The organism is Polaromonas sp. UC242_47 (genome assembly GCF_044452385.1).
In the GTDB taxonomy this organism is placed as follows: domain Bacteria; phylum Pseudomonadota; class Gammaproteobacteria; order Burkholderiales; family Burkholderiaceae_C; genus Polaromonas.
Genome location: NZ_JBIOAO010000001.1, coordinates 3,440,011 through 3,494,452, shown reverse-complemented (window position 1 = coordinate 3,494,452; position 54,442 = coordinate 3,440,011). Strand labels below are relative to the sequence as shown.

Here is a 54,442-nt window from a genome sequence, read left to right as displayed (position 1 = left end):
CGGGTTGGGCCGTTTGCCAGCAAGGCGGATGCGGACAAAGCCGCCGGCAAGATCAAGGGCCTTGATTTGCCGGCCGCCATCCTGACTTTGTAGGACTGGTCACGCGTGGAAGTTGCTGATGGGGCTTTTTTGGGGGTGTTGGCGGTTTCCCTGGTGATAGGCGCGTGGCGGGGCCTGGTGTTCGAGATCCTGTCCGTTGTCGGTTGGGCCTTGTCGTTTTACCTGGCGCAGTGGTTTGCGCCCGACCTGGCCACGGTGTTGCCGCTGCAAAGTGCGTCGGAGCCGGTGCGGTATGCGGCGGCCTTTGTGCTGATTTTTATCGTCGCTGTGTTTGTGGCGGGCCTGCTGGCCGTGTTGCTTAAAAAACTGGTCGAAGCCATCGGTTTGCGGCCGGCGGATCGCACCCTGGGCGCGGCGTTTGGCCTGCTGCGCGGAATGATCTTGTTGCTGGCGGTGACCGTGGTGATCAACATGACGGCTTTCAAAACCAGCGAGTGGTGGTTGGCGTCCCGGGGTGCCGAGCTGTTGACCTCGGCGCTCACAGGCTTGAAGCCGGTCCTGCCCGAGCAGTTTGCCAAGTATTTGAACTAAATTAATCCATGAACGGAAACATATGTGCGGAATAGTTGGTGTTGTCAGCAACGCCCCGGTGAACCAGCTGATTTATGACGGACTGCTCCTGCTGCAGCACCGCGGTCAGGATGCGGCCGGCATCGTCACCCAGCAGGGCCGCAAGTTCTTCATGCACAAGGCCAAAGGCATGGTGCGCGACGTGTTTCGCACCCGCAACATGCGCGCCTTGCCGGGTAACGTCGGGCTGGGTCAGGTGCGTTACCCGACGGCTGGCAACGCCTTCAGCGAAGACGAGGCCCAGCCTTTTTACGTCAACGCGCCGTTTGGCCTGGTGCTTTCGCACAATGGCAACCTGACCAATGCGGCCGAACTCAAGGCCGAGTTGTTCAACACCGACCACCGCCACATCAACACCGACAGTGACTCGGAAGTCTTGCTCAATGTGCTGGCGCATGAGCTGGAAAAAACCACACGCGGCCTGCCCCTCAATCCGGTGGACGTGTTTGCCGCCGTGCGCGGTGTGCACAAACGAGTCAAGGGTTCTTACGCCGTGGTGGCGCTGATTGCCGGTCACGGCCTGCTGGCGTTTCGCGATCCGTTTGGTATTCGTCCCTTGTGCCTGGGCCGCGGCCAGAACGACAGCGGCAGCACCGTGATGGTGGCCAGCGAATCGGTGGCGCTGGAAGGTACCTCGCACCAGTTCGAGCGTGACATCATGCCGGGCGAAGCCGTGTTTGTCGATTTGCAAGGCGTGGTCCATGCTGAGCAGTGCGCCGAAAATCCGCAGCTCAAGCCCTGTATTTTTGAATTTGTGTATCTGGCGCGCCCCGACTCCGTGCTGGACGGCATCTCGGTCTACCAGGCCCGTCTGAACCTCGGTGAAACCTTGGCCAAACGTGTGGTGTCCACCGTGCCGCCGAATGAAATCGACGTGATCATCCCGATTCCCGAGTCCAGCCGCCCCAGCGCCACGCAACTGGCCCATCTGCTGGGCATTCCCTACCGCGAAGGTTTTGTGAAAAACCGCTACGTCGGCCGCACTTTCATCATGCCGGGCCAGGGCGTGCGTAAAAAATCGGTACGTCAGAAACTCAATGTGATCGCCAGCGAGTTCAAGGGCCGCAACGTGATGTTGGTGGACGACTCCATCGTGCGCGGCACGACCTCGCGCGAAATTGTGCAGATGGCGCGTGACGCCGGCGCCAAGAAGGTGTACCTCGCCAGCGCCGCGCCGCCTGTGCGTTATCCCAATGTCTACGGCATCGACATGCCCACCGCAGCCGAGCTGGTGGCGCACGACCGCACGGTGGAAGAAATCCGTGTGGCGATTGGTTGCGACGCGCTGATTTACCAGGACGTCGAAGGCATGAAACGCGCGATTGGCTCGCTCAACACCAAACTCGACGGCTTCGATGCCTCGTGTTTTGACGGCGTTTATATCACCGGTGACATCACACCGGAAAGCATTGCCAAGATGAATGAACAACGGGTCGACAGCAGCGAAGAAGGCGGGGTGGATGTCTCGCGTCTGGCGTTGCCCAACCCGCAAGAGGTTTAACGTGAGCGTCCAAAAATTACCTGACAACCTGCACCGCGATACGCTGGCGGTGCGTGTGGGGCTGGAGCGCAGCCAATATGGCGAAAACTCCGAGGCGCTGTATCTGACCAGTGGTTTTGTACAGCCGGATGCCGAAACCTCGGCGCGCCGCTTTGCCGGGACCGAAGAAGGTTTTACCTACTCCCGTACCTCGAACCCAACCGTGAGCAGTTTCGAGCAGCGGCTGGCCGCGCTGGAAGGCACGGAAGCCGCCATTGCTGCGTCCAGCGGCATGGGCGCCATCCTGATGATGGGTATGGGCCTGCTCAAGGCGGGTGACCATGTGGTGTGTTCGCAGTCGGTGTTCGGCTCCACGCTGAACCTGTTCGGCAAGGAGTTCGCCAAGTTCGGCGTTGAAAGCAGTTTTGTGTCGCAGACTGATCTGGCGCAATGGCGTGCGGCCATGCGGCCCAACACCAAGCTCCTGTTTGCCGAAACCCCGACCAATCCCTTGACCGAGGTCTGCGACATACGCGCGCTGGCCGACATCGCCCATGCGGGTGGTGCTTTGCTGGCCGTGGACAATTGTTTCTGCTCGCCGGCCCTGCAGCGGCCGACCGAACTGGGTGCCGATCTGGTGATCCATTCGGGCACCAAATACCTGGACGGGCAGGGCCGCGTCATGGCCGGTGCGATTTGCGGGCCGTCCAAGCTGATCGTTGATGTATTCGGCCCCATCGTGCGTACCGCCGGCATGGTGCTGGCGCCGTTTAATGCCTGGGTTGTGCTCAAGGGCATGGAAACACTGCGTATCCGTATGCAGGCCCAAAGCGCCAGCGCGCTGGCCATTGCGCAATGGCTGGAAGCCCATCCCGCGGTGGCCCGTGTCTATTACCCGGGTCTGGCATCGCATCCCCAGCACGAACTGGCCATGCGCCAGCAGTCTGGCCTGGGCGGCGCCGTGGTGTCTTTTGATGTGCGCGGCAGCGACCCCGAAACCTTGCGCGCCAACGCCTTTCACGTGATCAACAGCACGCAGGTGGTGAGTATTGCCACCAACCTGGGCGACACCAAGTCCATCATCACCCACCCGGGCACCACCTCCCATGGCCGGCTCACCGAAGCGCAGCGCCAGGCGGCCGGCATCGGCCAGGGCCTGATCCGATTTGCGGTCGGGCTGGAACATATTGACGATTTGAAAGCCGACCTCGCACGGGGTCTTGAAACGCTGGCATGACACAAAAAACACGTACCCGGTTTGCCCCTTCCCCCACGGGCTTCATCCACCTCGGCAACATCCGCTCCGCACTCTATCCCTGGGCCTTTGCGCGGGCCACGGGTGGCGACTTCATCTTGCGCATCGAAGACACCGACGTGGAGCGCTCCAGCCAGGAAGCCGTCGATGTGATCATCGAAGGCATGCGCTGGCTGGGTCTGAACTACGACGAAGGCCCGATCTACCAGATGCAGCGCATGGAGCGCTACAAGGCCGTGCTGGCCGAGTTGCAGGCCGCTGGCCATGTCTACCCCTGCTACATGAGCATGGCGGAACTGGACGCGCTGCGTGAACAACAAATGGCCAACAAGGAAAAGCCGCGTTACGACGGCACCTGGCGGCCAGCGCCCGGCAAAACCTTGCCGCCGGTTCCCGCGGGTGTGTTGCCCGTGCTGCGTTTCATGAACCCGCAGGGTGGCAGCGTGGTCTGGGACGACAAGGTCAAGGGCCGCATTGAAATCAGCAACGACGAACTCGACGACCTCGTGATTGCGCGTCCTGATGGCACGCCGACCTACAACTTCTGCGTGGTGGTCGACGACATGGACATGGCCATCACGCATGTGATCCGTGGCGACGACCATGTGAACAACACGCCGCGCCAGATCAACATCTTCCGCGCTCTGGGCAAAGAGGTGCCTGTGTACGCCCACCTGCCCACGGTGCTGAATGAGTTGGGCGAGAAGATGAGCAAGCGCAATGGCGCCAAGGCGGTCACGCAGTACGCCGTGGAAGGTTATTTGCCCGATGCGATGGTGAACTACCTGGCGCGCCTCGGATGGAGCCATGGCGACGACGAAATCTTTAGCCGTGAGCAATTCCTGCAGTGGTTCAACCTCGATCACCTCGGTAAAAGCGCGGCGCAGTTCGACGAGGCCAAGCTGCGTTGGGTCAATGCCCAGCATCTCAAAGCCATGGCTGACGAGAAGCTGGCCGAAGCGGTGCAGCCTTTCCTCAATGCGCAAACCCTGGCCGGCCTGGATGCGGCGCGCCGCGTGTCGGCCTGTGCTTTGCTGAAAGACCGCTGCAGCACGCTGGTGGAACTGGCTGAATGGATGGCGGTCCTGGTCAGCGAAGAGCCGGTCAGCGCGGAAGACATCCAGGCGCATGTGCCGGCCGATGCCGCGCCCGCCGTGAGCAAGCTCGCCGAACTGCTGGCCGATTGTGAGTGGAGCAAGGCCGCGATTGCCGCTGTGATCAAACAGGTGCTGGCAGAGACCGGTTTGAAGATGCCGCAACTGGCCATGCCTGTACGTGTCCTGGTGGCCGGACGCCAGCAAACGCCGTCGCTGGATGCCTTCCTGGCTTTGATGGACAGGAAAAATGTGATCAAAAAATTAGGGCACTTGAAAAGCGTGTGATTTTCGCGCTATAATTTGAAGCTCGACAACTGCAAGACATCTTGTAGTTAATAAGGGGGTATAGCTCAGCTGGGAGAGCGCTTGCATGGCATGCAAGAGGTCATCGGTTCGATCCCGTTTACCTCCACCATTAAATGTCGAGAAGATTTTTTAGCAGGAATTAAAAAGCCTGCATCGGAAGTTCCAAGGTTTAGACCCCATCGTCTAGAGGCCTAGGACACTACCCTTTCACGGTAGGTACCGGGGTTCGAATCCCCGTGGGGTCGCCAGAATTCTTCACAGCAATGTGATGAGCAAGGCACAAGTCGGTAACAGCAGGCTCGCAAGAGCAGGCGACTTGGCTCGAAAGAGCGAAAGCGTTACCGCTACCAGGAGTGGTAGTTCAGTTGGTTAGAATACCGGCCTGTCACGCCGGGGGTCGCGGGTTCGAGTCCCGTCCACTCCGCCAGATAAAAGCCCTTGTAGCTCAATGAGTTACGAGGGCTTTCCTCTTTCTGGTATGCCTAAAAATTAAGCTACTTCATGCCCCATATTCCAAAGTTTGGAATACTGCTCATTTTGCAGGGGTCGCAGTCCGGGTCCTGCGGCGGTCGTAAACCTGCTCAATCATCCGTTTGTTTGTGTGCATCGTGGCATCCATCACGTCGGCGTGGCCTTGCTCCATCTTGTCCGTGACACCCTTGGGGCGGCAGTCTTGCAGGCTGAACGGTGTGAATTCGATCTTTCGCACTTCGGCACGCTTCACACATTCGGCCATGAGGTAGCTCAGCATCTTTTTCCAGCCGCCCTTTGTGTACCGCTGGCCGCTGAGATTGCCGAAAACATAGAACGTGCCTGCGAGCTGGTTGCGCTTAATTGCCAAGGCCTCGTTAATCGTGGCGAGCAATTCCGGGCTCCGCTCAATTAGGCCGGTGACCTTCACCTGGCCAGCCTGCCGCTTTGCCGCGTTCCAAACAATGCCCTCGTCAGTGATCTGTGGTCGCGTCAGCGCGCGGACCTCAACGGATCGTTTCAGGCAGAGCCAGGCAGTCCGCAGCGCGAGCGCGACAATTAGGCGTGTGCTGCCCAACTCGCGGCCGACTTCAACGGCCAGTGCCATCTCTGCATCGGTCACTAGCCGCGCGGTCACGCGTGTTTTCAGCTTGTCGAGGTCGGCGAACGGGTTGGTTTTGAGCATGTCGATGCGGATGCCGTACTCAAAAATGGTCCGCATGAGCGAGATTTCTTTGTTGCCTTTGGCGGCGCGCGGCCGGGGGTTGCCGTTTTTGTCCTTGGCGAGCAGGCAGGCATCGAGGTACGCATAAGCGCGTGAACTCGCGTGATGCCGGATGTACCTGTTGCAACGGAGGCTCACGTTGGAGAAATTTCGTTCTGCGCTGAGAATGAATTTAGGCGCACTTCCGCGCTGGAAAACACTTAACTTGGATTGCTTCAAATGAACAATAGATCTGAACAACTGCAGCCGGTCGTCCTTACGCGCAACAGGATGAGTACGGAGCTGACTGAGCTGCAATTGCAGGAAGCTAAAAAGCTGGCGGCAAGCCTAGGCTGTGTTGAGGCCGATCGGGAGTACCCGCAAGTTGTCGCATCGTTGATGCAAGCCCTGGCCATCAATTTCTCAGCGCTGCAAATTAGCAAGTAGTCGGGTGCTCAATTGGCGACCGAGCGAACCCGGGCCTCCCATCATCTGCAGTGGCAGAGACACCTGAGCGCGCTGATAAGCGAGCGGGAGAGCTGGCAGCAATCGCTGACCGCCGAGGCATTGCCGGGGCTGCCTGCGAAGCAGCCTATGACGCGCTGAGCGCTAGCGGGCACAGTTCAAAAATTGTCTTTCCTTGACGATCTAAATTGGCGCAGATCAATCAGGCGATGAAGAGATGAGGCCAGCACCTTCTGACCTTCAGGGCGAAGGTGGAGTACATCAATGAAATGCTGGATCGGCACGGCATCCGGCAGGTCTTCACATGTCACTCGTTTGATGGTGCGGCACTGTTCCAGCGCGCTTCGTATGAGCGAGGTTGTGTCCCAGTTCCATCGGTACTTTTCGCAGTCGTAAATGGTGTAGCTCGTCGGTGCCGCGTAGGCAATCACGCGGTCAGCGATAGCGAACGAATCGCACGCAGGCAACAGGCTGGCAGGGTTTCTGGCATTCCAACTGATGGAATCGTTGACGTGTTCACACAGCCCCTGCTGCGTCACGCTGGCGAGGTTTCTACTTGAACGGCACCCAGTACGGCTCCGTTAAGTAATTCAGCACTTCAACCGCTATTAGGATGACGAAAGCCGGGCCAAAGAAAATTATCAAAAATCTTGCGATTATCTGGCCGAAGCGGTCTTTCGACTTATTGTTCATTTTGTTACCTGCCCCCTATCCGATGGATGCTACGTGGGTATTCTTGCCTGTCAATGGGGATTGACCACCTCGGACCACCTCGGACCAACTGGGTAGGCTGGCGAAGTAACGCCGAGACCAAAAAAATGGATCCCCATGGTTGTGTGGGAAGCCTTAGAGTGTGGAAATGTGCGCAAACTACCGCCCGGTCACCCAATCGGATCGGATGATGACTTTCTTCGGCGTCGAGCGCGCCAAAGACGAGCTGCCAATCGACGTCTGGCCGACCGGCCTGGCGCCCTTCATCAGGCTGGCCGAGCACGGCTCTGGCAATGTGCTGGTGGCCGAAGAAGGCCTGTTCGGCCTGCTGCCGGGCTTTCAGGTCGAAGTGGCGGCCGGCCGGCACACCTACAACGCTCGGTCGGAGACTGTGACCATAAAGCCCAGCTTCCGCGAGTCCTGGAAGAAGGGCTGGCGCTGCATTGTCCCTACAGAATCAATTTATGAGCCGAACTACGAGACCGGCGAGCGCGTGCGGTGGCATATTCAGCAATTTGGCGCTGTGCCAATGGGTATTGCCGGCATATACCGGGAGTGGACCAGCCCGACCGGGCAAAAGGTCATGACCTTCACCATGCTGACCATCAACGCCGACACGCACGCCATTTTCAAGCACCTGCACAAACCGCAGCTGGACAAAAAGACGAAGGCGCCGTTGCCGCCGGAGCTGCAGGACAAGCGCATGGTGGTGGTCCTGAACGAAGATGCCTATACCGCCTGGCTGGACGCCCCGGCCGAGGCCTCCGATCAGTTCCTTGTGCAATACCCCGCCGCACGCCTGTTGGCGACGGCCGAACCGAAAGAACCCAGTATTGATTGAAACCGTCTTCGAAACCGTCGTCATCAAGACCTGGATGATCCCCGGGCCGGATGGTGACGTTGCCAAACCGCGTTGGTTATCCAGCTACGCCGTTCAGGGCGCCCCCGCCGTCGTGATGCGCGGGAAGGGCGTAGATAGTCAGGAGGAGGCCGCGCTGCAAGCCGTGACCGTGGTTCAGACCTATCTTCCTAGAGGGTCGGGTTGAGAGTCTGGATCGATTCCTTTCAATACCAACTCCTGTCGAATTAGCTCGTCGTTGTCGTTGACGAAATTCATGTACATCAGCATGGGCTTCTTTCCATTTGACGACTCTCGCCAATCAATAGCCATTGTGCCGGTGGTCAGGGAGATGTTCGTTGAAATTCAAAAGGGTTTATCCCGACGAGTGTCGAACGAAGGAACTGCAATGATGTTTGGCCTGGGCTGGAAATGGCTTCTTGGGTGTGAGCAAAGAAAATGAACATGGGGGAAATATGAGTACTTATCTACTTAACAGGTCTATCCACCTATCGGAACAAAAAATGGTACGGCCTTCAACTAATGAACGTTTGCAACTGGCGAAATGGCTCCTTATCGGTGCTTGTGTCCTTCTAGCCTCATGTGTTTCGACTCCGCCTTCCATAATGCGTTTAGGTGACCAAGTGTTCGTAACGACATTTCCCCAGACGTCGGAGATTGCAGGCACTCAAAACAGAATCACCGTCCCTAAGGGCTTCATCACCGATTTGGCAAGTATTCCTCCTCTTCTCGAATCAATCGAATCGAAGAGCGGTCCAACCATGCAAGCTGGAATCCTGCATGACTTTCTATATTGGGACCAGACCTGCCTGAGGGAAGAGGCCGATGCAGCTTTGCTTCTTGAACTGGAAGATAGCGGCGTCCCAGAATGGAAACGTCGCGACATATACCTCGTAGTTAGTGGCGTTGGAAAATTTGCCTTCAAGAAGAACTCCGATGCTAAGGCAGCCGGCGAAACTAGATTTCTATCGAGCGACTATGTGGATAAGCTTCAAAAGACGATGGCTAAAGGCAATCCAACCCTGAAAGACATACAAAGCAAAGCTAGAGAACAAGGTGCTCTCATAACGTATTCCTACCCGAATCCAGCCACTTTGAAAGCGGCTTGTGCTGCTGCCTTAAAAGCCGTTACCAGTAGGTAAGCAACACACAGTAAAACCCTCGGGTGACTTATGTAGGGGGATGTTTTTGTGCATACGTCAGGTCGGATTGATTTACCTGTTTGTTGATGGCTTCATCCCCATTTCAAATTTTGAATTAAGCCTGCAGATCGTGCCCGCCTTGTTTTCAACTCACGGTTGATGACAATGCATGTTCACCAAAAAGTGTTGAATGCACGCGGCTATAAAAAATCTCGAAAATATTTTTCGCCAGGCGGCTGAGACTCTTGCCGGCGCGGACGCGCTGGTGGTCGCTGCGGGCGCAGGCATGGGGGTGGATTCCGGTTTGCCCGACTTTCGGGGCCAGACGGGTTTTTGGCAGGCCTATCCGGCGCTGGCTAAAGCCGATCTCCATTTTTCCGACATCGCCAGCCCGCGAACTTTTGCGCAAGACCCCGAGCTGGCTTGGGGGTTTTACGGCCACCGCCTGGCCTTGTACCGGCAGACGGTGCCGCATCCCGGTTTTGCGATCCTGCGTCTATGGGGGCAGAACATGCCGCTGGGTGTGCATGTGTTCACCAGCAATGTGGACGGGCAATTCCAGAAAGCGGGTTTCCCGGACGACCAGGTTCACGAATGTCATGGTTCGATCCACCATTTGCAATGCACCCGGGAATGCGGCTCCGGTGTGTGGTCGGCTGATGGTTTTGTACCGGAGGTGGACATCGACAACTGCCGTCTGTTGAATCCACCGCCGCATTGCCCCGCCTGTGGTGCTTTGGCCCGACCCAATGTGTTGATGTTCAACGACTGGAACTGGGTGTCCAGGCGCAGCGACGCCCAGGCCAGGCGCGAAGCTGCCTGGCTGGAGACCCTGACGGAAAACCGGGCGCGTGTGGTGGTGCTTGAGTTAGGCGCCGGCACTGCCATTCCGTCGGTGCGACGTTTCAGCCACAGAATCATTCATGAATTCGGTGGCCGTCTGGTGCGTATCAATCCCAGTGACGCCACCGTGCCCAGTGCTATGGACGTCGGTTTGGCGCTTGGTGCGCTGGAGGCTTTGCGCGGGATAGAGTCTTTCATGCTTGAGCAGTGAATGCCACCGAGCAAGGGCGAACGGTCACACGGCCGCCCAGATGCGCTGATTGAGTTTTGCAGTTTTGAGCTCGCAGCTCTCTGGCCCCACAATCAGCGCCATGCGCAAACATCTTTCTGAAACCACGGGTCCGCAGCGGCTGGTATACGGCCTGGTGGTGGGAGGGCTGGCCGCCTTGCTGCCGCTGCCCACGACCTGGCCGTTCCGCGCGCTGCTGGGCTGGTGCGTCGGGACCGCGGTTTACCTGGTGCTGGCCTGGTGGCTGGCGGAGGTGTTTGATTCCAAAGGTACACGTCGGCGTACGCAGGCGCAGGATGAACCCAGCGTGGTGCTTTTTTTGTTGATGGTGCTGGCGGTGTGGGCCAGTGTCGGCAGCATTGTGTTGTTGTTGCAGCAGGTCAAACAGCTGACCGGCGCCGAGCGGATCGGGCACATGGTGCTGGCCATGCTGGCGCTGGGATTGTCCTGGCTGTTTATCCACACAATTTTTGCGTTTCGTTATGCGCACCGTTATTACCACGAAGAAAAACGCAAGAAGCCCGATGGCGCTGGCCTGCAGTTTCCGAACCAGCCGGACCCGGATTACTTCGATTTTTTGTATTACGCGTTTGTGATCGGCATGACCTCGCAGGTGTCCGACGTGCAGGTGACCTCGCGTGAAATGCGGCGCCTGACCCTGGGCCACGGCATTTTGTCGTTTGCCTTCAACGTGTTGATCGTGGCGTTGACGATCAACGTGGTGGCTGGCTTTATCTAGCCTGCGGCGCTCACCGCCAAAAGTGCAAGGCTTCCAGCTTGAGCAAGCCGGTGGACAAGGCCGTGCCGCAGACAATCACCAGGGCGCAGGCCAGCATCCAGGGCGTGACACTTTCACCCAGGAACAGGGCGCCGTACAAGACCGCAAACACCGGCACCACAAACGTCACCGACAACGCGCGTTGCGGGCCGGCGTTTTCGATGAGTCGGAAAAACAGGATGTAAGCCAGCCCGGTGCACAAGACACCGACGGCCAGCAGCGCCAGCCAGGCCGAGCTGCCAGGCATCTGCGCCGGCCATAACCACGCGGCCGGCAGCGCCAGGCCCAGCGTCGCGCCGATCTGGCTGCCGGCGGCCGTGACCAACGGCGGCAGGCCGGACAGATAACGTTTGGTGTAACTCGCCGAGATGCCGTAACAAACACAGGCCAACAGGCAGGCCAGCACGGCCCAGCCCGGCGCCACACCGGAGGCGTCAGGCTTGAAGGTGGCTTTGTCCCAGGCCAGCATGGCCACGCCGGCAAAACCGACGACCAGGCCCAACATGCGCGAGGCCGTGGGTTTGTCCTTTAACCAGAACCAGGCCACCAGCGCGCCGAACATGGGCACGGTGGCATTGAGAATCGCCGACAAGCCGGTGGTGATGGACAGCAACGCAAACGAAAAACAGGCGAAGGGAATGCCGGAATTGAGCACACCTATGAAAAAAGTCCGGCGCCAGTTTTTTTTCAGCACCGGCCACAGGCCGCGCAGCCAGACGATGGGCAGCAGGAAAAGAGCCGCAATCGCGACCCGCACGGCGGCCGTCGGCAAGGGGCCAAACTCCACGGTGCTGATACGCATGAAGAGAAAGGACGAACCCCAGATGGCCGCCAGCGACACAAAGTCGATGGCCCAGTGCCGGGGCGTCGCGAGGCTGGCTGATGCGGTCAATGCACGGCCTCTTTCAAGACACCTTCGAGGGTGAGCAGTGCGGCCTTGCGGTCCAGGCCGCCGGCGTAACCGGTGAGCGCTCCCTTGGCACCCATCACGCGGTGGCAGGGCACGATGATGCTGACCGGATTACGGCCCACGGCTGCACCCACGGCGCGCACGGCGGCCGGTTTGCCGATACGGGCGCTGACCTCGCTGTAACTGGCGGTGCCGCCTTGCGGAATTTTCAGCAGCGCCTGCCAGACCGATTGCTGGAAGGCCGTGCCGTAGGCCAGGTCCAGCGGCACGTCAAATGCCGTGCGCTGGCCGGCGAAATATTCGCTGAGCTGCTGGCTGACTTTTTTCAGCACCGGATGATCCGGAACGGTGGGCCAGACCGCTGTGCGCCGTGAAGCGACAGGCGTGGGGGTTTTTTCTCCGCCAGTCGGGGCCGCGGAACCGGCTTCGCCGGGCCGCAGGCGTAGCGCCCCCTCGGGGGGCAGCGCAGTACGCGAAGCGACAAGCGTGGGGGGCCAGTTCAGGCGGCAGGTGTCGCTGGCCGTCAAACCACAGCCCGGCCAGGCCCTTGCTTGTGGCCGCGATGATGATGGTTCCCAGCGGGCTCTGGAAACGGGTCTGGACGATGGATGCATCGAATTTCATGGTGATCTCCTGAGAGTGTCGCTGATTGGCGGAAATGGCGTTGTCGCCGCTGCGGCTTGCCTTTTTGCCGGGTTCATGAAGGTTTTGGGGTTCTGGCCCTTGTGGACCGGGCGCGAGTAGCTATTGTTTTAGGAGCATCTGGCGCTGCGTCGGCAGGGGTTTGCATGGCGCCGCTACAGGCGCGTATGACCGCATAACTGCGCCAGGGCTTCCAGGCCAGCGAGGCCAGCTCGGCTTCCTTGGCCGGATTTTTCATCCCCTGTACACCCAGCGCCTTGTGCAGCGCCACGTCGCCGGCCGGAAAAGCGTCCGGCCAGCGCAGCGCCCGCATGGCGATGTATTGCGCCGTCCAGTCGCCGATGCCGGGCAGTTCCTTGAGTGCGGCAATGGTCGCATTGACGTCTGCGCCGCCATGCAACTGCAGGCGTTTTGAAGCCACGGCCTGGGCAATGCCGACAATCGCGGTCTGTCGCTGTTTGACAATGCCGAGTTGGCCCAGGGTATCGCCGCTGGCCTGGGCCAGCACGGCTGGTGCAGGAAACAGCCGCGTCAGTTCCGGCCATGGCGTTTCAATTGCCTCGCCGAGTTGGTCGACCATGCGTTGTGCCAGGGTGCGGGCCGCCGCCACCGTGATCTGCTGGCCCAACACGGCGCGCACCGCCAGCTCATAACCGTCCATGGCGCCGGGCACACGCAGGCCGTCGCCGCCCGGAAAGCTGCTGTGCAAGGTCTGGTTGATGGGTTGCGGATCGGCGTCCAGGTCCAGCATGGCGCGTAGCCGGCGTATCACCAGCGGCAAGACTTCGCGCAGCGAGTCGCTGACTTGCAGCACGACTTGCGTGCGGGTTTCGTCGAAGCTGGCCAGCAACCAGCCGGCGTGGACCTTGCCGCCGCTTTCAAGACGAAAAGTGCGTCCCATCCTTGCAGCACCTACGTCATCAGCTACAAATTCAATAGCGTTGATCTGACGTTTCTTGAAAAAACCTGTCATCGCCGCCACGTCGTAAGGCGGGCGGTAGCCGAGCTTGACGGTGATGCCCTGGCTGGCGGGCGTGGCGCCCTGGCGCCGCAACTGCGTCGGGTTCAAGCCGTAATGCTCGGCAAACGCGGCATTAAATCGCCGCACGCTGGCGTAACCGCTGATCAGTGCAACCTGCGTGATCGGCAAGGCGGTGTCGGCCAGCAACTGCTTGGCGGTCAGCAGGCGGCGTGTCTGCAGGTATTGCATGGGCGAGACACCGAACTGCGCCTCAAAAATTCGCCGCACGTGGCGGTCACTGACCCCCAGCTTGGCGGCCAGCAAGTCGACAGAAGGCGTGGCCTCACCCCATACCTCGGGTTCGTCGAGCAGGCGCGCCGCCTGGTGCGCCAGGATGTAAGACGCATCCTGGATGGACCACACGACCGAATGCGGCGCCAGTTCAGGCCGGCAGCGCAGGCAGGGCCTAAAGCCGGCGTTTTCAGCCTGGGCCGCGTGGCCGAAAAATCGGCAATTTTCGCGTTTGGGTGTCTTGACGCTGCAGACCGGGCGGCAATAAATGCCGGTGGAGGTCACACCGGTGAAAAACGAGCCGTCAAACCGCGCGTCCCGGGTCTTCAGCGCGAGGTAGCAGGCGTCGTCGGCGAGAGGGGCGTGGTCCGTTTTCATGACTTTCATGATACGCCGCAGCGCGGGTGTAACTAGCCGTTTTCGGACATGTTCATGCGGGCCCTGGCGCCTACAATCCGTGCAATTACAGCGACTCACGGAGAACCCAGCCCATGCAGCTTGACCCCTCGATTTTCAAGGCCTACGACATCCGCGGCGTCGTGCCTTCCACCGTCAATGAAGAGGTGGCCGAGGCCTTGGGCCGCGCTTTCGGCAGCGAAGCCCTGGTGCAGGGCGAACGCACGGTGGCCGTGGGGCGTGACGGCCGTTTGAGCGGGCAGTCGCTGAGCGCGGCGCTGATTCGCGGTCTGGTCGCCAGCGGCGTCGACGTGATCGATGTCGGCATGGTCACCACGCCCCTGCTTTATTTTGCGGCCAGCACCCTGGCCACCTCGGGCATACAGATCACCGGCAGCCACAACCCCAAGGATTACAACGGCTTCAAGATGGTGATGGCCGGACGTGCAATTTACGGCGACGATATCCAGGCCTTGCGCCGCCGGATGAGCGAAGAGAACTGGGTGGTGCCGGCGCGCAGCGGCAGCATACGCAACATCAATGTGCTGGCGCCTTACCGCGATCGCATCGTGTCTGACATCAAGCTCCAGCGCCCCATGAAAGCGGTGATCGATTCCGGCAACGGCATTGCCGGCGCCTCGGCCCCGGCCATTTTCCGCGCGCTGGGCTGCGAGGTGGTCGAGCTGTTCAGCGAGGTGGACGGCACCTTCCCCAATCACCACCCGGACCCGAGCAAGCCGGAAAACCTCAAGGACCTGATCACCGCGCTGCAGGCCGGCGATGCCGAACTGGGCCTGGCCTTTGACGGCGACGGCGACCGACTGGGCATCGTGACCCGCGAGGGCAACACGATTTACCCGGACCGCCAGATGATGCTGTTTGCGCGCGATGTCTTGTCGCGTGTGCCGGGCGGCACGATTGTGTTTGACGTCAAATGTTCGCAACGCCTGGCGCCCGAGATCGAAGCGGCCGGCGGCGTGCCGCTGATGTACAAAACCGGCCACTCGCTGATCAAGGCCAAGATGAAAGAGCTGGACTCCCCGCTGGGTGGCGAGATGAGCGGCCACATCTTTTTCAAGGAACGCTGGTTTGGGTTTGACGACGGCACCTATGCCGGCGCGCGCCTGCTGGAGATCTTGAGCAAGGTGGCCGATGTGGGGGCGTTGCTCAACGGCCTGCCCACCAGCTTCAGCACGCCCGAGCTCAATGTCGCCTGCAAAGAAGGTGAGCCGCACACGGTGGTGGCGGCGCTGATCAAGCTGGCCGCCTTCCCCGCGCCAGCCAAAATCTCGACGATTGACGGGGTGCGCGTGGACTGGCCGGACGGTTTTGGTTTGATACGTGCGTCCAACACCACGCCGGTGCTGGTGCTGCGTTTTGAAGGCCATACCCAGCAAGCGCTGGCGCGGATTGAAGCCGACATGCTCAAGCTGTTGCGCAGCGTCAAACCCGACGCGAGTTTTTCTGCTGCGGCGCATTGAGCCTTGCCAAGTCAGGTTGATGAAAATCCTTCTGGTCAAACTCTCGTCGCTGGGCGACGTGGTGCACACCTTGCCGGTGGTGCAGGACATTCTGGCGGCGCACCCCGGTGCGCAAATCGACTGGGTGGTGGAAAAATCCTTTGCGCCTTTGCTGATGCCGCTGTTGGGGACCGGCTTGCGCCGCGTCATTCCCTGCGAAATACGCCGCTGGCGCAAATCGTTTTGGACCGCGGCCACTCGTGCCGAATGGTGCGCCTTCAAACAAGAATTGCAAGCCGAGGCGTACGACGCGGTGATCGATCTGCAGGGTCTGACCAAGTCCGCCGTCGTGGCGCGGCTGGCCAGGCTCAGCGCTAGCGGCCGGCGTTACGCGCTGGCGAACCAGACCGAAGGGTCGGGCTACGAAGCGCCAACACGCTGGCTGGCCGACGTGGCGATTCCCATACAGCCGCACATTCATGCCGTGCAGCGTTCGCGCGAGTTGTGCGCGCGTGCGCTGGGCTACACGCTGCCACCGGCCCTGGACTATGGATTAAAAGCGGCTCTGGCCCAGGAGGGACGGGCGTCCTCAGCTCCTGAAACAATAGCGTTTGTGCACGGCACCTCGCGCGCCGACAAGCAGTGGCCGCTGGAAAACTGGGTCTCGCTGGGCCGGCAATTGAATGCGCTGGGTTACCACATCGCCTTGCCGCATGGCAATGCCGAGGAATTGGTGGTGAGCCAGTTGCTGGCCGCGGCGCTGGACGGCAAAAACCCCGGGACCCAAGCCGTGGTGTGGCCACGTTTGCCGCTGGATGCGTTGACGCGGGAACTGGCGCCATGCGCCGGTGTGATCGGCGTGGACAGCGGCCTGAGCCACATCGCCGTGGCGCTGGATCTGCCGCATGTGCAGATCTACAACTTCGACACCGCCTGGCGCACCGGGCCAGCTGGCGCCGTCCAGGCCGGCCATGAGGGCGGACGCCAGATCAGCGTGTATGCCCAGCCGACACCCAGCGTGCGGGCGGTCTGGGACGCCTGGCTCAGTTGCCAGTCGGCCGTGGCGGACCCGGGGACTGCGCTTTGATGGCCGCCGTGGCGCGCAAGCTTTACACCTGGTTGATGTGGGCGATACAGCCCTTGTTGCGGCGCAAGCTGGCGCGGCGTGGCCGGGTCGAAGCCGGTTACCTGGACGCCGTGGATGAACGTTTCGGCTTTTACACGCAGGCGCCCGAAGCCCAATCCGAGCTGGTGTGGTTGCACGCCGTGTCGCTGGGTGAAACCCGCACCGCCGGTATTTTGCTCAAGGCCTTGCGCGCGCAGTGGCCGGGGCTGCGGGTTTTGTTGACCCACGGCACCGCCACCGGGCGTGCCGAAGGCACCAGCCTGCTGCGCGCCGGCGACGTGCAGGTCTGGCAGCCCTGGGACAGTGACGCCGCGGTGGCGCGGTTTTTCAGCCACTTCCGGCCGCGCCTGGGTTTGCTGATGGAAACCGAGGTCTGGCCCAACACCGTGGCTGGCGCGCAGGCGCACAGTGTGCCGCTGGCCCTGGTCAACGCGCGTCTGTCCGAGAAGTCCTTGCGCCAGGCAATGCGTGTGGCGCTGCTGTCGCGTCCGGCGTTTGCGGCGCTGGCGGCGGTCTACGCGCAAAGCGACAGCGATGCGCAACGCCTGCGTGTATTGGGCGCGAACGTGCAGGGCGTGTTCGGCAACCTGAAGTTTGACGCCACGCCGGATCCCGCGCAGCAGGCGCAAGGCCGCGCCTGGCGCCTGGCGCTGGCCCGCCCGGTGCTGCTGCTGGCCAGTGCGCGCGAAGGTGAAGAAGACAGTTTTCTTAAGGAAATAAAGGCTCTGGCCCTGATGGGTCGGGCGCAATCAGCTACCAAATTCATAGCGTCTGAGGCGCCGCAGATTCTCATCGTGCCGCGCCACCCGCAGCGGTTTGACGAGGTCTGTGGCTTGATAGAACAACACGGCTTGTCGGTGTCGCGCCGCTCCAGCTGGAACGGCGTGCCGCAGGCCGCTGATGTCTGGCTCGGCGACTCGCTGGGCGAAATGGCGCTGTATTACGCGATGAGTGATGCGGCCTTGCTGGGCGGCAGCTTTGCGCCGCTGGGCGGCCAGAACCTCATCGAAGCGGCGGCCGGCGGCTGTCCTGTGATCATGGGCCCGCACACCTTCAACTTTGCCGAAGCGGCCGAGCTGGCTTTAGCCGCCGGTGCCGCGTACCGTGTGGCCGACATGGCGGAGGCCGTGCGCAGCGCCCAGGCCTTGCTGGCGGACCGGCCAGCGCAACAGGCGGCTGCCGCAGCCAGCCTGCAGTTTGCGGCGCAACACCGGGGCGCGGCCGCCAACACGGTCAAAGCCCTGGCCTCATTGTTGAAAGTCTGACGCTGTGGCCGAACCGCTGGTGAATCAATTTGGCGCCGATGTGCCCGAAGCCATTGCACGCATGATCGCCGCCGTGCACCCGGCCTTTGAGGCTGCTCGTTTCATGCGTGATGTCTTGCAGGGTTACGACGAACTGGCGCTGATGCCGCGCGGCAAACATATTGCGCGTGCCTTGTATCGGCATTTGCCGCAGGACTACACCCAGGCCATCCACATCCTGCTGGCCTCGCTGGACCAGCCGCATGGCCGGCCGGCCGGTCTCAGCATGGCCTCGTTTTTGTACCTGCCGCACACGATGTTTGTGGCCGAGTTTGGGTTGAACCATTTTGAAGCCTCGATGTTGGCGGAGTACCAGTTGACGCAACGTTTCACGGCCGAGTTCAGCATCCGGCCTTTTTTTCAGCAGCACGAAGCCGCCACGCTGGCGCGTTTCAAGCTCTGGGCCAGCGACCCGAATCCGCATGTGCGCCGCCTGGTGTCCGAAGGCAGCCGGCCGCGCCTGCCCTGGGCCAGCCGCCTGCCGGTCTTTCAGAAAAATCCCGCGCCTGTGCTGGCCCTGCTGGACTTGCTGAAAGACGATCCCGAACTGTATGTGCGGCGCTCGGTCGCCAACAACCTCAACGACATCGGCAAGGACCATCCGGAGCTGCTCGCAAAAACCGCGAAGCAATGGCTCAAGGGCGCGAGCGACGAGCGGCGCTGGATAGTCCAGCACGCGCTGCGTTCGGCCGTCAAACGCGGCGAGGCCGGCGCGCTGGCGGTGCTGGGTTTTGGCCAGAGCGCCAACGTGGAAGTCGGCAAAGCCAGCCTCACGCCGAAACGTGTGGTCATGGGTGAGAAAGTCAACATTGCCTTTGAGGTGAGCAACACCAGTGCCCAGCCGCAAGAAGTGCTGGTGGACTTTTGCATCCACTACGTCAAGGCGAATGGCAAGACCAGCGCCAAGGTCTTCAAGCTCAAGGTCTTGCGCCTAGCGCCGCGCGAAACTGTGCGCTTGAGCAAGACTGTCTCGACGGCGGAGATGACAACGCGCAAACACCATGCGGGCAAACACCGCGTCGATGTGTTGCTGAATGGGCAGGCGAGGGCGCTGGGGGCGTTTGAGTTGGCCTCTGTTGCGACGAAGTAAATACGCTCAAGGCCTGCCGGCACTTTTACATCTGCGTGTCACTTGGCCTTGAATTTCCAATTCCAGGTTCTGAAAGTTCATCGACATATGGGCCTCCCGGACTCAGTAAGACTTGGGCAAGCCAAGCACTTTTTCGGCGATGAAGCACAGAATCAGTTGAGGGCTCACGGGCGCCAGGCGGGGAATCCAGGACTCGCGTAGATAGCGCTCCACGTGGTACTCCTTGGCGTAACCCATGCCGCCGTGGGTGAAGATGGCGTTTTCGCAAGCGTGGTAGCAGGCTTCTGCGGCAAGGTACTTCGCGCTGTTGGCTTCGGCGGCGCATGGCAAATGCTGGTCATACAGCCACGCTGCCTTCTGGACCATCAAGTGAGCGGCTTCAAGCTCCATCCAGGATTTGGCCAGAGGGTGCTGGATGCCTTGGTTTTGACCAATCGGGCGACCAAACACTTCGCGCTCATTGGCATAACCTGCTGCGCGTTTTAATGCTGCACGACCCAAGCCCACGGCTTCGCTGGCGATCAGGATGCGCTCTGGGTTCAGACCATGCAAGATGTAGCTGAAGCCTTTGCCTTCTTCTCCCACACGGTCTTCCACGGGAATACGCAGACCGTCAATGAACACCTGGTTGGAGTCCACGCACTTGCGACCCAGCTTTTCAATTTCCCGGACTTCCACCTTGCTGCGATCCATGTCGGTGTAGAACAGGCTCAAACCTTCGGTGCCTTTGCATTCTTCGATAGGTGTGGTGCGAGCCAGCAGCAGGATCTTGTTGGCCACTTGGGCCGTGCTGATCCAGACCTTTTGCCCGTGCACGACATAGTGATCGCCGTCACGTACCGCACGCGTCTTGAGCTTCAAGGTGTTTAGCCCGGTATTGGGTTCGGTCACCGCGAAGCAGGCCCGGTCCGTGCCCGCAATCAGCGGCGGCAACCAGCGCTGCTTTTGTTCATCGGTGCCGAACACCACGACGGGGTGCAGGCCAAAAATATTCATGTGTACCGCAGAGGCGCCAGACAAACCGGCGCCAGTTGCAGAAATTGTGTGCATCATGAGCGCCGCTTCGCTGATGCCCAGGCCTGCGCCGCCATAGGCCTCGGGCATGGCGATGCCCAACCAGCCCGAAGAAGCCAGCGCATGGTGGAAATCATCAGGGAAGCCGCCTTCCTGGTCCTTGCGCAGCCAGTAGTCAGCATCGAATGGCGCACAGACACGCTCAATGGCATCGCGGATTTGTTCTTGATCAGGGGTCAATGCAAAGTTCATCGAGAGGCTCCGTTCGAAATGGCGTTGTCGGGGCGAATCACTTTGTCGGGCGATTCGCCGTAAGGTGGGCTGTAGATCACGAGCAGCTTCACGGGGGTGTCACTGGTGACTGTGAAGACATGCATTTGGTCGGCAGGGAAGAAACAGGTGTCGCCTGGCGCCATCTCAAAAGATTGGCCGGCAACCTCGACGTGCGCTGTGCCTTCCAGCAGGTAGCAGGCTTGCTCAATGCCGGGGTGGGCATGGGGCAAGGCCCCGCCCCCTTTATGCAGCGTTCCGAGCAGCACCTCCATCTGCTGGGCGCCGACGGTCTCGGGGCCAATCAGTCGCTGATTGCTGGTGTGATGGTGATTGGCCGGTTGATAGGCCGGCACATCTGCGGTACGAACCAGGTAATTCGGTTGCATGTTGTTATTACTTTCAGGTGGAAGTTCGGCAAGCACCCTGTTCGACCAGGGTATGGATGCTCTCTGGGGTGTAGCCCGCTTCTTCCAGGAGTTGTCGGGTGTGTTCACCCAATCTTGGCGCAGGTGAAAAGCTCCGCGCTGGGGGCGTGGCCGACCACTTCGTCGGGTGAGCGAGTGTGTGCATCGGCCCTTCGGTCGGATGAACGGTGTCACTCACAAACCCCGTGGCACGCAGTTGTGGATTGACCAACAGATCTTCCGGACTGTTCATCGGCATGTTGGGCACATCGGCCGCATCCAGCAAGGTGCGCCAATCCGCGGTGGTGCGGGTGCGGATGATGCGGCCTACTTCCGCATAGACCTCGTCAATATGGGCCGCACGCGCGCTGTGTGTCACAAAGCGCGGATCGCGGCCCAGCTCATCGGACTCGCCGATGGCTTCAAAGAAACTTCTCCAGTGCTTGTCGTTGTAGATCAAGACACACAACATGCCATCGCTGGTGACATAAGGCTTGCGGTGTGGCGTCAGCAGACGTGCGTACCCGGGTTTTCCAATCGGCGGCTCGAAGCTCAGACCTGCCATGTGATCACCCAGGATGAACTGGGCCATGGCTTCAAACATCGGCACCACCACGGACTGACCCACGCCCGACTGGCTACGGGCATACAGTGCTGCCGTGACGGCGTAGACGGTATGCAAGCCCGTCACCCGATCTGCCAGCGTGGTCGGGGCATAGGCGGGCTCGGTCGTCCCATATTGCTCCATCAGCCATGGAACACCTGTTGCGCCCTGAATCAGATCGTCGTAAGCAGGCCGGGCGGCATCTGGACCGTCTTGATCAAACCCACAGCAACTCACATGGATGATGCGTGGGTTGCGCTGACGTATCGCTGCATAGTCCAGCCCCAAGCGGGCCAAAGCCTGTGGCCGCACGTTGCTGATAAACACGTCGCAACCCTCTGCCATCTTTAAGGCGGCCTCCAGGCCTTCAGGATGCTTGAGATCCAGGACGATACTTCTCTTGCCTGCGTTGGCATGCAGGAAGATATGTCCCATGCCGGCATGGTTCATGGGGCCGACGTGGCGCATGTTGTCGCCTTCCGGGGTCTCCACCTTGATGACCTCTGCGCCTAATTGAGCAAGAATCTGGGTCGCAAAAGGCCCCATGACGACAGAGGTTAGGTCAAGAATCTTCACACCGGCCAGCGGACCGGAGGTGGGGGCTGAATACTGAACAGACATGTTTATTCCGGACGAATGCCGGCTTGCTTGATGAGGGTGCTCCAGTGCGCGAGCTGGTCCGCCACGTATTTGGCAAACTCTTCCGGCGTTTTGGTCGGCCAGGTCTCAAAGCCAAGCTGGCTTAGTGCTTTCTGTACGTCCTTGTCGGCCAGAACCTCTTGCAGTTCCATGTTCAGCTTGTCCACCACAGGTTTGGGCGTACCCGCGGGTCCAAAAATGCCGTTCCAGGATGTCAAGTCAAATCCGGGGACCACTTTGGCGATGGGGACTGCCCCTGGTATCGCTTTCAGCGGCTCTTTTGTCGTGACGCCCAGAACCCGTACGCTTCCCGCATTAATCATGCCCATGCCAGAACCCAGATCCACGACATACATCTGTACGGACCCACCGATCAGATCGGTGAGGGCTTGGGGACTCGATTTGTAGGGAATCGCAACGACATCCAGGCCAGCAATCCGCTTGATGGTTTCAGAGGCCACCAAGGAGGTGCTGTTCGGCGTGGCGTAAGAGAATTTTCCAGGGTTGAGTTTGGCTTGATCGATCCAGTCTTTGAGCGACTTTCCGGGATCGTTTTTGTTGACCACCAGGGCAAAGGGAAGTTCACCAATGCGGGTGACGGGTGTGAAGTCCTTGATCGGGTCGTATTTGAGATTGAGGACCAGGCTGGGGTTGGCAGAGTGGGATGTATTGGTCGTCATCAGCAAGGTGTAGCCGTCGGGCTTGGCCTTGGCCACGAACAGGGCGCCAATCTGGGCGTTGGCACCTGCCTTGTTGTCGATAAGAACCGGCTGTTTGAGACGCTCACCGAGCTTCCTCGCAACAATGCGTGCCACCGCATCCGTGCCACTGCCGGCTGCAAACGGCACGACCAGCGTGACGGGCGCCGAGGGGTAGGTTTGGCTCAGGGCTGCCGAAACCGCAAGCAAGCTAGCCGCCAGGGTGAGGGCACGAGGAAGGATTTTCATGAAACGTCTCCGGTTGTAAATGTAATTTGGCACCGTCTGGTCAGTGGATGCGGTCACATCCTCCCCACTTCAATCATTCGTGTCCAATCCTATTTTTGGTTGGAGAGATTCCTTTTGCGAATCGTTGAAAGATAATCAGCCCTCGGCCTAACCCACACGCTCCACCCATGAAGCTTCACTTTCTTCGTTACTTTGTCGTACTGGCGGAAGAGCTGCATTTCGGACGCGCCGCAAGCAAGCTCGCGATCACGCAGCCGCCACTGAGCAGCGCCATCAAGTCGCTGGAACAGGAGTTGGAGGTGCAGCTCTTGATTCGCGATAGCAAACATGTCGAGCTGACCCAGGCCGGAGAGGCCTTCCTGGAAGAGGCGCGCCAGATTTTGGAACAAGTGGCCCGGGCTTCGAATGTGGCGAAAATCGTCGCCAGGGGGATGCGTGGGCGACTTGAAATTGGCATGACCGGTTCGCTGGTCTACCGGGAAGTGCCGACCATTGTGAGGCAGTTCAATGCGGAAATGCCAGACGTGGATGTGGTGCTGAGAGAGATGTCCAGTGCAGACCAGTTGAATGAGTTACTGCGCGGTCAGATCCATGCGGGGTTTGTGAATGCCTCCACGGTTCCGCCCCAATTGGCATCTTTGCCCATGGGTGAAGATGAATTTGTGCTCTGCTTGCCCGAGGATCATCCCAAAGCACAGGGCGATACGGTCGATCTGCGACAACTGGCCGATGAACGTTTTGTGATGTTTTCCCGAGATGTGGCGCCCGCAAACCATGACAACGTGATCGCCATCTTCTCTCGTGCCGGAATACACCCCAAAATTGCTCATGCGGCCCGTCAATGGTTGACGATTGTGGCCATGGTTGCAAATGGCCTTGGCGTTTCTCTTGTACCACGCACGCTGGCTCGCTCGCGTGTTCACGGTGTGAAATTCATGAAAATTAGCGGCGAACAAGTGCTTGCACCTGCAATGTTGGTATGGAATCCAGCTTACTACTTGCCGACCATACGTAGTTTTATTGAGTGCTCTGAACGGATTCTCACTCGGAAGTCGTGACAGAGCGAAGCATTTTTTTGCAATATCCCGTGTGCATAAACGAAACTGTAGGGTTACCCCAGCGTCGGGTTCTGGCAAGGTTTGTCCAAACCATCAAAACTGATCTGTCGTGGCGAATGACCGCTGACGAGTCGGTAAAATTTTGAAATTCAACTTCCAGAAAGCTGCCGGTGGTGCCCGGTTGAATCCGCCGTCCAAAGGCGACGCTCGCTAGCCGTCGATAACTACATATTGCCGATAACCAACCCGGCGATGTTGATAAGTTCAAGCATGACAGGAAGGCCATGTCCATCGGCAGACCGCCAAAGATACCTTCCCACTGGGCAGAGGCGCAGGGCCCCAGAGCCCGTTCGCCCTGACCTACTGCACCAGCAGCGAATTGATCAACAACAGGTCTTCCGGCGTCAGCGTGCCGTTGGCCTGGCGCAGCTTGAGGCCGCCGACCAGCACGTCGTAACGGGCTTTGGCCAGATCGCGTTTGGTCTGGAACAGCTGGCTTTGTGCGTTGAGCACGTCGATGTTGATACGCACGCCGACCTGGTAACCCAGCTTGTTGGCGTCCAGCGCGCTCTGGCTGGACAACTCGGCCGCTTCCAGGGCCTTGACCTGTCCCTGGCCCGACAACACGCCGAAGAAGGCGGTGCGGGTGCCGAGGGCGACGCCGCGTCGGGCGCCTACCAGGTCGGTGCGTGCTTTTTCTTCCAGCGACAGGGTTTCACGGATGCGGTTTTGTGTGGCGAAGCCGGCAAACAGCGGCATGTTCAGCGCCACACCCACGGTGGCGGCGTTGGTGCGAAAGGTGGCGTTGGCCACGGTGGCGGTGCCGTTCAGGTTGCGTTGTATGCCGTAGCTGGCGGTTAGGTCCACCGTCGGTTTGTGGCCGGCTTCGGCCTTGTCGATCTCCAGCTTGGCGACTTCCAGGTTGGCCTGGGCCTGGCGTATCGCCGGGTGCTGCGCTTCCGATTGCAGAACCCAGGCATTGACGTCGGCTGGCACCAGGGGCGGCAAGTCCAGCGGCACTTGCACACCTTTGGGCTGGGCATCGGTTTTACCGACCAACTGGTCGAGCGCGATTTTTTTGACCCGCAAGTCGTTTTCGGCGGCGATTTCCTGGGCGATCACCAGGTCGTACCTGGCTTGGGCTTCGCGGGTATCGGTGATGGTGGAGGTGCCGACTTCGAAGTTGCGTTTGGCCGATGCCAGTTGTTCGGCCACGGCGGCTTTTTGCGCGCGCACAAACGCCAGTGTGTCCTGCGCCGCCAGCACATCAAAATAAGTCTGGCTGGTGCGTACGATCAGGTCCTGTTCGGCGGCCTCCAGCTGGGCCCTGGACAACTCGACCTGCCGCTTGCCCTGCTCGTAGGTGGCCCAGTTGCCGGGACGGTACAGCGGCTGCGAGGCATTCAAGCCGGCGGTTTGCGTGGTGAAATCGCGCTCGCTGGCCGGGCTGCTCATTTCAAAATTGGTACGCGACGCCCCGGCTGACAACGCGGCCGACGGCAGGATGCCGGCCTTGGCCTGGTCGGCCTTGGCGAGGTTGGCGTCGTAGAGCGACCGGGCCGACTGGTAGGCCGCATCGTAGTCGCGCGCCGAGCGGTACAGCTCCACCAGGTTCTGGGCTTGAGCCGAAGGCGCCAAAACCGCCAGCACAGTGCTCAGTGCGAGAGCCAGAGGCAACAAGGCCGGTTTTTTCAGTCGCGTCGTCATGGGTGTCCTGATGAAAGGGGAAATAAGCGGTAAGGGCGATGGCAACAAGTCAATACAGCGGCACAGAGGGGTCGCGCTGCTTGGCCCAGGCGTCGATACCGCCCTGCAGGTTCACCACCTGGGTGAAACCGTTTTGTTCCAGGTAGTTGGCGACCTGCAGGCTGCGCATGCCGTGATGGCACAGGCAGGCCAGCGGCTGGTCGGCCGGCAGTTCCTGCTGCAGTTGCGCCAGCCGGGCCGGGACTTCGCGCATCGGAATGCGCAGCAAGGTAAAGCCGTCTTCCGGCTGGACCGAGGCGGTTTGCACTTCCCACGGTTCACGCACGTCCAGCAACACGGGCGGGGGCGCATCGGCCGCCAGGCTGTCGCGCCAGGCGTTGAAATCGGCAGGGGCAAGCTGGGCAATCATGGCTGGCGGCTTTTTCTTAGAAATTGAATTTGGAAGGCTCGGGGAAGTTGAGCAGGCGCGGTGCCACCGTGTCCCAGCCTTGCGTGGTGCGGTAGGCGGTTTCACTGACACGGGTCACCAGCGTGGCGCGCATCATGGGCTCGAACCCAACCACGGCGCTGAGCCGGCCGCCGACTTTGAGCATGGCCAGCAGTGCGGCTGGCACCTCGGCCACCGAGCCGCTGAGCACAATCACGTCGAAAGGGCCGCTCAGCGGGTCGCTGGCCGCGACCGCCTGGCTGAGTTTGGCGGCGCCGTCGCCGGTACGCACCTCGGCGTTGTAGATGCCGGCTTTTTTCAGGTTGTCGCGAGCCAGCTGGGCCAGGTCGGGATCGATCTCCAGAGTGATGACCTGCTGCGCGCGGTGCGCCAGCAAGGCGGCCATGTAGCCGGAGCCGGCGCCGATTTCCAGGACTTTTTCATGTTTTTGCACGGCCAGGTCCTGCAGGAAACGGGCTTCGACCTTGGGTGCCAGCATGGTTTGGCCGGGCTTGCTGCCCAGCGGGATCTCCATGTCGACAAAGGCCAGCGACTGCAGGGCGGCCGGCACAAAATCCTCGCGCTTGATCACGGCCAGGAGGGAAAGAACCTGGTTGTCCAGCACTTCCCAGGGGCGGATTTGCTGCTCAATCATGTTGAAGCGGGCTTGTTCGTAGTTCATGGTGGGGCCTGTCAAAAAAGCGGGTGAAGGTATCGGGGTCAACCGATGATTTTAACGGGGGGCGTCACGACCGTGGCCTGGGCGCCGCGGCCGCCAAAGCGGCGTTTCAGCCACTGTGCGAAGTCGTCGAGGTAACAATAGGTCACCGGCACCACCACCAGGGTCAGCAGCGAGGAGGTGATCACGCCGCCAATCACGGCCTGGCCCATGGGCGCGCGTTGTTCCGAGCCTTCGGTCAGCGCAAAAGCCAGCGGCACCATGCCGAAAATCATGGCCAGCGTGGTCATCAGGATGGGCCGCAGCCGCACGCGGGCGGCCAGCAGCAGGGCTTCGCTGCGTTCCATGCCTTGCTCGCGCATGCGGATCGCAAAGTCCACCAGCAAAATCGCGTTTTTGGTGACCAGGCCCATCAGCATCACGATGCCGATGATGGAGAACATCGACAGGGTAGAGCGGAACAGCAGTAGCGCCAGCACCACGCCGATCAGGGTTAGCGGCAAGGAGGTCATCAGCGCCAGAGGCTGCAGGAAACTCTTGAACTGGCTGGCCAGGATCATGTAGATGAACAAAATTGCCAGCACCAGCGCCGAGATCGCGTAACCAAAGGATTCGGCCATGTTTTTGGTCGAGCCGCCAAACTGGTAGCGGTAGCCGGGCGGGAAGTTGATGCCGTCCAGCGCCGTGCGGATATCGGCCGAGACTTCGCCGGCCGAACGGTTGTAGACGTTGGCATTGATCGCAACTTCACGTGTCAGGTCGCGCCGATTGATCTGGTTCGGCCCGGTGGCCTCTTTCACCGTGGCCAGCTGACCCAGGCGCACGGTGCGGGCCGTGCCGTCGGCATTGCTGCCTATGGTGCTGCTGATAAACGGCAGGCGCTCCAGGTCTTGCGGCGCGTTGCGCGCGTCGGGTGCCAGGCGCACGTTCACGTCGTAGGTCTGGTCGTCAGGCGCGCGCCAGTTGCCGACGGTTTGCCCGGCCACCAGGGTGCGTAGCGCGCCGGCGATTTGCGACACGCTCAATCCCAGGTCGGAGGCAGCGTCGCGTTTGACGTCGACTTCAATCGTCGGTTTGTCGGGCTTGAGGCTGGAGTCCAGGTCCACCAGGCCGGGAATGTCCTTGACCTTGTCCGTCACCAGGCGCGTCAGGCGGTCCAGTTCTTTCAGGTCGCTGCCCTGCAGCGAAAACTCCACCTGTTTGCCGCCACCGACGGAGTCAAGCAGGCCGACGTGGGTCACGGTGATGCCGGGCACCTGCTTGAGCCGCTCGCGCAACACATTGGACAATTCGTCCACGCTGCGGCTTCGGGCCTTGCGGTCCACCAGGCGCACGTAAATGCTGGCGTACATCTTGCCCTGGGCGTTGCCGGTGTTGAGGGTGGCCAGCGTGTAGCTGACTTCCGGGAATTCGCCCAAGATGGTCTCGACCTGTTTGGCCTTGGCCTCGGTGGCTTCCAGCGAGGAGCCGACGGGCGTGTAGAAATTAAGCGTGGTTTCCGAGAAGTCGGCCTTGGGCACAAACTCCGTGCCCAGCAAGGGCACCATGAAGAGGCTGGTGACAAACACCACCACGGCCAGGCCCACGGTGGCCAGCTTGTGGCCCAAGGACCAGCGCAGGATGTGCTGGTAGGTCTCGGCCAGCGCATCGGTGGCGCGTTCGAACCAGCCGGTCACGCGGCCTATGGTCTTGTCGTAAAAGGTGACCGGTGCGTGATGTCTGCCGTGCGCTTCGATGCTGGGGTCGTGCCAGATGCTGGAGAGCATGGGGTCCAGCGTGAAACTCACAAACATCGAGATCAACACCGCCGCCACGATGGTGACGCCGAACTCGTGGAAAAATTTGCCTATGATGCCGCCCATGAAGCCTATGGGCAAAAACACCGCGACGATGGAAAAGGTGGTGGCCAGCACCGCCAGGCCAATTTCCTGCGTGCCGTCCAGCGAGGCCTGGTACGGCGTTTTGCCCAACTGCACATGGCGCACGATGTTTTCGCGAACCACAATCGCATCGTCAATCAGCAGGCCTACACACAGGCTGAGCGCCATCAGGGTGATCATGTTGATGGTGAAACCAAACATGTTCATGAACAAAAAGGTGCCAATGATGGAGATCGGCAAGGTCAGGCCGGTGATCACCGTGGAGCGCCAGGAGTTCAGGAACAGGAAAACAATCAGGACCGTGAGCAGCGCACCTTCGATCAGCGTGCGTCTGACGTTTTCGACCGCCACACGGATGGGGCGCGAGCCGTCGCCAATCAGTGCCAGTTGCGTGCCCGGTGGCAGTTCGGCCTGGATGTCCTTGATGGCCTTGTTCAGGCCATCGACCACCGCAATGGTGTTTTCGTCCTGGGCTTTTTGCACCGTCAGCAACAAGGTGCGCTGGCCGTTGTAAAGCGCCAGGCTGTCGATTTCCTGCGAGCCGTCGCGGATGGTGGCGACTTGGTCGACGGTCACCGCGCTGCCGGCGCCGGTGCCCGATGATTTGCGCGCCACGATGATTTTTCCGAAGTCTTCCGGCCGTTTCATGCGGGCGTCGATTTTCACGACACGCTCCTGCGCCAGCGAACGGATGGCGCCAACCGGCAGGTCCTGATTTTCATTACGCACGGCGTTGACCACCTGGTCGGCCGTGATACCCAGGGACTCCATGGCCTGCGGGTTCAGGTAGATGTTGATCTCGCGCTTGCTGCCGCCCACCAGGTTGACCGAGCCCACACCACGCACGTTTTCCAAGCGCTTCTTCAACACCTGGTCGGCCCAGTTGGTCAGTTCCACGGCGGAGGGGACGGTACCGACCTTGCCTTTGTCCGGATTGGTCTTGGGCAACACGGCGACCGACCAGATCGCGCGGCTGGCCGGATCAAAGCGCAACACGCGCGGCTCTTTCACCTCGTCGCGCAGCAGTGGGCGCAGCGATGCGATTTTTTCGCGCACGTCTTCTGCCGCCTTGCGGCCGTCGATTTGCAACTGGAACTCGATGATGACGACCGACTGGCCTTCGAAGCTACGCGAGGTCAGGGCGTTGATGCCGGCGATCGAGTTGACCCCTTCCTCGATTTTTTTGGTGACTTCGCTTTCGACAATCTCCGGCGACGCACCGGGGTATTCGGTGGTGACCACCACCACCGGGAAGTCAATGTTGGGGAACTGGTCCACCTGCAGACGCTGGTAGGAGAACAGGCCCAGCACCACAATGGCCAGCATGACCATGGTGGCGAACACCGGATTTTTCAGGCTGACGCGTGTGAACCACATAAGGGTTTAGGGTGCCGCTTTGGGCGCCGCAGCGGGCGTCGCGGCCCAGACCGGGGCTTGCGTGAATTTCACCGTTGTGCCTTCACGCAGGCTGCCCACCGCACCCTGGATCACCACCGCGTTTTCGCTCAGGCCCTGGACGGCCACCATGGCTTCGTCGTTGGCGCCGACAGCCGTGTTGTTGCCGCGCGCGCCCAGTACCACCGGCTTGTGCACGACCTGGTTGTTCTCCACCACCTGCACATAAGGTGTGGGTTTGTCGGTGCGCACGGCGCTGACCGGGACGGCCAAAGCCGACAGGCGCGCCGTGCCCAGTGTGCCCTGCGCAAACAGGCCTTGCCGCAAACCCGAGGGCTCGGTCGCCCCCGGGTTGGCGCGGTTGTCTATGCTCAGGTAAACCAACACGCTGCGGCTGCCGGCTTGTGCGCTGGGGTTGATACGTGCCACCGTGGCGGTGACACTCTGGCCGCTGCCTTCGATCTGCAATTGGGCGGTCTGGCCGGGGCGCACGGCCAGGGCATCGGTGGCGCTGAGGCTGGCTTCAAGTTCGAGCCGGCTCAGGTCCACGATTTCCAGCACCTTGGTGTCTATGCCTATGCGTTCGCCGGGCTGCGCCAGGCGCTGTGCCACATGGCCGTTCAGGGGCGAACGCAGCACGGTTTCATCCAGCGATTTTTTGGCGACTTCGACGGCAGCCAGCGCTGCCTTGTGGTTGGCTTTGGCGGCGTTGAGGTTGGCCAGCGAGGCGTCCAACGCGGTTTTGGAAATAAAACCCTGATCCACCAGCGCCTGGTTGTTGTCATATTGGCGCTGCACGATGTCGATTTGTGCCTTGGCCGAGTCGGCCTGTTCCTGCGCCTGCCGCACACGCGACTGGTATTCGCTGGGATCGATGCGGGCCAGCACTTGGCCGGCCTTGACCAGATCACCTTCACGCACACTCAGGTCCTGCAGCTCACCGGCGACACGTGTCTTGATGACGGCCGAGTTGACGGCCTTGAGCGCGCCCGACAGCACCAGGCCCTGGCTCAGTTCGCGGGTGTTGGCTTGCACCACATCCGTGGCGGCCAGCTCGACCAGCGCCTGCGCCTTGCCGGCGGCGGCGCTTGCCGCCAGGGTTTGCTGCTGTTTTTTGCGGGCCGAGAGGGACCCCAGCACAGCCGCCGCCAGGAGCAGCAGCAAGAGGGCTGCCAGCCCCCATTTGATCCATCGTTTCATGCGTCGACCTTGCCCTTGCCGGGTTTGTTGCGATTGGCCGCTGGCGGCGCACACATGCCGTGGAGCATGGTGTCGACCAGGGTGGCGATGTATTTTTCGGCCTTTCCTGGCAGGCTGGCGTCAGCGCAGGTGCCGGCGGAATGTTTGGCCAAGATCAGGAAAACCATGGGGGCGATCACGCTGTACACCGCGTAATCCAGGTCCATGGGGCGAAACTCGCCGCGGTCTATGCCGCGCTGCATGATGCGGCGTATCAACGCCTGGCCCGGCTGCACCACTTCCTGCTGGTAAAAAGCGGCAATTTCCGGGAAGTTGCCGGCCTCGCTCATCAACAGCTTGGTGATGCCCGAGGCGCGGGTCGCGCCTACATGCGTCCACCAGACCGTCATGCAATACGCCAGCATCTCGGCGGCCGTGCCTTCAAATTTCTCAAACTCCTCGTTCCACCCCTTGAAGCGGCCCGAGATGTTTTCACGCACCACGGCTTTGAGCAGTTCTTCCTTGCTCTGGAAATACAGAAACAGCGTGCCCTTGGAGACGCCGGCCCGCGCGGCGACTTCTTCGGCGCGGGTGGCGGCAAAGCCTTTTTCCACAAACAGGTCCAGCGCCGCGTTCAGCAGTTCGCCCGGGCGTGCCTCTTTGCGCCGCTCGCGTTTGGCGGACAGCGTGGCTGTTTTTTCGCAGATGAATTTGGAAATGGACATGAATTACTGACTAATCGGTTAGTAATGTAGCGGCTCGCTACCTGACCGTCAAGCCGACACTATGCCGTGGCCGGCCGGGTTGGCGCCGGTTTCCAAGTAAAAGGCAGGTAAAGTGCGCGGGGCCGCACTTTATTGGTCAGGCGCCAGCGACACGCAGGCCAAGCCATTCCCTGAGCACCGCGCGTGACGATTGCAAGCCCTCCGCCGAGGGCAACCATTGCAGCAGCCCATTCTGGTTGGGCAAGATATAAGCCATGGGTGCGGGGCTGACCGTGAAGCCGGCACGTTCAAAGGCCAGCACCGAGCGCGGCATGTGCCAGGCGTTGGTCACCAGCGCAATCCTTTGAATGTTGTCTTTTTGCAGCAGCGGCCTGAGCAGTCTGGCGTTTTCAGCCGTGTCGCGTGACTGGTCATCGACCCAGCGCAGCGCCAGCCCGTAGTCCTGCTGCGCCAGCCGGCGCGCTATTTCACCTTCCGAGAGTGTTTGTGCGCTGGAGGCGCTCCAGCCCAGGCCGCCCGCGAAGGCGATCGGCAACTGGGTCTGCCGTGCCAGCCAGACACCGTAGCGCATGCGCGCGGCGGTCTCCGCCGAGGCTTGTGGCTCGCCGTACTCCGGCGCCAGGGGATAAGCCCCACCGCCCAACACCACAATCGCCTGCACGCCCTGGGTTTTCAGCGCGGCCACCGGGAGTGGCGCATGTTGGGGCAATATGTTTTGCGCCAGCCAGACCGCCACCGCCGAGCAGCTCAGCAACCAGAGCAGGGCCGCGGCGACAAACGCCACGAGCAGGCCGGCGGCTTTTTTTCTGGCTGCCAGCAACAGCCCCAGCAACAGAAGCAGCAGCGGCGCGGCGGGTGGCAGCACCAGTGTGGCCAGAATGGGCTTGAGTTCGCCGAGCTGGAGCATGGGGTGGGTCGCTATTAAATAAATAGCTGCTTGCGCCCGTGTGCCAAGGGCTGGAGGCAGATCTGATTAATAAAATGCCCGTGAAGCGCTTGGCTGGGCCGCGACTCGGAAAAGACGCAGGCACCTCAGGGGTCCGGGAGAGTGTACCCAGTGACACCCGCCCAGACGGTCACCTTCAGGTCGGCGTGTGATCCGCTGACAATTCCGTCGGCGGCGCATGGCGGTAGGTCGCCGGTGTGCGGCTCAGCTTGATCGGGGAGGCGATGCCTGTGTAATCGTCGCCGATACGCACAACCATCTCGCGGTGCTGGGTGTGCGGGTGTTGCAGCGCGGCATCCACCGTCAGGATGGGGGCGCAGGGCACACCTAGCTGCATCAAGGCCTCGGCCAGTTGGGCGCCGTCGTGTCCGGCCAGTGCTTGTACGAGCAGTTCACGCAATTCCTGGCGTTGTACCGAGCGTGCGCCCGCCTTGCTGAAGCGCGGGTCGCTTGCCAGGGCTTCGGTCCGCAGGTGCTGGCACAGCAGGGCGAATTGCCGGTCGTTGCCGACGGCCAGAAAAATCGGGACGGTGCGGGTTGGAAAAGCGTCGTAGGGATAAATGTTGGGGTGGGCGTTGCCTGTGAGTCCGGGGTTTTTGCCGTCCAGAAACCAGTTGGCGGCGTGCGGGTGTAACAGCGAGAGGCCGCAGTCGAACAGGCTGGCCTCCACAAACTGGCCCTTGCCGCTGCGTGCACGTTCCTGCAAGGCCAGCAACACACCCAGCGCCGCATTCAGCCCGGTGACCAGGTCCACGACCGGCAAACCGACCCGCAAGGGATCACCACCAGATTCACCGTTGACACTCATGATGCCGGTCAGCGCCTGCACGGCGGCGTCATAACCCGGCAGGCCACCGAGTGGGCCATCGGCGCCGAAGCCGCTGACGCGGCAATGAATCAGGCGCGGAAAACGTTTGGCCAGGTCTTCATAACCCAGGCCCCACTTTTCTAGGGTGCCGGTTTTGAAGTTTTCGATGACCACGTCGGCGCCTTCCAGCAAACCCAGCAGCACAGCCTGTCCGGCTGCACTGGCAAGGTCGAGTTGCATGCCGAGTTTGTTGCGGTTCAAGCCCAGGTAATAAGACGCCACGCCGTTCTGGAAGGGCGGGCCCCAAGCGCGGGTGTCGTCGCCTTGCGGCGGCTCGACCTTGAGCACGTCGGCGCCGTGGTCGCCCAGGATCTGGCCGCAGTAGGGTCCGCCCAGAACGCGTGACAGGTCGATCACGCGTATGCCTTGCAGTGCGCCTTGGGGCGCCTTGGGGGTCGAATCGGTGGTCATGGCGTTCAGTCCGCCGTGGCACCAGAGGTCTTGATCACCTCGCGCCACTTCGCGGCTTCGCTGCGCATGTAGACCGCCAGTTGCGCCGGGGTGTATTGCGGCGGCGGCTCCAGGCCTTGCTGGGCCAGGCGCTCTTTGACGTCGGGTTGCTGCAGCACCTGCGCGAAGGCGGCGTTGAGTTTGGTCACCACGTCTTGCGGTGTGCCCGAGGGCGCGACGATGCCGAAAAACACGCTGGCGTCGAAGTCCTTTAGGCCTTGTTCCATCAAGGTGGGGACATCGGGCAGGGCGCGCGAGCGGCTGGCCGAGGTCACGCCCAGCACGCGCAGCTTGCCGGCCTTGATGTGGGGCAGGGCGGTCAACACGTCGGTGAAGGACATGGCCACCTGGCCACCGAGCAGGTCGTTGAGGGCCGGGCCCGTGCCTTTGTAGGGAATGTGCTGGATGTCGGTGCCGGCGCGCATGTTGAACAGCACACCCGCCAGATGCGAAGACGCGCCGCTGCCCGAGGATGCGAAGGCCAGCTTGCCGGGGTTGGCCTTGGCGTAGGCGATCAGCTCTTTCATGTTTTTGGCCGGCAGGCTGGGGTGCACCACCAGCACATTGGGCAGGTAGCCGACCTGGATGATGGGCGCGAAACTTTTGAACGGGTCGTAGTTGATCTTCTGGTACAGGTTCATGTTGATGGCCAGCGGCGCCGAGGTGCCGAACAGCAGCGTGTGGCCGTCCGCCTCGGCGCGGGCCACGTATTCGGCGCCTATGTTGGCACCGGCGCCGGCCCGGTTTTCGACAATCATGGTCTGGCCCAGAATCGGCTTGACGGCGTTGGCCAGCGTGCGCGCCATCGCGTCGGTCGGTCCGCCGGGCGAGTAGGGCACGACCAGCGACAGGGTCTTGTGCGGGAAGGGGGCCTGGGCCCAGGCCGCTCCGGCGCCGGCCGTGGCGGCCCAGGCGGTCAGTGCCATCAGGGTGGTTCTGCGTGTGCTCATGTTTGTCTCCATGTGTCGTGTTGATGAGGGAAGCTCAGAGGTCCAGCAACAGGTTTTCGGCCTGTGTCGATGATTCGTGTTCGGCGGCCAGCGGATCGGCCGGCAACAGGCGATGTTGCAGCACCAGTTGCGCCAGGTGCAGGCGTTCGGGTGTGCCTATGCGCGCCGATTCCCAGGCCATCGCCACCGCCGTGGTGGTGTGATAAAGCGCCGAGGCCGCGCGCCGCGCCAGCGCCTCGCCGCCATCGGCCACCGCGGCCTGGGCCAGCGTCACGGCGCCTGCCATCACGTCCTGCAGGCTGGCGTGCAGCGCGCCGTCCAGCTTTGTTTCGGCCAGCAGTTGTTCCAGATGCGCCATCAGCGCCGTCAACGAATCTTCGCGCCGGATCGCGCGTATCACGTCCAGCGCCACGATGTTGCTGGTGCCTTCCCAGATCGAGCCCAGGTGGGCGTCGCGCACCAGGCGCGGATCGGTCCACTCCTCGATGTAGCCGCAGCCGCCGCGCACCTCCATGGCGTCGCCGGTGACCTTGCGCGCGTCGCGGCAGGCGCGGAACTTGATTAGCGGCGTCAGGATGCGCGCCAGGCGCAAGGCATTGGCATCACCCGCGTCGGCGCGGCGCAGCGCCTCGGCGGTCTGGAACACCATGGTGCGGGCCTGTTCGCTGGGCAGCAGCAGCTTCAGGAGCTGGCGGCGCATCAGCGGCAGATCTATCAGTTTCTTGCCGAAGGCTTCACGGTTGCGGGCGATGAAAAAAGCTTCGCTGACCGCGCGGCGCATCAGGCCGGCGGCGCGCACGCCGTTGGACAGGCGCGAGTTGTTGACCATGTCGGCCATCTGCACAAAACCTCGGCCCTGCTCGCCGACCAGCCAGGCGCGTGCACCTTCGAGGCGGATTTCACCGCTGGCCATGGAACGGGTGCCCAGCTTGTCTTTGAGGCGGATGATGCGGTAGTGGTTGTGCGCGCCATCGTCCAGATCACGCGGCAGCAGGAATAACGACACACCCTTGAGGCCGGGCTGGCCGCCCTGGCCGTCTTCATCCACTCGCGCCAGCACCATGGCCAGCGCGGCATCGGGGTTGGAGCAAAACCATTTGTCGCCGGTCAGCAGCCAGGCGCCGGGATGCTCGGGGTCTGGCCTGGCCGTGGTTTCGGTCACGGCGATGTCTGAGCCTGCGGCCTGCTCGGTCATGAACATCGCGCCCTGCGAGAGTTCATCCATGTCCAGGCTGGTGAGTGAGGGCAGGTAGCGTTGCACCAGTTCGGGCGTGCCGAATTTTTTCAGCGTGCGTGTCAGCGAGTCGGTCATCGACACCGGGCAGCACAGCCCAAACTCGGCCTGCACAAACAGGTAGGTCAGCGCGTATTTGGCGATGGACGGCATCTGGCCCTGCCAGCCCAACACGTCCTGGCGGTGCGAGATCGCCGCCAGCGCGTATTCGCCGAAGGCCAGGCGCTCCATCTCGACATAAGCCGGGTGTTTGATGACCTTTTGTTCGTCGCGCCCGCTGCGCGAGCGGACCTGCAGTTCCGGCGGGTTTTTGTCGGCGGTGTTCGCCAGATCGTCGAGCGTGCCGCCCGCCAGCGCGCCCAGCCGTTCGAGATGCGGCGTCAGGTGCGTGACCAGCTCGGGCGGCAGGTAGACCTGCAGCAGCGCGCGCAGGCCGGGGTCTGTGGTGTAGAGGTTGACACCGTGCTGGTCGGGCACCGGGTGGCTGGCTGTTTCTGGCTGGGGCGTGGACATGATGAGCAGGTCTCCTTGGCGCATTGTTCGCCTCGCGAAAATATTTGTCTAATATCGAATATGGCTTGAACGATATGATTTTTTAATCATTGAGTTTCGCCATTTGGCGCTACTTTCCGGCCCTGGCCGAAGCGCTGTACTTCGGCCAGGCGGCACGCCCTCTACTGCGGATGGGCCAGCAGGTGTTTGGCCAAGGCGTGGTAGGCCGGCAGCGAGGTGGGGTCGTTGGCCGGGTTGCCCGCCACCGGGTGCGAGGCGAAGCGGGCGATGACCATTTCAGCCTTGGGATCGATATAAATCGCCTGGCCATGAACGCCGCGCGCCGAATAGGCCCCGTGTTCATTGTTCGAGACCCACCACATGTCGCGGTAGCTCCAGCCCGGCAGCGTTTTGTAGCCCGCTTTGGCGAACTCGGCCTTGCCGCCTCCGTTGCGGATGTCGGTCAAGACCTTCTTGGGCACGATCTGCTGGCCGTTGTAGTAGCCACCCTGCCGCATCATTTCGCCGAACCTGGCCATGTCGCGCAGGCTGGCGTTCAGCCCGCCGCCGGCGAATTCAGTGCCCGTGCTGTCGATCGTGAAATAGGCGTCCTGCTCGGCACCGAGCTTGCGCCAGATGCGCTCCTGCAGGTTGTCGCCGATGGACTTGCCGGTGGCGCGGCGTATCACCCAGCCCAGCGCGTCGCTGTTGACCGTCTTGTACGCAAAGGCCTGGCCGTGTGCACCTTCTTTCTTGACCGTCAGCAGGAACTCGTAAAAGGACTTGGGCCCCTCGTAGTCGGACGGTCTGGGTATCACGCCGCCGGCACGCGTGTGGTTAAAAATTTCAGCCTTGGGGTTGGCATAGTTCTCGGAGTACTGGATGCCGGTGGTCATGTCGAGCAACTGACGCACGGTGACGTCCCCAAAACCGGTGTCCTTGAGTTCGGGAACATAGGTCGAGGTGAGCGCGTTCTCGTCGATCACCCCCTCCGCCACCAGCATGGCGCCCAGAGTGCCGATGAAGGACTTGGTCACAGACATCGCGATGTGCGAGCCCTGGGGTTTGAGCACACCGAAGTAGCGCTCGTAAACGATGCGGCCCTTGTGCAACACCACGATGCCGTCGGTGTAATTGGCGCCCAACGATTGCGCCCAGGTCATGGTCTCGCCCGTTCCGAGCACCTGAAAACTCACACTGTCGAGGTCCTGGCGCGCGGCCATGGGCAACACGCTGACCGGCCCGGTGCCGCGTGCCATGTTGCTGGTCGGTACAAACTGGCGGTAGTTGGAAAAGGACCAGCGTATCTGCGGAAACTTCCGGAATGAGCCGTCGCCGAACTGAATCAGTTTGTCGGCGGGCGGCGGAGAACCCGCCATCCACCCCATCGTCACCGGGTCGCTGGCCTGGGCATCCAGAAACTTGGGCGCAGTCTGTGCGCCTGCCTGCAGGCTAGTCACCAGCAAGGCCATGGCGGCGGCCCAGCGCGCCGGGTTTTTTATCACTGTGTCGATCATGGTGTCGCCCTTGAATAATTTGGTGGGTTGGGGAATTGCCGTCGCAGGATGGGGTGGCTTCTTGGCGCATTGTTTGCCCCGCAATCATTCATGTCCAATATTGAATATCGCTTGAACGATATAATTTTTTAATCATGGAATTTCGCCACCTGCGCTACTTTCTGGTCCTGGCCGAAGAACTGCATTTCGGGCGGGCGGCACGCCGTTTGTCCATCTCGCAGCCGCCGCTGAGTCTGAACATCCAGCAACTGGAAGCGTCGGTCGGTGCGCGCCTGTTCACGCGCAACAGCAAGGAGGTGCGGTTGACGGCCGCGGGCAAGGCGTTTGTGCCGCGTGCACGCGCCGTGCTGGAGCAGGCGGGCGAAGCGGCGCGCCATGCGCGGGATGTGGAGCAGGGGCTGGCGGGGCGGCTGCACATCGGCTTCGTGGGCGCCATGTTGTACCGCGGCCTGCCGCAGATGCTGCGCAAGTTCCAGGCGCAGCACCCCTTGCTGCGGGTGGTGCTCAAAGAGCTCAATTCGCAGGACCAACTGGTCGAGCTCGCCCATGACCAGCTCGACGTGGGTTTTGTCCACAGCACCCGGCTGCCGGCAGAGATGCAGCATCAGCTGTTTGCGAGCGAACCTTTTGTCTGCTGCCTGCCGGCCGACCACCCGTTGGCGCGCAAGCGGTCCTTGCCACTGCAACTGCTGCAGGGCGAGTCTTTTGTGATGTTCGCGCGCAGTGTGTCGCCGGACTACTACGAACGCATCCTGGCCATCTGCACCGATGCGGGCCTGTACCCCGAGGTGCGCCACGAGGTGCGTCACTGGCTCAGTGTGGTGTCGCTGGTGTCGCAAGGCCTGGGTGTGGCGCTGGTGCCGGCGGCCTTGCGCCATTCGGCGCTGGGTGGCGTGGTGTTTGTGCCGCTGGATGCGGGCGTCGCGCATTCGCAGTCGTATTGCATCTGGAAAACGACACACGACAACGCGGCGCTCACGGCTTTTCTGGCGGTGATGCAGATCGAGGCAGCGCGGCAGGCGAAAAACGGAAAACTGGCGCTACCCAAAACCTCTGCATAAGCCCCACGGCGTCCTGTGGCAAACAGAGGCGACTACAGTAGGGCCTTAGACGAATCCAACCCCGGAGCCAAGACCATGACAACTGAAACCATCACCCTGGGCGGCGGCTGCTTCTGGTGCACCGAAGCCGTGTTTGTGCAGGTGCGCGGCATCCTTGACGTCGAATCCGGCTACAGCAACGGCCACGTCAGCCAGCCCAGCTATGAGCAGGTTTGCACCGGCACCACCGGGCACAACGAGGTGGTCAAGCTGGTGTATGACCCGGCGCAGATCAGCCTGCGCGCGATTTTGGAAATCTTTTTTGCCATCCACGACCCGACCACCTTGAACCGCCAGGGCAACGACAGCGGCACGCAGTACCGCAGCGGTATTTATTATTCGACGCCCGAGCAAAAACAGGTCGCCGAAGACATGGTCAGCGAACTGAACCAGCAAAAGTTGTTCGGCAAGCCGGTGGTGACCGAGGTGCTGCCGCTCACCAACTACTCGCCGGCCGAGGACTACCACCAGGACTTCTTCGAGAAAAACCCGCACCAGGGTTATTGCGTGGCGGTGGCCGGCCCCAAGGTGGCGAAGTTTCGCAAGACCTTTGCAGAATACGCGAAGGCCTGAGCGCAGCGTGGTCTGTCATCCCGGACGCGATCCGGGAGCCATCACGGCGCCTTAGGCCCGACGCGTGGCCAGGTAAAACCACTCCTGGCCGGGCTCGCCACGCGGGTTGGGAAACACCACAAACGCGTCTTCCGGTGCCTTGATCTCCTCGCCGCTGTAACGCACACCAATCACTTCGCCGGTTTTTACCGCGTCAAAGCTGCGCCATTCACGGCTGAACCGGTCGCCAATGTGTTCGCGGTCCACCACATCCACCAGGCGCAGGATTTCTCGCGCCTGGGGCTCGGGTTTTAGCGGCAGCGACACCAGACCCAGCAAGGCCAGCGTTTGCAAAATCGCATGGCGGGCCACCTGGACCGCATGCGGGTCGTCATGCTGGCCGCATTCCAGTGTCACACCATAACCACCGCGTGAACGCATGTACTCCGTTGTGCCAACGCCGTAGTTCGGGTTGGTCACCAGCGTTTGTGCGCGGGCAGCGCCGCCTGCAGGGGCTGTCGCCGCACGCCGCTGCACACCACGCGCATACGTGTCCAGCCAGCCTTCCACAATGCGGTGCGGCCCGGTGTGCAGGGCCAACTGCATTTCTTCCGCCGCGTGGCGAAAGGGCTCCAGCGTGCCGGTGTTGTTCTGCGGGCCCACCATCACAAAGGGCGCGCCGCCGGTGTGGAAGGAATGCAGGTCCAGCAGTGCATCGTGCGAGTCCAGCAGCGGACACAACACATTGGCAATGCGGTCCTCAAAGTCTTGCGGAATCGCACTCGGCGCCATGTTGCGGTTCAGGTTGCGGTCGCCGGTACGCTGCTTGAGCTGATAGGCCAGCGGGTTGGTGACGGGCACAAAAGTCACCGTGCCACGTTCGATGCTGAGTTGGCCCTTGTCTATTTCTTTCAGCAGTTGGGTGATGGCTTTGGCGCCGCAGACTTCGTTGCCATGCACGGCGCCCAGGACCAGCAGGCGCGGGCCGGGGGCCAAGCCGTGGTAGGTGTGGACTCGGAGGTGGGTGGGGCGTTGGGTAACGGCTGGCGTTGTTTCAGATGTGTCGTTCATGGTGGCTTGTGTGTGCGACGCCTGGATGAAAGCTGGTTGGCGACGGTGGTGTGGATTCTCCTCCATCCTAGGATGGGGTGGATCAGGTTTCACGCCTATGATCTGCGGTGTTTGGTCGCAGTTTTATCGACCCCGCTGCATTCCCCAATGTGCTGAAATTCTTTGTCTGGCGAGGACTTGGCGATGAGAAAGTTTTCCAGATTAATTCGCAATTGCCAAGTCATACAGCAGTTCTTGAGGTAAGCGTTCGTTAGACGTCTACAAACATTATGAAAACCATCCCAAGCCAGATACTCGCCGGGACGCGACTTGATCGACAGGGCGAGCGAAATTCGAAAAATGTGCTGGAGAACTACGCGGCGGCCTACGCAGGAAAGAGGTTGCCGCTGAATCAGCATCACGACCTTTCACTCCCTGTAATCGGCTATATCGAGAACCTTCGTGTGATTGCAGACCAAACGAGCCCTGACGACTGGCACCTCGTCGGGGACGTGTTCTTGGAAGGTGACGGCGTCGACCCAAAATTTGGAGGCTTCAGCTTCTCGTACATGGAAAAGTTGCGCAATAGTCAAAGCCAGGAGCGTATTGAAGTTTTTCTGCCCCACCCTCACTACAACGATTTATCGTTGATTGACGAGGTGTTCGAAGACGGATACGTGTCAGTTGGAAAAATCGTCCGGAAAGGGGCGTCGCCTGAGACGGTCGCACTTATTGTTAGCGTCGCTGTCGCCGTTCTTCAGCCAGCGTGGGAAGACGTTTTTCGCTCAAAGATCGCGCCGGCAGTCACAGACTTTTTTCAAAGACGGTTTGGCAGTCTTAGTACGAGGGGAATCAGTTGCGATTATCTTCAGCATATTGACTACTGCGGCCATAGTGCGCAAGTGCTGTTCGTGCCTCTTCGTGGCATGGAGTCAAGTTGCCTTTCCATTGAGAAACTGTACGGCGGCATGCTCATGGTCTCTGACTACTTGAATGCCTTGGATGTAAATCACGTACCTGCCTTAAAGATCATTCTGGCCTTTGACAAAGCTCAAGGCATGTTTGCCATCAGAGCAGTTCATTTCTCAGATGGCTCGGTCAAGACAGACGGCTAACACTTCCGTCAAGAAGTCCTTGCGTCGAGCGATAGTTCCACGCCGGCTTGTGGGACGGCTGCACGGTAAATAGATGCAGTCGCCACCAAAATCGGTCCAGCCAGCCAGTTCGGTAATAATGCAACTCTATTGCGTTAATTGTCATCACTTCCTCTCGCGCTCATGCCTTCCCCATCCGACCCCATCGACACCCTGCTGTCCGCCCATGGCCTGCGCCGCACTAACGCGGCGCGCCGGGTGTTGGGCTGGTTGCTGGCACATCCGGACACGAGCTACACGCATGCGCAGTTGCAGGCGGCGCTGGCGGGTGAGGGCGATACGACCGACAGCGCGGTCCTGGATCGCGTCACCCTCTACCGCCTGATAGACCGCCTCACACAAGTCGGCCTGTTGTTGTGCCGCGTGGATGCCAGCCGGGTGCGGCGTTATCAGGCCATGCCGGTCGGCGTGCATGCGATGCCGCATTTTGAATGCCAGAGCTGCCACCGCGACAGCCCGCTGGCGACGGCGCTGCAGGCGAGTACCGACGATCTGGAACGGGCGGCCGAAACGGCGCTGGAGGCGCTCAAGGCCTTGGGTTACCAAGGCATGAGCCTGGACTTTGCCGTGCGTGGCGTGTGCGCCGACTGCGCGACGGGAAAATCCAATCATCACGGTCAGGGCGCGGCCGCGTGATCCGCACGCGGCAACTGGCCTACCAGTACGCTGGCAGCCCTGAGCTTCGCTTTGAGGACATGGATGTGGCGCAGGGCGGCGTGTTGTTGCTGCGTGGCGACTCGGGCTCCGGCAAATCCACCTGGCTGGCGCTGGCGGCCGGGTTGCTGACGCCGGGCGCGGGCGACATCACGGTGGCCGGTCAGTCTTTGACAGCGTTGGGCAAGGTGGCTGGGGATGCCTGGCGTGCCAAAACCATAGGTTTTTTGCCGCAAAAATTGCATCTCAGCAGCGCCCTGACGGTGCACGCCAACCTCGCGATGGCGCAGTGGGCGGCCGGGCAGGCGCAGGACGAGCGGCGTATTGCAGAGGTCCTCACGGCGCTGGATGTGCAAGACCTCGCCGCGCGCAAACCAGCGCAGCTTTCGGGCGGCCAGGCGCAGCGGGTGGCGCTGGCGCGTGCCGTGCTGCTGCAGCCACAGGTGATTCTGGCTGACGAACCCACGGCCAGCCTGGACGACGAGGCGGCGCGGCAGGCGGTGGCGCTGCTGCAAGCCACGGCCAGTCGCTACAAGGCGACGCTGGTGATCGCCACCCACGATAGCCGCATTGCGGCCAGTCTTGATGCTCAAATCGGCTTCCGGCCCTTATCCCTCGAGCGTAACCAGCTATGAAAACAATAGCGATGGCATGGCGCTACCTGTGGTCGCGGCCGCTGGCCGCCGGGCTCAATGTGTTGCTGCTCAGCCTGGGCCTGGCATCTCTGGCCTTTGTGCTGCTGGTGAGCCACCAGATCAACCAGGCTTTCGAGCGCGACCTGGCCGGCATTGATGTGGTGGTAGGCGCCAAGGGCAGCCCGATGCAGCTGATTTTGTCGGGGGTGTTCCAGCTCGATGTGCCGACCGGCAATGTACCGCTGGCCGCCGTGCAAGCGCTGCAGAAACACCCGCAGGTGGCCAAACTTATTCCCATCAGCATGGGCGACAGCTTTCGCGGTTTTCGCATTGTGGGCACCACGCCGGACTACCTCATACATTACCAGGCCCGCTTCGCGCAGGGCGACGTCTGGGCGGCGCCCATGCAGGCGGTGCTGGGTGCGCAGGTGGCGGCGCAGAGCGGCTTAAAGGTGGGCGACCGTTTTGCCGGCAACCACGGCCTGGGCGGTGGCGGGGAGGCGCATGGCCAGACGCCTTATGTGGTCAGCGGCGTGCTGGCGGTCAGTGGCTCGGTGCTGGACCGGCTGGTGCTGACAGATTCGGCCTCGGTCTGGCAGGTGCACGAAGCTGCGCACCAGGGCGACACCGCGCTCGACGACGAAGACCGCCAGCTGCTCGAAGCAGAGCGCGAGGTGACCTTGGCGCTGATCCAGTACCGCACGCCGCTGGCGGCGGTGACCTTCCCGCGTTTTGTCAACAGCAGCACCGAGATGCAGGCGGCCGCGCCCGCGCTGGAAATCACGCGCCTGCTGAACATGGTGGGTGTCGGCACCGATGTGTTGCGCGCCCTGGCCGGTGTGTTGCTGCTGACGGCCGGTTTGAGTGTGTTTATCGCCTTGTGGAGCGCCGTGCGCGAACGCCGCGCCGATTTGGCGCTGTTGCGTATGCTGGGCGCGCCGCCGCGCAAGGTGGCGGCGCTGCTTTTGTGCGAAGCCTTGTGGCTGGCGCTGCTGGCCACGGTGATAGGCGTGCTGGCGGGGCAGGGGCTGATGGCGCTGCTCGCCTGGCTGTTGCAACTGGATAAATCATTTTTGATGGGCGCGATGGCGTGGCCGGTCGAGCTGATCGCGGTGCCGGCGCTGGCCGTGGGGGTGGCGCTGTTGTCGGCGCTGCTGCCCGCTTACGAGGCCTACCGGGTCAATGTGTTTGAGCTTTTGCAATCGAGGTAAATGTCCCATGATCCATAAATTTGTAAAAAACAGGCTTGTAGCCCTTGCCGCAATTGCGTTGGCAGCTACCTTTTCGATAGCACATGCGCAGCACAGCGACAAGGAAACCCAGGCCGACATCCAGCGCCATCAGGCCATGGCCGCCGCCCACGAGGCCGCCGCCAAATGCTTGGCGTCGGGTAAAAAGGAAGACATTTGCATGAAAGAGCTGCAGGCTTCCTGCAAAGGCCTGGCTGTAGGAAAATACTGCGGTATGAAACACGCGCATTAACTGCAGCCCGGTTTGTTGCTCTTTTTGGAGAAACCCATGAGCCCTGTTGATCCCACCGCCGTCAGGTTATCGCTGCTGGGCCTGTTGCTGGCCGCCGGTTGCGTGCACGCGCAATTGAGTTCGCCCCTGCCTGCGGGCAGCAGCAAACCGGTGGCTACTGCACCCGGCGCCACGGCCTTGCCGGTCGGGCAGGGCGCGGGGGTGCATGGGGTCGACAGTCCGTTCGCACCGCTGCCGCAGCGCGCCGACGTGATCGCCTGGTCGGTGTTGACCGACGTGAAAACCAAAAAAGAAAAAAACCGCATCCTGCCGGTGTTTAGCGCCGGCCAGACCAGCCTGCACCAGAAAACCCAGCGTATCCAGGGCGTCATGATGCCGCTGGACGCGGGCGAAAAGCAGCGGCATTTCCTGCTGGCCTCGGTGCCGCTGACTTGCTCTTTCTGCGTGCCGGGCGGTCCCGAAAGCATGGTCGAGGTCAAGACCAAAACGCCGGTGAAATACAGCATGGAGCCGGTGGTGGTCGAGGGCCAGTTCCAGGTGTTGAATGACGATCCTTATGGCCTGTATTACCGCATCAGCGATGCGGTGGCCGTGAAGTAAAACCCAATGATGTTCAGGCGGATGGCACAACGAGCGGCCTGGGGCTATTTAGCCCTGGTGTTTCTGCTCGCGCCCATGCTGGGCCTGATGCACGGCCTGGTGCATCGGACGGACGGCGCCCATCCCACGGCGCAGGTGCAATTGATTGAGGCCGATGGCCAGGCTCACCACCACGGCTGGCTGGACGATTTGTTTTCCGCGCACAGCAATGCCTCGGATTGCCGCGTGTTCGACCAGCTCAGCCACAGCGATGTGGTGCCGGCGTTGCCCTTGCTGGCTTTGCCTATGGTGTTGTCGTCTTTTGTTTTTCATTTTTTAGAGGGCGAAGTCCTCGCCCGCTGGGCCGCGCTTTTTGAAGCGCGCGGTCCGCCCCTGGCTCGCTGAATCCCCCTGAAGTCGCCATGCGCAGCCTATGCGGCTGCGGTTTGGTGTTTCCGTTCTTCGATTCAACGAGTCATCATGAAAAAATCATTCCCTCGCAGCGCCATCAGCACGGCTTCCCTGAGCTTGCTGGCCCTCGGCTGCTCGCTGGCACAGGCGCAGACCGCCGCGCCCAGCCTGAAAGAAATCACCGTCACCGGCAACCCGCTGGGCACGACCGATCTGATCGCGCCGGCCACGCAGTATTCGGGCACCGCCCTGTTGCTGCGCTCCAAAACCACGTTGGGTGAAACGCTGGACGGCACGCCCGGCGTCAGCAGCACCTACTTCGGCCCCAACGCCAGCCGGCCCGTCATCCGCGGGCTGGACGGCGACCGCATCCGCATTCTGGCCAACGGCGGCGGCTCGCTGGATGCGTCCAGCCTCAGCTACGACCATGCGGTCACCAGCGATCCGCTGAGCATAGAACGCATCGAGGTGTTGCGCGGCCCGGGGGCGCTGCTGTACGGCGGCAGCGCCGTCGGCGGTGTGGTCAACGTCATCGACAACCGCATTCCGCGCGAAGCGCAGTTCGACGAGAAGGGCGGCATCAGCGGCAAGATGGATGTCAACGCCGCCAGTGGCAACGCAGAGCGCGGCAAGGCCGCGTTGCTGGAAACGGGCACCAACCGCTACAGCCTGCACGTGGACGCATTTGACCGCCAGACCGGCGACGTGAAGGCGCCGGTGGACCTGGCCTGCACCAAGGACGGCATCACGACCACGGCGCGGCGTATCTGCAATTCGGCCAGCAATGTCAGCGGCGGGGCGGTCGGTGGTTCGGTATTTTTTGACCACGGTTACCTGGGCGCCTCGGCCAATACCTACCGCAGCACCTATGGCACGGTGGCCGAAGACAATGTGACGATAGGCATGAAGTCAGACCGTTACGCCATCGAAGGCGAAGTGCGCGACCTGAACGGGCCGCTGCAGAGCATCAAGGGCCAATACAGCCAGACCGACTACCGCCACACCGAGTTTGAAGGTGCGAATCCCGGCACGGTGTTCAAGAACCAGGGCAGCGATTTCAGGCTGGAAGCGCGCCACGCCAGAATCGGCAAGCTCGACGGCGTCTTGGGTTTTCAGACCGAGTCCAACCGTTTTTCCGCCGACGGCGCGGAGGCTTTTGCACCCCACAGCAAAACCTCGCAGTCGGCCGTGATTGCGTATGAAGAACTGGGTACAAGCTGGGGCAAACTCAGCGCGGGCGGGCGCCTGGAATCGGTCAAGGTCGAATCCCTGGGCAACCCGCTGGTGCCGCGTTTCACGCCGGCGACCCGAGACTTCAAGCCCGGCAGTTACGCGCTGGGCGCCTTGTGGAATGCCGCACCGAACTGGCAGATCACCAGCAACCTCGCGTACACCGAACGTGCGCCCAAAGACTACGAGCTGTTTGCCAACGGTCCGCACATTGCGACCGCTGCTTATGAAGTGGGGAATGCGAATCTGGGCAAGGAGCAATCCGGCAACCTCGACGTGGGCGCGGCCTGGAAGTCGGGCGGGCACAGCTTCAAGATCAACACCTATGTCAGCCAGTTCAAAAACTACATTGCGCTGAACCAGACGCCGGGTGTCACACGTAACGCCGAAGACGGCGCGCTCAACCCGGTGGAAGATCCCGGCAACCCAGGCTTCACCGCTTCGGGCGCCGAGTTCAAGCCGCTGGCGCAGTTCCAGTACGAGCAGGTGCGTGCGCGGTTTACCGGCATCGAGGCCAGCGGCAACATCCGCTTGCGTGAGGCCGCCTCGACGCTGGACCTGGCGCTGCGCGGCGACATGGTGCGTGCCACCAACCTCAGCAACGGCCTGCCGCTGCCGCGGATTGCGCCATGGCGCGTGGGCGCGTCGCTGTTGTGGGCCAGCGGGCCCTGGGGCGCGACTGTGGGCTTCGACCACCTGGCCGCGCAATCCCGTGTGCCGACGCCACCCGTGGGCGAAACCGGCGCCTACACCTTGTGGAACACCGCCGCCACTTACCGCGTCAAGGCCGGTGCCGCCACCTTGCAGTGGTACGCCCGGCTAGACAACATCACCAACAAGCTTGCCTACAGCGCAACCTCGGTGCTGACCAGCACAGCGTTTCCGAAAGCACCCTTGCCGGGGCGGAGTTTGAAGGTGGGTTTGCAGGTTGCTTTTTAAGAGGTTGGGTTGAGACCTGCTTGCCGGCGTCACGCTGCTTTTGTGGCTTGTCTTGGACAGTAGGACGGACTCCCCACTCCCACCCCTAACCCCTCCCTCGCCCCGCTGGGCGATGGAGGGGGACTTCATTTGGCCTTGTGTGCTGCAACCGCGTGCATGAATGACAGTCCCCGCTTGTCATTCCGGCGCATGCCGGAATCCATTCCCGCGCCCGAATCCGCGCCCAACCCCGACTGGACCGAGCACCGCAGGTTGCCGGAGCGAAGCGCAGGGACGCAGACAGCGGGGTCGCCTTCTCTCTGCTTGCTTTCTCTTGGCGAAGCAAGAGAAAGTAAGTCGGCCGCCGGGCCGAGACCCGGCCTGCTCGAAGCACCGATAAAAGTCCACGCCACCAACAACTCAAGCCCGAAGCCGCAGCTAAGATCACCCAATGAATTCGCCCGTTGTTGCTTCCCTGTTTCCCGTGGTTCTTCTGATTGCTATTGGTTTTATAGCTGGCTGCGCAGGCTGGATAAGGGCTGGCGCCACAAAAGATCTTGCAAATCTGGTATTTTTTCTGCTCACGCCGGCGCTTTTGTTTCGCACCATGAGCAAGGTGCACATCGAGCAGCTCGACTTCAAACCGGTGGCCGCCTACTTTCTGGCCGCCTTCCTTTTGTTTGGCGGCACCTTGCTGGTGCAAGGCTTCAACCGCCGTGCCGCGGTGCTGGCGCTGGCCGCCACGTTTTCCAACACGGTGATGATTGGCATTGCCCTGATTGGCCTGATGTACGGCCCGACAGGCCTGATCACCTTGCTGACCTTGGTGTCCGTGCATTCGCTGGTGTTGCTGACCAGTGCCACGGTGGTGCTGGAACTCGCGGTGGCGCGCGAGCAAAGCCAGCAGCCGGGCGCGAGCCAGGACCGGGCGGCCATGCACAGGCGTTCCGTGATGACGGTGCTGGCGGCTTTCAAGAATGCCGTGCTGCACCCGGTGCCGCTTCCCATCATTTGCGGCCTGCTGTTTGCGCAGACTTCGCTGGAGATTCCCGTGCTGATCGACAAGCCGCTGGAGCTGCTGGGCAACGCTTTCGGGCCGCTGGCGCTGGTGCTGGTGGGTGTGATGCTGGCCAGCACGCCGGTGGGCAAACACTGGCGCCAGGCGCTGGCGCTGGCCAGCCTCAAGAACCTCGCCCATCCCTTGCTGGTGTGGCTGTTGTGCCGCGTGTTGGGTGTCGGTGGTGTGCCCATGATGGTGATGGTTGTGGCTGCCGCCTTGCCGATTGGCGCGAATGTGTTTTTGTTTTCACAGCGGTACGAAGTCGCGGAAGAACTGACGACGGCCAGCGTGGCGGTGTCCACGGTGCTGGCGCTGCTGACCTTGACCTTGGTGGTCTTGCTGGTGCCCCGGCTGGACTAACCCGAACGGAGATTTTTATGCAATTTTTGCAATCGCTTCCCATTTCCGCGCAGGCCATCGGCTTGCTGCTTTTGTCCAATGTTTTCATGACCTTTGCCTGGTATGGCCACCTGAAAAACCTGGCGACCTCGCCCTGGTACATCGCGGCGCTGGTCAGCTGGGGCATTGCCTTGTTCGAGTATTTGCTGCAGGTGCCGGGCAACCGCATCGGCTTCACGATGTACAACGTCGGGCAACTCAAGATCATGCAGGAGGTCATCACGCTGGTGGTGTTTGTGCCTTTTGCGGTGTTTTACCTGGACCAGCCGCTGAAACTCGATTATTTGTGGGCGGCGTTGTGTATGGTGGGCGCGGTTTATTTTATTTTTCGTAGTAGTTGAAAGAAATGCCCGATCAAATTTCGGATGGGCCGCTCCCAGAAGACAGGGCAGCTACCTACACGAAGTGACAAGCGTGGGGGCTATTTCAGCCCGGCGGTTAAACTCGGGGAAGTCACAAATTTGTCATATCCCCGACATACACCCCCCAGGAGTTGAAGATGCTGTTTGGCAAATTGCTGCCGCGCGAAGGCAATTTTTTCGAGTTATTTAACCAGCATGCGGATCGCATCGTGGAAGCGGCCCATGCGTTTTCCAATCTGGTGGTCCATTACAACGACGTTGAAAAACGCGAGGCTTACAACCGCGAGGTTGACAACGCCGAACGTGCGGCGGACCGCATCACCCACGAGGTGAACCGCATGTTGCACAAGACATTCATCACGCCGATTGACCGCGAACAAATCCATTCGCTGATCAACACCATGGACGATGTGGCCGACCTGATCCAGGATTCCGCCGAAACCATGGCGCTTTACGACGTGCGCCACATGACCGACGAGATCGTGCGTCTGACCGACCTCAGCGTCAAATGTTGCGAGCGTCTGAAAGACGCGGTGGCGCTGATCGACAAGCTCAGCGACGCGGCCACGGCCGAGGCGGCGCTCAAGACCTGCGAAGAAATCGACAAGCTGGAGTCCGACGCCGACCGCGTCATGCGTTCGGCCATGAGCAAGCTGTTCCGCGAAGAGCCCGATGTGCGCGAAGTGATCAAGCTCAAGGCGATTTACGAGTTGCTGGAAACCATCACCGACAAGTGTGAGGATGTGGCGAATCTGATCGAGGGCATCGTCCTCGAAAATTCCTGATCGTTCGGGGCGCGCATGCAAACCGTACAAACTGCCCTGTGGGTTGTGGCATTGCTGGTGTTCCTGGCCATTGCTTTTGACTTCATGAATGGCTTTCACGACGCGGCCAACTCGATTGCCACCGTCGTGTCCACCGGCGTACTCAAACCCGGCCAGGCCGTGTTGTTCGCGGCTTCCTTCAACTTCATCGCCATCTTCATTTTTCACCTGAGCGTTGCCGCCACGGTGGGAAAAGGCATTGTGCAGCCGGGGGTGGTGGATACCCACGTGGTGTTCGGCGCGCTGATAGGCGCCATCACCTGGAACCTGGTGACCTGGTATTACGGCATCCCGAGCAGTTCTTCACACGCCCTCATAGGCGGCATTGTCGGCGCGGTGATTGCCAAGGCGGGTGCACACTCGCTGATCTCGGGTGGCATCCTGAAGACCGTGGCTTTCATCTTTGTTTCACCCTTGCTGGGCTTTTTGCTGGGTTCGATCATGATGGTGGTGGTGGCCTGGGTGTGCCGACGTGCCACACCGTCCAAGGTGGACCGGTGGTTCCGGCGCCTGCAACTGGTGTCGGCCGGTGCCTACAGTCTGGGCCACGGCGGCAACGATGCACAAAAAACCATTGGCATCATCTGGATGCTGCTGATCGCCACCGGTTATTCCTCGGCCAGCGACAGCTCGCCGCCGACCTGGGCGATTGTCAGTTGTTACGTCGCCATTGCCGCAGGCACCATGTTTGGCGGCTGGCGCATCGTGAAAACCATGGGCCAAAAAATCACCAAGCTCAAACCCGTGGGTGGTTTCTGCGCGGAAACCGGCGGTGCCCTGACCCTGTTCCTGGCCACGGCCCTGGGCATTCCGGTGTCGACCACACACACCATCACCGGCGCTATCGTGGGCGTGGGTTCCACCCAGCGTGCGTCTGCCGTGCGTTGGGGTGTGGCCGGCAACATCGTCTGGGCCTGGATTTTCACGATCCCGGCCTCGGCGTTTGTCGCGGCCATCGGTTATTGGGTCAGCCTGCAGCTGTTTTAATCACGCTGTCCATCCCCAAATAAAAAGAGCCCCGTGAGGCTCTTTTTTATTGGCTGATTTTCCTGGCTTCTTCGATCTGGTACTCGTAGTAACGCTGAAAGCTGAAGACGATGCTGGACATCAGGGCCACGGTGCCGAACAGCAAGGCCAGCACGATGGCGCCCATGGTCAGCCAGTTGGTCCTGCCTGCAGCGGCGTCTGGCTCGGCCGACGGGTTGTGTTGCGCATTCCATTTTTCGGGCGCCATCAGGCCGTAATATATAGCCGTCAAGGCCGTGCCCGCGAGGGTGAAACCGAGCAGCGGAATCAGCATCCAGGCCACATGGTCGTCCTGGCCATACATCTGCACCCGCTGGACACCCCACCAGCCCAGCGCGGCCGCCAGCGGGTGCAGCCAGGCGAACAGGTCTTTCCAGCCGTAAAGGTAGATGCGATGGAGGCCGAGTTGGCCGACGACAAACGCCAGCCAGGTGGCCAGCGTTTTGTTTTTGTTTTTGTTCATGGAGGCAGTGGAGACAGTCATGGAGGGGAGGAAGAGGCGGACGGCGTGGCGTCCGGGGGCGGCAAGGTGTCGCCGGCACCCAGCGTTTTTTGCATGATCACAATATCACGCCAGGCCCCCATTTTCCACCCGCAGGCCTCGACCACGCCGACTTGTGTGAAACCCAGCGCGCGGTGCAGGCCAACCGAGCCGGCATTGGCCGAATCGCCAATGACCGCCATGATCTTGCGTATGCCAGCGGATTCGCAGCGCGCCAGCAACTCGCTCAACAGCGCGCGACCCAGGCCTTTGCCCTGCTGGTCGGGCGCGAGGTAAATCGAATCTTCCACCGAATAGCGGTAAGCCGGCCGGGGTTTGAACCAGTTGCCGTAGGCAAAACCGACCACCACACCTTGGTCCTCGGCGACGAGGTAGGGCAGGCCTTTGGACAAGACGTCGGCGCGGCGTGAGCCCATGTCGGCCACGCTGGGCGGTTCGGTTTCAAAGGTGCCGGTGCTGTGCAACACGTGGTGCGCATAAATCGCGGTGATGGCAGGCAGATCGTCGTCGCGGCAGGGTCGTATCAGGGTCATGGCAATGGTTAAAAAGGAGGGCTGGAAAGTCGTTGTGGGGGAAATCTCGGGCCGCGGGTTATAATCTGCGGCTTTGCAGCATTTCGCTGGCCGGGTGCCATGTCGTGTGTCTCAAGCGCTGCAGGAACATTTTGGGGTGATTTATTTCACCTCACCACCCGAAGGATAAATCATGGTCGTCATCCGACTCTCGCGCGGCGGTTCTAAACACCGTCCCTTTTTCAATATTGTTGTGGCTGACAAACGCGTTCGCCGCGATGGCCGTTTCATCGAACGCATCGGTTTTTACAACCCGATCGCTAAAGGTGGCGAAGAGGGTCTGCGCATCGAGCAGGACCGTCTGACCCACTGGCTCGGCGTTGGCGCACAGCCATCCCCGACCGTGGAGCGCCTGGTCAAGCAGGGCGCTGCCGCTGCTCCCAAAGCCGCCTGAGCGTAGAGGTTTAGATGCTGCCTGGCCTTGAGCCGTCCGGTTTGCCGGATGATGCGGTTGAAGTTGGGCGCATTCTTGATGCCTGGGGCGTCAAGGGCTGGGTCAAGGTCCTGGCCCACAGCGCCTCCTCCGAGGCGCTTTTTTCTTCTGGCCGCTGGTATCTCCAGCCGCCCGATGCCAAACACCGGCCTGGCTTTGATGCCTTTGCCGGCACGGTGATTTTGGGCGTCACCGAATCCAAAACCCATTCCGACTCCGTCGTTGCCAAATTCGAAGGCATCGATGACCGCACGCCGGCCGAGGCTTTGCGTGGCGCACGCATTTTTGTGCCGCGCAGCAGTTTTCCGAAAGCCGGCAAAGACGAGTATTACTGGGTCGACCTGTTGGGCTTGAACGTGCTCAACCGCGAAGGTGTGGCCCTGGGCTGCGTGCGCGACCTGATGGCCACCGGCCCGCATTCTGTGCTGTGTGTCGAATACACCGAAGAGGGTCAGACCCTGGAGCGCATGATCCCCTTTGTGGCGGCTTATGTGGATGCCGTCGATCTGCCGGGTAAAACCATCACGGTGGACTGGCAGCCTGACTATTAGAGCCCTCACGCTCCCCACTTCGTGTGGTTCGCTGCCCCCCGAGGGGGTGCTGCGCCTGCGGGCCGGCGGAGCCGGACCCGCGGCCCCTGCTTGAAAAAGACGAACTCCCTGCGGTCGTTCGCTTCATATCCGCTCGTCCTGAGCTGGTTCGTGGCGGTCCGGTGCAAAATAGACTTCCATGCGTTTTGACGTCATCACCCTTTTCCCCGAGCTGTTCGCGCCGTTTTTGACAAGCGGCGTGACACGCCGTGCCTACGAATCCGGCCTGGTCGAGGTCAAACTCTGGAGTCCGCGCGATTTTGCCGACGGCAGTTATCGCCGTGTGGATGACCGTCCCTTTGGCGGCGGCCCCGGCATGGTGATGATGGCCGAGCCGCTGGCCCGTTGCCTGGAAACCCTTCGTGCTGAACG

Annotated in this window: 57 protein-coding genes, 3 tRNA genes and 1 pseudogene (2 of these 61 running past the window's edge); 38 read left to right on the top strand and 23 right to left on the bottom strand. The window is 61.3% G+C overall.

The window, feature by feature from the left end:
* From ACHMXK_RS16900 to ACHMXK_RS16865, 8 genes are all read left to right on the top strand, one after another.
* Positions 1-93: the 3' portion of an SPOR domain-containing protein gene (locus ACHMXK_RS16900; protein ID WP_397441691.1), read on the top strand. The gene continues 678 nt to the left of window position 1, outside the view; 93 of the gene's 771 nt are visible here — the last part of the coding sequence; its start codon lies beyond the left edge, outside the window; its stop codon occupies positions 91-93.
* Positions 94-105: 12 nt separating this feature from the next.
* On the top strand, positions 106-591 hold the full coding sequence (locus ACHMXK_RS16895) for a CvpA family protein (RefSeq protein ID WP_397441690.1): 486 nt from the start codon (positions 106-108) through the stop codon (positions 589-591).
* Between the two features lie 22 nt (positions 592-613).
* A complete protein-coding gene (purF, locus tag ACHMXK_RS16890; protein ID WP_397441689.1) occupies positions 614-2,131 on the top strand; it encodes an amidophosphoribosyltransferase in 1,518 nt (505 codons plus the stop codon).
* Positions 2,091-3,347 (top strand): O-succinylhomoserine sulfhydrylase, encoded by a 1,257-nt coding sequence (locus ACHMXK_RS16885; RefSeq protein WP_397441688.1) that lies wholly within the window; start codon positions 2,091-2,093, stop codon positions 3,345-3,347. The genes purF and ACHMXK_RS16885 overlap by 41 nt, the downstream gene beginning before the upstream one ends.
* Positions 3,344-4,747 (top strand): glutamate--tRNA ligase, encoded by a 1,404-nt coding sequence (gene gltX / locus ACHMXK_RS16880; protein WP_397441687.1) that lies wholly within the window; start codon positions 3,344-3,346, stop codon positions 4,745-4,747. Before ACHMXK_RS16885 ends, gltX begins: the two co-directional genes overlap by 4 nt.
* 54 nt (positions 4,748-4,801) lie before the next feature.
* A tRNA-Ala gene (locus tag ACHMXK_RS16875) sits at positions 4,802-4,877 on the top strand.
* A 63-nt stretch (positions 4,878-4,940) separates the two neighbouring features.
* Positions 4,941-5,016: transfer RNA gene (locus ACHMXK_RS16870), tRNA-Glu, on the top strand.
* A gap of 102 nt (positions 5,017-5,118) precedes the next feature.
* A tRNA-Asp gene (locus ACHMXK_RS16865) sits at positions 5,119-5,195 on the top strand.
* 105 nt (positions 5,196-5,300) lie between these two features.
* On the opposite strand, the gene ACHMXK_RS16860 is transcribed toward ACHMXK_RS16865, so the two are convergent.
* The gene (locus ACHMXK_RS16860; protein ID WP_397441686.1) at positions 5,301-6,182 is read right to left on the bottom strand and encodes a hypothetical protein; all 882 of its coding nucleotides are present in this window, start codon (positions 6,180-6,182) and stop codon (positions 5,301-5,303) included.
* Between ACHMXK_RS16860 and ACHMXK_RS16855 the strand changes: the two genes are divergently transcribed.
* Together ACHMXK_RS16855 and ACHMXK_RS16850 are read left to right on the top strand one after the other, a co-directional pair.
* The gene (locus ACHMXK_RS16855) at positions 6,183-6,389 is read left to right on the top strand and encodes a hypothetical protein (RefSeq protein ID WP_397441685.1); all 207 of its coding nucleotides are present in this window, start codon (positions 6,183-6,185) and stop codon (positions 6,387-6,389) included.
* A 50-nt stretch (positions 6,390-6,439) separates the two neighbouring features.
* Positions 6,440-6,586, top strand: coding sequence for a DUF2514 family protein (locus tag ACHMXK_RS16850; protein ID WP_397441684.1), 147 nt, complete (start codon positions 6,440-6,442; stop codon positions 6,584-6,586).
* On the opposite strand, the gene ACHMXK_RS16845 is transcribed toward ACHMXK_RS16850, so the two are convergent.
* Positions 6,566-6,946 (bottom strand): hypothetical protein, encoded by a 381-nt coding sequence (locus ACHMXK_RS16845; protein ID WP_397441683.1) that lies wholly within the window; start codon positions 6,944-6,946, stop codon positions 6,566-6,568. The two genes, ACHMXK_RS16850 and ACHMXK_RS16845, sit on opposite strands and share 21 nt — an antisense overlap.
* A gap of 320 nt (positions 6,947-7,266) precedes the next feature.
* Between ACHMXK_RS16845 and ACHMXK_RS16840 the strand changes: the two genes are divergently transcribed.
* The 6 genes from ACHMXK_RS16840 (at position 7,267) to ACHMXK_RS16815 (ending at position 10,930) form a co-directional block, all read left to right on the top strand.
* Entirely contained in the window at positions 7,267-7,959 is a 693-nt protein-coding gene (locus ACHMXK_RS16840; protein ID WP_397441682.1) for an SOS response-associated peptidase, read from the top strand.
* Positions 7,952-8,164 carry a hypothetical protein gene (locus ACHMXK_RS16835; RefSeq protein ID WP_397441681.1) on the top strand — a complete coding sequence of 71 codons (213 nt, stop codon included), beginning with the start codon at positions 7,952-7,954 and terminating at the stop codon, positions 8,162-8,164. The genes ACHMXK_RS16840 and ACHMXK_RS16835 overlap by 8 nt, the downstream gene beginning before the upstream one ends.
* A 69-nt stretch (positions 8,165-8,233) precedes the next feature.
* Positions 8,234-8,419: a hypothetical protein gene (locus tag ACHMXK_RS16830; RefSeq protein WP_397441680.1), complete on the top strand. Its 186-nt coding sequence runs from the start codon at positions 8,234-8,236 to the stop codon at positions 8,417-8,419.
* A complete protein-coding gene (locus tag ACHMXK_RS16825; protein WP_397442548.1) occupies positions 8,403-9,119 on the top strand; it encodes a DUF1353 domain-containing protein in 717 nt (238 codons plus the stop codon). Before ACHMXK_RS16830 ends, ACHMXK_RS16825 begins: the two co-directional genes overlap by 17 nt.
* Positions 9,120-9,309: 190 nt before the next feature.
* Entirely contained in the window at positions 9,310-10,173 is an 864-nt protein-coding gene (locus ACHMXK_RS16820) for an SIR2 family NAD-dependent protein deacylase (protein ID WP_397441679.1), read from the top strand.
* A gap of 100 nt (positions 10,174-10,273) precedes the next feature.
* Positions 10,274-10,930 (top strand): DUF1345 domain-containing protein, encoded by a 657-nt coding sequence (locus tag ACHMXK_RS16815; RefSeq protein WP_397441678.1) that lies wholly within the window; start codon positions 10,274-10,276, stop codon positions 10,928-10,930.
* Positions 10,931-10,940: 10 nt separating this feature from the next.
* On the opposite strand, the gene ACHMXK_RS16810 is transcribed toward ACHMXK_RS16815, so the two are convergent.
* From ACHMXK_RS16810 to ACHMXK_RS16800, 3 genes and pseudogenes are all read right to left on the bottom strand, one after another.
* On the bottom strand, positions 10,941-11,861 hold the full coding sequence (locus ACHMXK_RS16810) for a DMT family transporter (protein WP_397441677.1): 921 nt from the start codon (positions 11,859-11,861) through the stop codon (positions 10,941-10,943).
* Positions 11,858-12,503 (bottom strand): annotated as a pseudogene (locus ACHMXK_RS16805) (methylated-DNA--[protein]-cysteine S-methyltransferase). Before ACHMXK_RS16805 ends, ACHMXK_RS16810 begins: the two are co-directional and overlap by 4 nt.
* 73 nt (positions 12,504-12,576) lie before the next feature.
* Complete coding sequence (locus ACHMXK_RS16800; protein ID WP_397441676.1) at positions 12,577-14,151, bottom strand: DNA-3-methyladenine glycosylase 2 family protein; 1,575 nt, start codon at positions 14,149-14,151, stop codon at positions 12,577-12,579.
* A 113-nt stretch (positions 14,152-14,264) separates the two neighbouring features.
* Here ACHMXK_RS16800 and ACHMXK_RS16795 point away from each other — a divergent pair, with 113 nt between their 5' ends.
* The 4 genes from ACHMXK_RS16795 to ACHMXK_RS16780 are packed head-to-tail and all read left to right on the top strand — an operon-like array spanning position 14,265 to position 19,149.
* A complete protein-coding gene (locus tag ACHMXK_RS16795) occupies positions 14,265-15,650 on the top strand; it encodes a phosphomannomutase/phosphoglucomutase (RefSeq protein ID WP_397441675.1) in 1,386 nt (461 codons plus the stop codon).
* A gap of 19 nt (positions 15,651-15,669) precedes the next feature.
* Positions 15,670-16,716, top strand: a complete 1,047-nt coding sequence (gene waaC / locus ACHMXK_RS16790) for a lipopolysaccharide heptosyltransferase I (protein WP_397441674.1) — start codon at positions 15,670-15,672, stop codon at positions 16,714-16,716.
* Positions 16,716-18,020, top strand: a complete 1,305-nt coding sequence (locus ACHMXK_RS16785) for a 3-deoxy-D-manno-octulosonic acid transferase (RefSeq protein WP_397441673.1) — start codon at positions 16,716-16,718, stop codon at positions 18,018-18,020. Before waaC ends, ACHMXK_RS16785 begins: the two co-directional genes overlap by 1 nt.
* A gap of 4 nt (positions 18,021-18,024) precedes the next feature.
* Positions 18,025-19,149 carry a DNA alkylation repair protein gene (locus ACHMXK_RS16780; protein WP_397441672.1) on the top strand — a complete coding sequence of 375 codons (1,125 nt, stop codon included), beginning with the start codon at positions 18,025-18,027 and terminating at the stop codon, positions 19,147-19,149.
* Positions 19,150-19,251: 102 nt separating this feature from the next.
* Here ACHMXK_RS16780 and ACHMXK_RS16775 read toward each other — a convergent pair whose 3' ends face one another.
* Genes ACHMXK_RS16775 through ACHMXK_RS16760 form a run of 4 tightly spaced genes read right to left on the bottom strand, consistent with a single transcriptional unit; the run spans position 19,252 to position 23,030 of the window.
* Positions 19,252-20,415, bottom strand: a complete 1,164-nt coding sequence (locus tag ACHMXK_RS16775) for an acyl-CoA dehydrogenase family protein (RefSeq protein ID WP_397441671.1) — start codon at positions 20,413-20,415, stop codon at positions 19,252-19,254.
* Entirely contained in the window at positions 20,412-20,822 is a 411-nt protein-coding gene (locus tag ACHMXK_RS16770) for a cupin domain-containing protein (RefSeq protein WP_397441669.1), read from the bottom strand. Before ACHMXK_RS16770 ends, ACHMXK_RS16775 begins: the two co-directional genes overlap by 4 nt.
* 13 nt (positions 20,823-20,835) lie before the next feature.
* Entirely contained in the window at positions 20,836-22,065 is a 1,230-nt protein-coding gene (locus ACHMXK_RS16765) for a CaiB/BaiF CoA transferase family protein (RefSeq protein ID WP_397441668.1), read from the bottom strand.
* Positions 22,066-22,067: 2 nt separating this feature from the next.
* Positions 22,068-23,030: a Bug family tripartite tricarboxylate transporter substrate binding protein gene (locus ACHMXK_RS16760; protein WP_397441667.1), complete on the bottom strand. Its 963-nt coding sequence runs from the start codon at positions 23,028-23,030 to the stop codon at positions 22,068-22,070.
* A gap of 167 nt (positions 23,031-23,197) precedes the next feature.
* Between ACHMXK_RS16760 and ACHMXK_RS16755 the strand changes: the two genes are divergently transcribed.
* A complete protein-coding gene (locus ACHMXK_RS16755) occupies positions 23,198-24,088 on the top strand; it encodes a LysR substrate-binding domain-containing protein (RefSeq protein WP_397441666.1) in 891 nt (296 codons plus the stop codon).
* 360 nt (positions 24,089-24,448) lie between these two features.
* Here ACHMXK_RS16755 and ACHMXK_RS16750 read toward each other — a convergent pair whose 3' ends face one another.
* The 11 genes from ACHMXK_RS16750 to ACHMXK_RS16700 all read right to left on the bottom strand — a co-directional run bounded on the left by ACHMXK_RS16750 (position 24,449) and on the right by ACHMXK_RS16700 (position 38,537).
* The gene (locus ACHMXK_RS16750; RefSeq protein ID WP_397441665.1) at positions 24,449-25,795 is read right to left on the bottom strand and encodes a TolC family outer membrane protein; all 1,347 of its coding nucleotides are present in this window, start codon (positions 25,793-25,795) and stop codon (positions 24,449-24,451) included.
* A 49-nt stretch (positions 25,796-25,844) separates the two neighbouring features.
* Positions 25,845-26,204 (bottom strand): rhodanese-like domain-containing protein, encoded by a 360-nt coding sequence (locus tag ACHMXK_RS16745; RefSeq protein ID WP_397441664.1) that lies wholly within the window; start codon positions 26,202-26,204, stop codon positions 25,845-25,847.
* A 16-nt stretch (positions 26,205-26,220) separates the two neighbouring features.
* Positions 26,221-26,904 carry a protein-L-isoaspartate O-methyltransferase gene (locus ACHMXK_RS16740; protein WP_397441663.1) on the bottom strand — a complete coding sequence of 228 codons (684 nt, stop codon included), beginning with the start codon at positions 26,902-26,904 and terminating at the stop codon, positions 26,221-26,223.
* Positions 26,905-26,942: 38 nt separating this feature from the next.
* The gene (locus ACHMXK_RS16735) at positions 26,943-30,158 is read right to left on the bottom strand and encodes an efflux RND transporter permease subunit (RefSeq protein WP_397441662.1); all 3,216 of its coding nucleotides are present in this window, start codon (positions 30,156-30,158) and stop codon (positions 26,943-26,945) included.
* 6 nt (positions 30,159-30,164) lie between these two features.
* The gene (locus ACHMXK_RS16730; protein ID WP_397441660.1) at positions 30,165-31,376 is read right to left on the bottom strand and encodes an efflux RND transporter periplasmic adaptor subunit; all 1,212 of its coding nucleotides are present in this window, start codon (positions 31,374-31,376) and stop codon (positions 30,165-30,167) included.
* The gene (locus ACHMXK_RS16725) at positions 31,373-32,080 is read right to left on the bottom strand and encodes a TetR/AcrR family transcriptional regulator (RefSeq protein ID WP_397441659.1); all 708 of its coding nucleotides are present in this window, start codon (positions 32,078-32,080) and stop codon (positions 31,373-31,375) included. Before ACHMXK_RS16725 ends, ACHMXK_RS16730 begins: the two co-directional genes overlap by 4 nt.
* 136 nt (positions 32,081-32,216) lie before the next feature.
* On the bottom strand, positions 32,217-32,987 hold the full coding sequence (locus ACHMXK_RS16720; RefSeq protein ID WP_397441658.1) for a YdcF family protein: 771 nt from the start codon (positions 32,985-32,987) through the stop codon (positions 32,217-32,219).
* A 175-nt stretch (positions 32,988-33,162) separates the two neighbouring features.
* Positions 33,163-34,305, bottom strand: a complete 1,143-nt coding sequence (locus ACHMXK_RS16715) for a CaiB/BaiF CoA transferase family protein (protein WP_397441657.1) — start codon at positions 34,303-34,305, stop codon at positions 33,163-33,165.
* Positions 34,306-34,310: 5 nt separating this feature from the next.
* Complete coding sequence (locus ACHMXK_RS16710; RefSeq protein WP_397441656.1) at positions 34,311-35,294, bottom strand: Bug family tripartite tricarboxylate transporter substrate binding protein; 984 nt, start codon at positions 35,292-35,294, stop codon at positions 34,311-34,313.
* Positions 35,295-35,328: 34 nt separating this feature from the next.
* The gene (locus ACHMXK_RS16705) at positions 35,329-37,041 is read right to left on the bottom strand and encodes an acyl-CoA dehydrogenase family protein (protein WP_397441655.1); all 1,713 of its coding nucleotides are present in this window, start codon (positions 37,039-37,041) and stop codon (positions 35,329-35,331) included.
* A 161-nt stretch (positions 37,042-37,202) separates the two neighbouring features.
* Positions 37,203-38,537 (bottom strand): serine hydrolase domain-containing protein, encoded by a 1,335-nt coding sequence (locus ACHMXK_RS16700; RefSeq protein ID WP_397441654.1) that lies wholly within the window; start codon positions 38,535-38,537, stop codon positions 37,203-37,205.
* Positions 38,538-38,671: 134 nt separating this feature from the next.
* Here ACHMXK_RS16700 and ACHMXK_RS16695 point away from each other — a divergent pair, with 134 nt between their 5' ends.
* Both ACHMXK_RS16695 and msrA read left to right on the top strand, forming a co-directional pair.
* A complete protein-coding gene (locus ACHMXK_RS16695; protein WP_397441653.1) occupies positions 38,672-39,598 on the top strand; it encodes a LysR substrate-binding domain-containing protein in 927 nt (308 codons plus the stop codon).
* A gap of 75 nt (positions 39,599-39,673) precedes the next feature.
* Positions 39,674-40,210, top strand: coding sequence for a peptide-methionine (S)-S-oxide reductase MsrA (gene msrA, locus ACHMXK_RS16690; RefSeq protein WP_397441652.1), 537 nt, complete (start codon positions 39,674-39,676; stop codon positions 40,208-40,210).
* Positions 40,211-40,261: 51 nt separating this feature from the next.
* On the opposite strand, the gene ACHMXK_RS16685 is transcribed toward msrA, so the two are convergent.
* The gene (locus ACHMXK_RS16685; RefSeq protein WP_397441651.1) at positions 40,262-41,260 is read right to left on the bottom strand and encodes a succinylglutamate desuccinylase/aspartoacylase family protein; all 999 of its coding nucleotides are present in this window, start codon (positions 41,258-41,260) and stop codon (positions 40,262-40,264) included.
* Positions 41,261-41,529: 269 nt separating this feature from the next.
* On the opposite strand from ACHMXK_RS16685, the gene ACHMXK_RS16680 reads away from it, so the two are divergent.
* From ACHMXK_RS16680 to ACHMXK_RS16625, 12 genes are all read left to right on the top strand, one after another.
* Positions 41,530-42,354, top strand: coding sequence for a hypothetical protein (locus ACHMXK_RS16680; protein ID WP_397441650.1), 825 nt, complete (start codon positions 41,530-41,532; stop codon positions 42,352-42,354).
* A 162-nt stretch (positions 42,355-42,516) separates the two neighbouring features.
* The gene (locus tag ACHMXK_RS16675) at positions 42,517-43,029 is read left to right on the top strand and encodes a Fur family transcriptional regulator (RefSeq protein ID WP_397441649.1); all 513 of its coding nucleotides are present in this window, start codon (positions 42,517-42,519) and stop codon (positions 43,027-43,029) included.
* Entirely contained in the window at positions 43,026-43,682 is a 657-nt protein-coding gene (locus ACHMXK_RS16670; protein ID WP_397441648.1) for an ABC transporter ATP-binding protein, read from the top strand. Before ACHMXK_RS16675 ends, ACHMXK_RS16670 begins: the two co-directional genes overlap by 4 nt.
* On the top strand, positions 43,679-44,893 hold the full coding sequence (locus tag ACHMXK_RS16665) for an ABC transporter permease (RefSeq protein ID WP_397441647.1): 1,215 nt from the start codon (positions 43,679-43,681) through the stop codon (positions 44,891-44,893). The genes ACHMXK_RS16670 and ACHMXK_RS16665 overlap by 4 nt, the downstream gene beginning before the upstream one ends.
* Positions 44,894-44,900: 7 nt before the next feature.
* Positions 44,901-45,164 carry a hypothetical protein gene (locus ACHMXK_RS16660; RefSeq protein WP_397441646.1) on the top strand — a complete coding sequence of 88 codons (264 nt, stop codon included), beginning with the start codon at positions 44,901-44,903 and terminating at the stop codon, positions 45,162-45,164.
* Positions 45,165-45,200: 36 nt separating this feature from the next.
* Positions 45,201-45,764 (top strand): DUF3299 domain-containing protein, encoded by a 564-nt coding sequence (locus tag ACHMXK_RS16655; RefSeq protein WP_397441645.1) that lies wholly within the window; start codon positions 45,201-45,203, stop codon positions 45,762-45,764.
* 21 nt (positions 45,765-45,785) lie between these two features.
* Complete coding sequence (locus tag ACHMXK_RS16650) at positions 45,786-46,148, top strand: hypothetical protein (protein WP_397441644.1); 363 nt, start codon at positions 45,786-45,788, stop codon at positions 46,146-46,148.
* Between the two features lie 75 nt (positions 46,149-46,223).
* Positions 46,224-48,323: a TonB-dependent receptor gene (locus ACHMXK_RS16645; RefSeq protein WP_397441643.1), complete on the top strand. Its 2,100-nt coding sequence runs from the start codon at positions 46,224-46,226 to the stop codon at positions 48,321-48,323.
* Positions 48,324-48,753: 430 nt separating this feature from the next.
* A complete protein-coding gene (locus tag ACHMXK_RS16640; RefSeq protein ID WP_397441642.1) occupies positions 48,754-49,722 on the top strand; it encodes an AEC family transporter in 969 nt (322 codons plus the stop codon).
* Positions 49,723-49,739: 17 nt separating this feature from the next.
* The gene (locus ACHMXK_RS16635; protein ID WP_397441641.1) at positions 49,740-50,102 is read left to right on the top strand and encodes a DMT family protein; all 363 of its coding nucleotides are present in this window, start codon (positions 49,740-49,742) and stop codon (positions 50,100-50,102) included.
* A gap of 158 nt (positions 50,103-50,260) precedes the next feature.
* Positions 50,261-50,908, top strand: coding sequence for a DUF47 domain-containing protein (locus tag ACHMXK_RS16630; protein WP_397441640.1), 648 nt, complete (start codon positions 50,261-50,263; stop codon positions 50,906-50,908).
* A gap of 15 nt (positions 50,909-50,923) precedes the next feature.
* Entirely contained in the window at positions 50,924-51,934 is a 1,011-nt protein-coding gene (locus tag ACHMXK_RS16625; protein WP_397441639.1) for an anion permease, read from the top strand.
* Between the two features lie 46 nt (positions 51,935-51,980).
* On the opposite strand, the gene ACHMXK_RS16620 is transcribed toward ACHMXK_RS16625, so the two are convergent.
* Together ACHMXK_RS16620 and ACHMXK_RS16615 are read right to left on the bottom strand one after the other, a co-directional pair.
* Positions 51,981-52,436, bottom strand: coding sequence for a hypothetical protein (locus tag ACHMXK_RS16620; protein ID WP_397441638.1), 456 nt, complete (start codon positions 52,434-52,436; stop codon positions 51,981-51,983).
* A 17-nt stretch (positions 52,437-52,453) separates the two neighbouring features.
* On the bottom strand, positions 52,454-53,008 hold the full coding sequence (locus tag ACHMXK_RS16615) for a GNAT family N-acetyltransferase (protein WP_397441637.1): 555 nt from the start codon (positions 53,006-53,008) through the stop codon (positions 52,454-52,456).
* A gap of 172 nt (positions 53,009-53,180) precedes the next feature.
* Here ACHMXK_RS16615 and rpsP point away from each other — a divergent pair, with 172 nt between their 5' ends.
* From rpsP to trmD, 3 genes are all read left to right on the top strand, one after another.
* Positions 53,181-53,441 carry a 30S ribosomal protein S16 gene (gene rpsP, locus ACHMXK_RS16610; RefSeq protein WP_318406489.1) on the top strand — a complete coding sequence of 87 codons (261 nt, stop codon included), beginning with the start codon at positions 53,181-53,183 and terminating at the stop codon, positions 53,439-53,441.
* Between the two features lie 14 nt (positions 53,442-53,455).
* Positions 53,456-54,031, top strand: a complete 576-nt coding sequence (gene rimM, locus ACHMXK_RS16605; protein WP_397441636.1) for a ribosome maturation factor RimM — start codon at positions 53,456-53,458, stop codon at positions 54,029-54,031.
* Between the two features lie 178 nt (positions 54,032-54,209).
* Positions 54,210-54,442 carry the start of a tRNA (guanosine(37)-N1)-methyltransferase TrmD gene (gene trmD, locus ACHMXK_RS16600; RefSeq protein ID WP_397441635.1) on the top strand. It continues 547 nt past the right edge of the window, so only the first 233 of its 780 coding nucleotides appear in the window; it begins with the start codon at positions 54,210-54,212; its stop codon lies off the right edge, out of view.

Excerpts from the sequence above, each read along its gene's own strand:
- ACHMXK_RS16740 (WP_397441663.1), bottom strand. The coding sequence starts at position 26,904 with ATGAACTACGAACAAGCCCGCTTCAACATGATTGAGCAGCAAATCCGC.
- ACHMXK_RS16885 (WP_397441688.1), top strand. The coding sequence starts at position 2,091 with ATGTCTCGCGTCTGGCGTTGCCCAACCCGCAAGAGGTTTAACGTGAGC.
- ACHMXK_RS16760 (WP_397441667.1), bottom strand. The coding sequence starts at position 23,030 with ATGAAAATCCTTCCTCGTGCCCTCACCCTGGCGGCTAGCTTGCTTGCG.
- gltX (WP_397441687.1), top strand. The coding sequence starts at position 3,344 with ATGACACAAAAAACACGTACCCGGTTTGCCCCTTCCCCCACGGGCTTC.
- ACHMXK_RS16820 (WP_397441679.1), top strand. The coding sequence starts at position 9,310 with ATGCACGCGGCTATAAAAAATCTCGAAAATATTTTTCGCCAGGCGGCT.
- ACHMXK_RS16675 (WP_397441649.1), top strand. The coding sequence starts at position 42,517 with ATGCCTTCCCCATCCGACCCCATCGACACCCTGCTGTCCGCCCATGGC.
- ACHMXK_RS16665 (WP_397441647.1), top strand. The coding sequence starts at position 43,679 with ATGAAAACAATAGCGATGGCATGGCGCTACCTGTGGTCGCGGCCGCTG.
- ACHMXK_RS16685 (WP_397441651.1), bottom strand. The coding sequence starts at position 41,260 with ATGAACGACACATCTGAAACAACGCCAGCCGTTACCCAACGCCCCACC.
- ACHMXK_RS16625 (WP_397441639.1), top strand. The coding sequence starts at position 50,924 with ATGCAAACCGTACAAACTGCCCTGTGGGTTGTGGCATTGCTGGTGTTC.
- ACHMXK_RS16730 (WP_397441660.1), bottom strand. The coding sequence starts at position 31,376 with ATGAAACGATGGATCAAATGGGGGCTGGCAGCCCTCTTGCTGCTGCTC.
- ACHMXK_RS16815 (WP_397441678.1), top strand. The coding sequence starts at position 10,274 with ATGCGCAAACATCTTTCTGAAACCACGGGTCCGCAGCGGCTGGTATAC.
- msrA (WP_397441652.1), top strand. The coding sequence starts at position 39,674 with ATGACAACTGAAACCATCACCCTGGGCGGCGGCTGCTTCTGGTGCACC.
- ACHMXK_RS16785 (WP_397441673.1), top strand. The coding sequence starts at position 16,716 with ATGGCCGCCGTGGCGCGCAAGCTTTACACCTGGTTGATGTGGGCGATA.
- ACHMXK_RS16660 (WP_397441646.1), top strand. The coding sequence starts at position 44,901 with ATGATCCATAAATTTGTAAAAAACAGGCTTGTAGCCCTTGCCGCAATT.
- ACHMXK_RS16855 (WP_397441685.1), top strand. The coding sequence starts at position 6,183 with ATGAACAATAGATCTGAACAACTGCAGCCGGTCGTCCTTACGCGCAAC.
- ACHMXK_RS16640 (WP_397441642.1), top strand. The coding sequence starts at position 48,754 with ATGAATTCGCCCGTTGTTGCTTCCCTGTTTCCCGTGGTTCTTCTGATT.
- purF (WP_397441689.1), top strand. The coding sequence starts at position 614 with ATGTGCGGAATAGTTGGTGTTGTCAGCAACGCCCCGGTGAACCAGCTG.
- ACHMXK_RS16750 (WP_397441665.1), bottom strand. The coding sequence starts at position 25,795 with ATGACGACGCGACTGAAAAAACCGGCCTTGTTGCCTCTGGCTCTCGCA.
- ACHMXK_RS16720 (WP_397441658.1), bottom strand. The coding sequence starts at position 32,987 with ATGCTCCAGCTCGGCGAACTCAAGCCCATTCTGGCCACACTGGTGCTG.
- ACHMXK_RS16615 (WP_397441637.1), bottom strand. The coding sequence starts at position 53,008 with ATGACCCTGATACGACCCTGCCGCGACGACGATCTGCCTGCCATCACC.
- ACHMXK_RS16710 (WP_397441656.1), bottom strand. The coding sequence starts at position 35,294 with ATGAGCACACGCAGAACCACCCTGATGGCACTGACCGCCTGGGCCGCC.
- ACHMXK_RS16755 (WP_397441666.1), top strand. The coding sequence starts at position 23,198 with ATGAAGCTTCACTTTCTTCGTTACTTTGTCGTACTGGCGGAAGAGCTG.
- ACHMXK_RS16840 (WP_397441682.1), top strand. The coding sequence starts at position 7,267 with ATGTGCGCAAACTACCGCCCGGTCACCCAATCGGATCGGATGATGACT.
- rimM (WP_397441636.1), top strand. The coding sequence starts at position 53,456 with ATGCTGCCTGGCCTTGAGCCGTCCGGTTTGCCGGATGATGCGGTTGAA.
- ACHMXK_RS16775 (WP_397441671.1), bottom strand. The coding sequence starts at position 20,415 with ATGAACTTTGCATTGACCCCTGATCAAGAACAAATCCGCGATGCCATT.
- ACHMXK_RS16795 (WP_397441675.1), top strand. The coding sequence starts at position 14,265 with ATGCAGCTTGACCCCTCGATTTTCAAGGCCTACGACATCCGCGGCGTC.
- ACHMXK_RS16830 (WP_397441680.1), top strand. The coding sequence starts at position 8,234 with ATGTACATCAGCATGGGCTTCTTTCCATTTGACGACTCTCGCCAATCA.
- ACHMXK_RS16725 (WP_397441659.1), bottom strand. The coding sequence starts at position 32,080 with ATGTCCATTTCCAAATTCATCTGCGAAAAAACAGCCACGCTGTCCGCC.
- ACHMXK_RS16700 (WP_397441654.1), bottom strand. The coding sequence starts at position 38,537 with ATGATCGACACAGTGATAAAAAACCCGGCGCGCTGGGCCGCCGCCATG.
- ACHMXK_RS16645 (WP_397441643.1), top strand. The coding sequence starts at position 46,224 with ATGAAAAAATCATTCCCTCGCAGCGCCATCAGCACGGCTTCCCTGAGC.
- ACHMXK_RS16800 (WP_397441676.1), bottom strand. The coding sequence starts at position 14,151 with ATGAAAACGGACCACGCCCCTCTCGCCGACGACGCCTGCTACCTCGCG.
- ACHMXK_RS16715 (WP_397441657.1), bottom strand. The coding sequence starts at position 34,305 with ATGACCACCGATTCGACCCCCAAGGCGCCCCAAGGCGCACTGCAAGGC.
- ACHMXK_RS16635 (WP_397441641.1), top strand. The coding sequence starts at position 49,740 with ATGCAATTTTTGCAATCGCTTCCCATTTCCGCGCAGGCCATCGGCTTG.
- ACHMXK_RS16655 (WP_397441645.1), top strand. The coding sequence starts at position 45,201 with ATGAGCCCTGTTGATCCCACCGCCGTCAGGTTATCGCTGCTGGGCCTG.
- ACHMXK_RS16735 (WP_397441662.1), bottom strand. The coding sequence starts at position 30,158 with ATGTGGTTCACACGCGTCAGCCTGAAAAATCCGGTGTTCGCCACCATG.
- ACHMXK_RS16650 (WP_397441644.1), top strand. The coding sequence starts at position 45,786 with ATGGCACAACGAGCGGCCTGGGGCTATTTAGCCCTGGTGTTTCTGCTC.
- waaC (WP_397441674.1), top strand. The coding sequence starts at position 15,670 with ATGAAAATCCTTCTGGTCAAACTCTCGTCGCTGGGCGACGTGGTGCAC.
- ACHMXK_RS16680 (WP_397441650.1), top strand. The coding sequence starts at position 41,530 with ATGAAAACCATCCCAAGCCAGATACTCGCCGGGACGCGACTTGATCGA.
- ACHMXK_RS16695 (WP_397441653.1), top strand. The coding sequence starts at position 38,672 with ATGGAATTTCGCCACCTGCGCTACTTTCTGGTCCTGGCCGAAGAACTG.
- ACHMXK_RS16620 (WP_397441638.1), bottom strand. The coding sequence starts at position 52,436 with ATGAACAAAAACAAAAACAAAACGCTGGCCACCTGGCTGGCGTTTGTC.
- ACHMXK_RS16745 (WP_397441664.1), bottom strand. The coding sequence starts at position 26,204 with ATGATTGCCCAGCTTGCCCCTGCCGATTTCAACGCCTGGCGCGACAGC.
- rpsP (WP_318406489.1), top strand. The coding sequence starts at position 53,181 with ATGGTCGTCATCCGACTCTCGCGCGGCGGTTCTAAACACCGTCCCTTT.
- ACHMXK_RS16770 (WP_397441669.1), bottom strand. The coding sequence starts at position 20,822 with ATGCAACCGAATTACCTGGTTCGTACCGCAGATGTGCCGGCCTATCAA.
- ACHMXK_RS16705 (WP_397441655.1), bottom strand. The coding sequence starts at position 37,041 with ATGTCCACGCCCCAGCCAGAAACAGCCAGCCACCCGGTGCCCGACCAG.
- ACHMXK_RS16765 (WP_397441668.1), bottom strand. The coding sequence starts at position 22,065 with ATGTCTGTTCAGTATTCAGCCCCCACCTCCGGTCCGCTGGCCGGTGTG.
- ACHMXK_RS16630 (WP_397441640.1), top strand. The coding sequence starts at position 50,261 with ATGCTGTTTGGCAAATTGCTGCCGCGCGAAGGCAATTTTTTCGAGTTA.